This window comes from Agrobacterium albertimagni AOL15 (assembly GCF_000300855.1).
Taxonomy (GTDB): Bacteria; Pseudomonadota; Alphaproteobacteria; order Rhizobiales; family Rhizobiaceae; genus Allorhizobium; species Allorhizobium albertimagni.
Genome location: NZ_ALJF01000004.1, coordinates 277986 through 333393 on the forward strand (window position 1 = coordinate 277986; position 55408 = coordinate 333393).

General features: G+C 61.7%; 57 protein-coding genes, 1 tRNA gene and 1 other RNA gene (2 of these 59 only partly in view). 38 read left to right on the forward strand and 21 right to left on the reverse strand.

The window, feature by feature from the left end:
* The 3 genes in view from recF to QWE_RS06175 are tightly spaced (at most 42 nt apart) and all read left to right on the forward strand, a layout consistent with a single transcriptional unit that may run on beyond the window.
* Positions 1–985, forward strand: the 3' portion of a protein-coding gene (gene recF / locus QWE_RS06165) for a DNA replication/repair protein RecF (protein WP_006725234.1). It extends 143 nt beyond the left edge of the window; only the last 985 of its 1128 coding nucleotides appear in the window; its start codon lies off the left edge, out of view; its stop codon occupies positions 983–985.
* Between the two features lie 42 nt (positions 986–1027).
* Positions 1028–1780, forward strand: coding sequence for a molybdopterin-synthase adenylyltransferase MoeB (locus QWE_RS06170; protein ID WP_006725235.1), 753 nt, complete (start codon positions 1028–1030; stop codon positions 1778–1780).
* Positions 1777–2259, forward strand: a complete 483-nt coding sequence (locus tag QWE_RS06175) for a GNAT family N-acetyltransferase (RefSeq protein ID WP_006725236.1) — start codon at positions 1777–1779, stop codon at positions 2257–2259. The genes QWE_RS06170 and QWE_RS06175 overlap by 4 nt, the downstream gene beginning before the upstream one ends.
* 6 nt (positions 2260–2265) lie before the next feature.
* On the opposite strand, the gene QWE_RS06180 is transcribed toward QWE_RS06175, so the two are convergent.
* Positions 2266–3270, reverse strand: a complete 1005-nt coding sequence (locus tag QWE_RS06180; RefSeq protein ID WP_006725237.1) for a 2-hydroxyacid dehydrogenase — start codon at positions 3268–3270, stop codon at positions 2266–2268.
* Between the two features lie 199 nt (positions 3271–3469).
* Between QWE_RS06180 and QWE_RS06185 the strand changes: the two genes are divergently transcribed.
* On the forward strand, positions 3470–4012 hold the full coding sequence (locus tag QWE_RS06185) for an SH3 domain-containing protein (RefSeq protein WP_006725238.1): 543 nt from the start codon (positions 3470–3472) through the stop codon (positions 4010–4012).
* Here the strand turns inward: QWE_RS06185 and QWE_RS06190 are convergent.
* The gene (locus QWE_RS06190; protein WP_006725239.1) at positions 4005–4997 is read right to left on the reverse strand and encodes an adenosine kinase; all 993 of its coding nucleotides are present in this window, start codon (positions 4995–4997) and stop codon (positions 4005–4007) included. The genes QWE_RS06185 and QWE_RS06190 overlap by 8 nt on opposite strands.
* Before the next feature lie 322 nt (positions 4998–5319).
* Between QWE_RS06190 and QWE_RS06195 the strand changes: the two genes are divergently transcribed.
* Positions 5320–6264, forward strand: a complete 945-nt coding sequence (locus QWE_RS06195; protein WP_006725240.1) for an AEC family transporter — start codon at positions 5320–5322, stop codon at positions 6262–6264.
* Positions 6265–6342: 78 nt separating this feature from the next.
* On the opposite strand, the gene QWE_RS06200 is transcribed toward QWE_RS06195, so the two are convergent.
* On the reverse strand, positions 6343–7086 hold the full coding sequence (locus tag QWE_RS06200) for a c-type cytochrome (RefSeq protein ID WP_006725241.1): 744 nt from the start codon (positions 7084–7086) through the stop codon (positions 6343–6345).
* A gap of 155 nt (positions 7087–7241) precedes the next feature.
* On the opposite strand from QWE_RS06200, the gene QWE_RS06205 reads away from it, so the two are divergent.
* Together QWE_RS06205 and QWE_RS06210 are read left to right on the forward strand one after the other, a co-directional pair.
* Positions 7242–8009, forward strand: coding sequence for a 3-deoxy-manno-octulosonate cytidylyltransferase (locus QWE_RS06205; protein ID WP_040299662.1), 768 nt, complete (start codon positions 7242–7244; stop codon positions 8007–8009).
* A gap of 4 nt (positions 8010–8013) precedes the next feature.
* The gene (locus tag QWE_RS06210; protein ID WP_006725243.1) at positions 8014–8865 is read left to right on the forward strand and encodes a prephenate dehydratase; all 852 of its coding nucleotides are present in this window, start codon (positions 8014–8016) and stop codon (positions 8863–8865) included.
* A gap of 47 nt (positions 8866–8912) precedes the next feature.
* Here the strand turns inward: QWE_RS06210 and nudC are convergent, their stop codons facing one another.
* Both nudC and QWE_RS06220 read right to left on the reverse strand, forming a co-directional pair.
* Positions 8913–9872 (reverse strand): NAD(+) diphosphatase, encoded by a 960-nt coding sequence (gene nudC, locus QWE_RS06215; RefSeq protein WP_006725244.1) that lies wholly within the window; start codon positions 9870–9872, stop codon positions 8913–8915.
* Positions 9869–10276 (reverse strand): HIT family protein, encoded by a 408-nt coding sequence (locus QWE_RS06220; RefSeq protein ID WP_006725245.1) that lies wholly within the window; start codon positions 10274–10276, stop codon positions 9869–9871. The genes nudC and QWE_RS06220 overlap by 4 nt, the downstream gene beginning before the upstream one ends.
* Before the next feature lie 92 nt (positions 10277–10368).
* Between QWE_RS06220 and ffs the strand changes: the two genes are divergently transcribed.
* The 3 genes from ffs (at position 10369) to QWE_RS06230 (ending at position 12799) form a co-directional block, all read left to right on the forward strand.
* Positions 10369–10465, forward strand: an RNA gene (gene ffs, locus QWE_RS24630) — signal recognition particle sRNA small type.
* Positions 10466–10545: 80 nt separating this feature from the next.
* On the forward strand, positions 10546–12426 hold the full coding sequence (locus tag QWE_RS06225; RefSeq protein ID WP_006725246.1) for a DNA polymerase III subunit gamma/tau: 1881 nt from the start codon (positions 10546–10548) through the stop codon (positions 12424–12426).
* Between the two features lie 49 nt (positions 12427–12475).
* Positions 12476–12799, forward strand: a complete 324-nt coding sequence (locus QWE_RS06230; protein WP_006725247.1) for a YbaB/EbfC family nucleoid-associated protein — start codon at positions 12476–12478, stop codon at positions 12797–12799.
* 40 nt (positions 12800–12839) lie between these two features.
* Here QWE_RS06230 and QWE_RS06235 read toward each other — a convergent pair whose 3' ends face one another.
* Together QWE_RS06235 and QWE_RS06240 are read right to left on the reverse strand one after the other, a co-directional pair.
* Positions 12840–13730, reverse strand: a complete 891-nt coding sequence (locus QWE_RS06235) for an alpha/beta hydrolase family protein (protein WP_006725248.1) — start codon at positions 13728–13730, stop codon at positions 12840–12842.
* An 80-nt stretch (positions 13731–13810) separates the two neighbouring features.
* Complete coding sequence (locus QWE_RS06240) at positions 13811–14431, reverse strand: MOSC domain-containing protein (protein ID WP_006725249.1); 621 nt, start codon at positions 14429–14431, stop codon at positions 13811–13813.
* 56 nt (positions 14432–14487) lie between these two features.
* Here QWE_RS06240 and recR point away from each other — a divergent pair, with 56 nt between their 5' ends.
* On the forward strand, positions 14488–15093 hold the full coding sequence (gene recR / locus QWE_RS06245) for a recombination mediator RecR (protein WP_006725250.1): 606 nt from the start codon (positions 14488–14490) through the stop codon (positions 15091–15093).
* Between the two features lie 15 nt (positions 15094–15108).
* Positions 15109–16371, forward strand: a complete 1263-nt coding sequence (locus QWE_RS06250; protein ID WP_006725251.1) for a lytic murein transglycosylase — start codon at positions 15109–15111, stop codon at positions 16369–16371.
* 9 nt (positions 16372–16380) lie between these two features.
* Here QWE_RS06250 and QWE_RS06255 read toward each other — a convergent pair whose 3' ends face one another.
* A complete protein-coding gene (locus QWE_RS06255) occupies positions 16381–18015 on the reverse strand; it encodes an MFS transporter (RefSeq protein ID WP_006725252.1) in 1635 nt (544 codons plus the stop codon).
* Positions 18016–18257: 242 nt separating this feature from the next.
* Here QWE_RS06255 and rimP point away from each other — a divergent pair, with 242 nt between their 5' ends.
* From rimP to QWE_RS06315, 12 genes are all read left to right on the forward strand, one after another.
* The gene (gene rimP / locus QWE_RS06260; protein ID WP_040299664.1) at positions 18258–18854 is read left to right on the forward strand and encodes a ribosome maturation factor RimP; all 597 of its coding nucleotides are present in this window, start codon (positions 18258–18260) and stop codon (positions 18852–18854) included.
* A gap of 56 nt (positions 18855–18910) precedes the next feature.
* Positions 18911–20533, forward strand: a complete 1623-nt coding sequence (nusA, locus tag QWE_RS06265) for a transcription termination factor NusA (RefSeq protein ID WP_040299586.1) — start codon at positions 18911–18913, stop codon at positions 20531–20533.
* On the forward strand, positions 20533–21213 hold the full coding sequence (locus QWE_RS06270; protein ID WP_006725255.1) for an RNA-binding protein: 681 nt from the start codon (positions 20533–20535) through the stop codon (positions 21211–21213). The genes nusA and QWE_RS06270 overlap by 1 nt, the downstream gene beginning before the upstream one ends.
* 101 nt (positions 21214–21314) lie before the next feature.
* A complete protein-coding gene (gene infB / locus QWE_RS06275) occupies positions 21315–24026 on the forward strand; it encodes a translation initiation factor IF-2 (RefSeq protein WP_006725256.1) in 2712 nt (903 codons plus the stop codon).
* Between the two features lie 41 nt (positions 24027–24067).
* Positions 24068–24460: a hypothetical protein gene (locus QWE_RS06280; RefSeq protein ID WP_157790680.1), complete on the forward strand. Its 393-nt coding sequence runs from the start codon at positions 24068–24070 to the stop codon at positions 24458–24460.
* Positions 24457–24861 carry a 30S ribosome-binding factor RbfA gene (gene rbfA, locus QWE_RS06285; RefSeq protein WP_006725258.1) on the forward strand — a complete coding sequence of 135 codons (405 nt, stop codon included), beginning with the start codon at positions 24457–24459 and terminating at the stop codon, positions 24859–24861. The genes QWE_RS06280 and rbfA overlap by 4 nt, the downstream gene beginning before the upstream one ends.
* A gap of 12 nt (positions 24862–24873) precedes the next feature.
* Positions 24874–25803 carry a tRNA pseudouridine(55) synthase TruB gene (gene truB / locus QWE_RS06290; RefSeq protein ID WP_006725259.1) on the forward strand — a complete coding sequence of 310 codons (930 nt, stop codon included), beginning with the start codon at positions 24874–24876 and terminating at the stop codon, positions 25801–25803.
* Between the two features lie 151 nt (positions 25804–25954).
* The gene (rpsO, locus tag QWE_RS06295; protein WP_006725260.1) at positions 25955–26224 is read left to right on the forward strand and encodes a 30S ribosomal protein S15; all 270 of its coding nucleotides are present in this window, start codon (positions 25955–25957) and stop codon (positions 26222–26224) included.
* A 316-nt stretch (positions 26225–26540) separates the two neighbouring features.
* A complete protein-coding gene (pnp, locus tag QWE_RS06300; RefSeq protein WP_006725261.1) occupies positions 26541–28685 on the forward strand; it encodes a polyribonucleotide nucleotidyltransferase in 2145 nt (714 codons plus the stop codon).
* A 76-nt stretch (positions 28686–28761) separates the two neighbouring features.
* Positions 28762–29778, forward strand: a complete 1017-nt coding sequence (locus tag QWE_RS06305) for a class I SAM-dependent methyltransferase (protein ID WP_006725262.1) — start codon at positions 28762–28764, stop codon at positions 29776–29778.
* Between the two features lie 116 nt (positions 29779–29894).
* A complete protein-coding gene (locus tag QWE_RS06310) occupies positions 29895–30917 on the forward strand; it encodes a helix-turn-helix domain-containing protein (protein WP_006725263.1) in 1023 nt (340 codons plus the stop codon).
* Positions 30918–31125: 208 nt separating this feature from the next.
* The gene (locus QWE_RS06315; protein ID WP_006725264.1) at positions 31126–31389 is read left to right on the forward strand and encodes a LuxR C-terminal-related transcriptional regulator; all 264 of its coding nucleotides are present in this window, start codon (positions 31126–31128) and stop codon (positions 31387–31389) included.
* An 86-nt stretch (positions 31390–31475) separates the two neighbouring features.
* On the opposite strand, the gene fabB is transcribed toward QWE_RS06315, so the two are convergent.
* Both fabB and fabA read right to left on the reverse strand, forming a co-directional pair.
* Positions 31476–32699, reverse strand: a complete 1224-nt coding sequence (gene fabB / locus QWE_RS06320; protein ID WP_006725265.1) for a beta-ketoacyl-ACP synthase I — start codon at positions 32697–32699, stop codon at positions 31476–31478.
* A gap of 44 nt (positions 32700–32743) precedes the next feature.
* A complete protein-coding gene (gene fabA / locus QWE_RS06325; RefSeq protein ID WP_006725266.1) occupies positions 32744–33259 on the reverse strand; it encodes a 3-hydroxyacyl-[acyl-carrier-protein] dehydratase FabA in 516 nt (171 codons plus the stop codon).
* 303 nt (positions 33260–33562) lie between these two features.
* Here fabA and irrA point away from each other — a divergent pair, with 303 nt between their 5' ends.
* Complete coding sequence (gene irrA / locus QWE_RS06330) at positions 33563–33979, forward strand: iron response transcriptional regulator IrrA (RefSeq protein WP_006725267.1); 417 nt, start codon at positions 33563–33565, stop codon at positions 33977–33979.
* Between the two features lie 19 nt (positions 33980–33998).
* Here the strand turns inward: irrA and QWE_RS06335 are convergent, their stop codons facing one another.
* Entirely contained in the window at positions 33999–34634 is a 636-nt protein-coding gene (locus QWE_RS06335) for a trimeric intracellular cation channel family protein (RefSeq protein WP_006725268.1), read from the reverse strand.
* A gap of 176 nt (positions 34635–34810) precedes the next feature.
* Between QWE_RS06335 and QWE_RS06340 the strand changes: the two genes are divergently transcribed.
* The gene (locus QWE_RS06340; protein WP_052018087.1) at positions 34811–35233 is read left to right on the forward strand and encodes a hypothetical protein; all 423 of its coding nucleotides are present in this window, start codon (positions 34811–34813) and stop codon (positions 35231–35233) included.
* 3 nt (positions 35234–35236) lie between these two features.
* Here the strand turns inward: QWE_RS06340 and QWE_RS06345 are convergent, their stop codons facing one another.
* A complete protein-coding gene (locus QWE_RS06345; RefSeq protein WP_006725270.1) occupies positions 35237–36028 on the reverse strand; it encodes a YdcF family protein in 792 nt (263 codons plus the stop codon).
* A 139-nt stretch (positions 36029–36167) separates the two neighbouring features.
* On the opposite strand from QWE_RS06345, the gene QWE_RS06350 reads away from it, so the two are divergent.
* On the forward strand, positions 36168–36365 hold the full coding sequence (locus QWE_RS06350) for a hypothetical protein (protein ID WP_006725271.1): 198 nt from the start codon (positions 36168–36170) through the stop codon (positions 36363–36365).
* Positions 36366–36452: 87 nt separating this feature from the next.
* Here the strand turns inward: QWE_RS06350 and QWE_RS06355 are convergent.
* Positions 36453–36528, reverse strand: a tRNA-Ala gene (locus tag QWE_RS06355).
* Positions 36529–36683: 155 nt separating this feature from the next.
* On the reverse strand, positions 36684–37070 hold the full coding sequence (locus tag QWE_RS06360; protein WP_006725272.1) for a TIGR02300 family protein: 387 nt from the start codon (positions 37068–37070) through the stop codon (positions 36684–36686).
* 193 nt (positions 37071–37263) lie between these two features.
* Between QWE_RS06360 and cmk the strand changes: the two genes are divergently transcribed.
* Together cmk and rpsA are read left to right on the forward strand one after the other, a co-directional pair.
* A complete protein-coding gene (gene cmk / locus QWE_RS06365) occupies positions 37264–37917 on the forward strand; it encodes a (d)CMP kinase (protein WP_040299665.1) in 654 nt (217 codons plus the stop codon).
* A gap of 152 nt (positions 37918–38069) precedes the next feature.
* Complete coding sequence (rpsA, locus tag QWE_RS06370; RefSeq protein WP_006725274.1) at positions 38070–39773, forward strand: 30S ribosomal protein S1; 1704 nt, start codon at positions 38070–38072, stop codon at positions 39771–39773.
* A gap of 69 nt (positions 39774–39842) precedes the next feature.
* On the opposite strand, the gene QWE_RS06375 is transcribed toward rpsA, so the two are convergent.
* Entirely contained in the window at positions 39843–41540 is a 1698-nt protein-coding gene (locus tag QWE_RS06375) for a hypothetical protein (protein ID WP_006725275.1), read from the reverse strand.
* Between the two features lie 218 nt (positions 41541–41758).
* On the opposite strand from QWE_RS06375, the gene QWE_RS06380 reads away from it, so the two are divergent.
* On the forward strand, positions 41759–43156 hold the full coding sequence (locus QWE_RS06380) for a nicotinate phosphoribosyltransferase (RefSeq protein ID WP_040299667.1): 1398 nt from the start codon (positions 41759–41761) through the stop codon (positions 43154–43156).
* Between the two features lies 1 nt (position 43157).
* Here the strand turns inward: QWE_RS06380 and QWE_RS06385 are convergent, their stop codons facing one another.
* Entirely contained in the window at positions 43158–43409 is a 252-nt protein-coding gene (locus tag QWE_RS06385; RefSeq protein ID WP_006725277.1) for a hypothetical protein, read from the reverse strand.
* Between the two features lie 154 nt (positions 43410–43563).
* Here QWE_RS06385 and QWE_RS06390 point away from each other — a divergent pair, with 154 nt between their 5' ends.
* Positions 43564–43779 (forward strand): hypothetical protein, encoded by a 216-nt coding sequence (locus tag QWE_RS06390; protein WP_006725278.1) that lies wholly within the window; start codon positions 43564–43566, stop codon positions 43777–43779.
* 122 nt (positions 43780–43901) lie between these two features.
* Here the strand turns inward: QWE_RS06390 and QWE_RS06395 are convergent, their stop codons facing one another.
* Positions 43902–44525, reverse strand: a complete 624-nt coding sequence (locus tag QWE_RS06395; RefSeq protein WP_006725279.1) for a ribonuclease D — start codon at positions 44523–44525, stop codon at positions 43902–43904.
* A gap of 571 nt (positions 44526–45096) precedes the next feature.
* On the opposite strand from QWE_RS06395, the gene QWE_RS06400 reads away from it, so the two are divergent.
* Positions 45097–46521: a phosphomannomutase gene (locus tag QWE_RS06400; protein ID WP_006725280.1), complete on the forward strand. Its 1425-nt coding sequence runs from the start codon at positions 45097–45099 to the stop codon at positions 46519–46521.
* Positions 46522–46573: 52 nt separating this feature from the next.
* On the forward strand, positions 46574–47329 hold the full coding sequence (locus QWE_RS06405) for an SDR family NAD(P)-dependent oxidoreductase (protein ID WP_006725281.1): 756 nt from the start codon (positions 46574–46576) through the stop codon (positions 47327–47329).
* 36 nt (positions 47330–47365) lie between these two features.
* Here QWE_RS06405 and QWE_RS06410 read toward each other — a convergent pair whose 3' ends face one another.
* The 3 genes from QWE_RS06410 to QWE_RS06420 are packed head-to-tail and all read right to left on the reverse strand — an operon-like array spanning position 47366 to position 50717.
* Entirely contained in the window at positions 47366–48583 is a 1218-nt protein-coding gene (locus tag QWE_RS06410; RefSeq protein WP_040299589.1) for a class I SAM-dependent methyltransferase, read from the reverse strand.
* Positions 48580–49374, reverse strand: coding sequence for a DUF1365 domain-containing protein (locus QWE_RS06415; RefSeq protein ID WP_006725283.1), 795 nt, complete (start codon positions 49372–49374; stop codon positions 48580–48582). Before QWE_RS06415 ends, QWE_RS06410 begins: the two co-directional genes overlap by 4 nt.
* A complete protein-coding gene (locus QWE_RS06420; RefSeq protein ID WP_006725284.1) occupies positions 49371–50717 on the reverse strand; it encodes an NAD(P)/FAD-dependent oxidoreductase in 1347 nt (448 codons plus the stop codon). Before QWE_RS06420 ends, QWE_RS06415 begins: the two co-directional genes overlap by 4 nt.
* A gap of 253 nt (positions 50718–50970) precedes the next feature.
* Between QWE_RS06420 and QWE_RS06425 the strand changes: the two genes are divergently transcribed.
* Genes QWE_RS06425 through QWE_RS06445 form a run of 5 tightly spaced genes read left to right on the forward strand, consistent with a single transcriptional unit; the run spans position 50971 to position 55324 of the window.
* Positions 50971–51540 carry a sigma-70 family RNA polymerase sigma factor gene (locus QWE_RS06425; protein WP_006725285.1) on the forward strand — a complete coding sequence of 190 codons (570 nt, stop codon included), beginning with the start codon at positions 50971–50973 and terminating at the stop codon, positions 51538–51540.
* Complete coding sequence (locus QWE_RS06430; protein WP_006725286.1) at positions 51537–52214, forward strand: ChrR family anti-sigma-E factor; 678 nt, start codon at positions 51537–51539, stop codon at positions 52212–52214. Before QWE_RS06425 ends, QWE_RS06430 begins: the two co-directional genes overlap by 4 nt.
* Positions 52215–52254: 40 nt before the next feature.
* A complete protein-coding gene (locus QWE_RS06435; RefSeq protein WP_006725287.1) occupies positions 52255–52656 on the forward strand; it encodes a DUF2177 family protein in 402 nt (133 codons plus the stop codon).
* A gap of 39 nt (positions 52657–52695) precedes the next feature.
* Positions 52696–53709 (forward strand): ligase-associated DNA damage response exonuclease, encoded by a 1014-nt coding sequence (locus QWE_RS06440; RefSeq protein ID WP_006725288.1) that lies wholly within the window; start codon positions 52696–52698, stop codon positions 53707–53709.
* A gap of 1 nt (position 53710) precedes the next feature.
* Positions 53711–55324 (forward strand): cisplatin damage response ATP-dependent DNA ligase, encoded by a 1614-nt coding sequence (locus QWE_RS06445; protein ID WP_006725289.1) that lies wholly within the window; start codon positions 53711–53713, stop codon positions 55322–55324.
* A 20-nt stretch (positions 55325–55344) separates the two neighbouring features.
* Here the strand turns inward: QWE_RS06445 and glpK are convergent, their stop codons facing one another.
* On the reverse strand, positions 55345–55408 hold the 3' portion of the coding sequence (glpK, locus tag QWE_RS06450) for a glycerol kinase GlpK (protein WP_006725290.1). Its footprint extends 1430 nt past the window's final position; 64 of the gene's 1494 nt are visible here — the last part of the coding sequence; its start codon lies off the right edge, out of view; its stop codon occupies positions 55345–55347.

A 55408-nucleotide genomic window follows, 5' to 3' on the forward strand; every position in this document is an offset into this window, starting at 1 on the left:
CTTCCTGTCGCCGGGGCGTGGCCTGCGGCGCGCGGTGCTCTCCGACATTCCGCGTGTAGGCGCCTCGGGAAGCTTCACCGTCTTTGCTTCAATCGAGGGCATGGCCGGTGAGGCCGATATCGGAACCGGCACGGAGACGACTGAGGAAGGCAACCTCGTCCGGCGTCTGCGGATCAATGGTGGCCCGGCAAAGTCGGTCGACGAACTCACCGACCACCTGCGCATCCTATGGCTGACACCAGCCATGGACGGGTTGTTCACCGGATCATCGTCCGACCGGCGTCGGTTCCTCGATCGCCTTGTCCTGTCGCTCGACCCTGCACATGGACGACGAGCCAGCGATTTCGAGCGCGCCATGCGCAGCCGCAACAAGCTGCTTTCGGAAGGGCGCTTCGATCCGACCTGGCTTTCCGGCATCGAGCAGCAGATGGCAGCGCTCGGCGTTGCCATGGCCGCCGCTCGCCGAGAAATGCTGGGGCTGCTCTCCGGCCTGATCGAGGCGGACAGGGAAACCTCCGCCTTTCCATCGGCCTCGCTCGCCCTGACCGGCTTTCTCGATGACTTGGCAGACCTGCCGGCCTTCGAGTTCGAAGAGCGCTATATCGAGATCCTCGCACAATCTCGCCATCGGGACGCGGCAGCCGGCCGGACATTGGACGGCCCGCACCGGGCAGATCTCATGGTCCGACATATCGAAAAGGACATGGACGCCGAGCGCTGCTCGACGGGGGAGCAGAAGGCCCTCCTGATCGGTCTGGTACTCGCCCATGCGCGGCTTGTTGCGACCATGACCGGCTTTGCACCGATCCTGCTACTCGACGAGATCGCCGCACATCTCGACGAGGGCCGGCGGGCATCGCTCTTCGCGCGCATCGATGCACTTGGCGGCCAGGCTTTCATGACGGGAACGGACAAGGCGATGTTTTCGGCACTCGGTGACCGGGCGCAGTTCGTGACAGTGAGCGACGGTGAAATCGATGCGTGAGTGCGCTTTTCATCGTCATGCTCGGGTGGCAAGGTAGCGCGCATGGATCCGCTATCGCCTGAAGAGCTCTCCCGCTATCACCGCCATATACTGCTACCCGAGGTCGGCGGCCATGGACAGCAGCTGCTGAAAGCCGCACGCGTGCTGGTGATCGGCGCTGGCGGTCTTGGCTCGCCAGTGCTGCAATATCTGGCAGCGGCGGGCGTCGGCACGCTCGGTATCGTCGATAACGACGGGGTGTCGCTCTCCAATCTCCAGCGGCAGGTTATCCATGACACGGGTACGCTGGGTGAAAAGAAGACCGAAAGCGCGGCCCAGGCTATTGCGCGGCTCAACCCCCATTGCCGTGTCGTGAGATACGAGCAGCGGTTCGATGCTGACTTCGCGCGCGATTACCTGCCGCGCTTCACGCTGCTGATCGACGGATCCGACAATTTCTCGACGCGCTATGCGGCAGGGGATGCCGCCGAACTTGCGAAGGTGCCGCTGGTGACAGGGGCAGTCGGTCGCTTCGACGGAACTGTGACAGTGTTGAAACCTTATGAGAGCGGGCCGGATGGGATGGCGTATCCGCGCTATACCGATCTCTTTCCCGAGCCACCGCCAGAGGGCCTGATACCGGCCTGCGCAGAAGCTGGCGTCATCGGCGCGTTGACGGGGGTGATCGGCACCTTGATGGCGATGGAGGCAATCAAAGTGATCACCGGGATCGGCGAGCCATTGGTCGGACGGCTGTTGATGTATGATGGGCTTGCGGCCCGTTTCGATACCATCCGCTACAAACGCCGGGCATGAACATGAGCATCGTCATCCGTCAGATCGATCAGAGCTATTCGCATTACGAGGAACTGCTGGCGCTAATCATGGCGTCCTTCGCCTATATGGACGGCGTGATCGACCCGCCCTCCTCCGCGCATCGCCTGACCATCGGCTCCATGAAAGACAAGGCTCGTGACGAGATCGGCTTGATCGCCGAACTGAACGGAAACCTCGTGGGCTGCGCCTTTCTGCGTCCTGAACCGGAATTTCTCTATCTCGGCAAGCTCGCGGTTGCCGCAGAGGCGCAAGGCAAGGGGATCGGTGGCCGACTGCTGGCCGAGGGCGAGGCGATCGCCCAACGCTTAGGCAAACGGGCGCTGCGGCTAGAGACCCGGATCGAACTGACCGGGAACCATGAGCGGTTCGGCGCCTGGGGATTCGTCAGAACCGCCGAGAAGAGCCATGCCGGCTATGACCGCCCGACCTATATCGAGATGCAGAAGCGACTGACCTGACGCGGCTCAGTTGCGGCTCGGCAGCACCCTGTTCGGCGGGCGGTGGCCGTCGAAATAGGTTCTGATGTTGATGATGACCTTATCGCCCATGTCGATGCGGCCTTCGATCGTCGCCGAACCGGTATGCGGCAGGAGCACGACCTTGCCCTCGTTGGCGAGCTTGACCAGCTTCGGGTTGACCGCGGGCTCGTTCTCGAACACGTCGAGACCAGCACCGGCGATCTTGCCGGCGCGCAGGGCTTGAACCAGTGCATCCTCATCGATGATGTCGCCGCGCGCCGTGTTCACGACGTAGCTCGTCGGCTGCAACAGCGCCAGACGACGGGCCGAGAGCAGATGGAAGGTCGCTGGCGTCGAGGGGCAGTTGACCGATACGATATCGACGCGGGCGAGCATCTGGTCGAGGCTGTCCCAATAGGTCGCCTCCAACTCGTCCTCAGTTGCCGGACTGACCCGCTTGCGGTTGTGATAATGGATCGACAGGCCGAAGGCCTTGGCACGGCGGGCAACGGCCGTGCCGATGCGGCCCATGCCGATGATGCCGATGCGCTTGCCCCAGATTCGGCGTCCGAGCATCCAGGTGGGCGACCAGCCCTCCCATTCGCCCGGCTTGTCCATCAGCACGCGCGCACCCTGCACGAGCCGGCGCGGCACGGCGAGGATCAGCGCCATGGTCATGTCGGCCGTGTCTTCGGTGAGAACATTCGGCGTGTTGGTGACCGTGATGCCCTTTTTCGCCGCGGCATCGATGTCGATATGATCCGTGCCGTTCGAGAAGCTTGCGATGAGCTTCAGCTGCGGGCCGGCCTCTGCAATCAGGGCTGCATCGATTCGGTCGGTCACCGTCGGGACCAGTACATCTGCCGATTTGATGGCGGCGATCAATTCTTCGCGTGTGCGCGGTTTGTCATCGACGTTCAACTCGGCATCGAAGAGCTCGCGCATGCGCGTTTCCACGGCATCGGGCAATTTCCGCGTGATATAGACCTGGGGTCTTTTCCTGTTCGTCATGGGCCGGATCGATGCCTTCTTCAGAACTCATTAACCAAGTCGCGGGATACTTCGCTTCTCAGGAAGGCAATTTCTACCAAACCCGTCGGCGAAGACAAACAAAACTCGTCGGATGGCGGCGGATTTGTCCCTGATACGCGCGACGCGTCTCGGGGTGGTCAGAAAGCCCTTCATTTCCACAGCTTAGCCCGGAATGACCATGTTTCATAATCTGTGCCGCGTCAGCATTGCATTCAGCGTTCTTGCGCTGTCTCTCGTGGCAGGCCCGATCGCCGGTCATGCCCAATCCACGACCAAGGGATCAAGCGGGCTGCCGTTGCCGCGCTTCGTCAGTCTGAAGGCTGAAAGAGTGAACCTGCGAATCGGTCCGAGCACCGACTACGCCGTCTCCTGGCGCTACATGAAATCGGGCCTGCCGGTCGAAATCATCCGCGAATACGAGAACTGGCGGCAGATCCGCGACGCCGACGGCACCGAGGGCTGGGTGAACCAGACCCTGCTTACCGGCGAGCGCACGGCGGTTGCCGCCCCGTGGATGCGCGGCAATGGCGACAGTGTCTATGTCATGATGCGCCGCGATTCGAACTCGTCGGCTCAGGTCATTGCCAAGCTCGAGCCGGGTGTCGTGCTCCGGCTCAGGGAGTGCAACGGCAACTGGTGCCAGGCCGAGACCAGCGGCGTCAGCGGCTGGATCTCCCAGAACGAGATCTGGGGCGCTTATCCGGGCGAGGCCTTTAAATAAGGCCGATCGCCGAGGCGCCCTTCTCAAGCGACATCATCGGTCGCGGTCCGATCTGCTGGATGACAACGCCCGCCGCATAGCAGCCAAGATGGCCGCAATCCTCGAAGCTTCGACCATTCGTGTAGCCATAGAGGAAGCCAGACGCGAAGAGGTCGCCGGCTCCGGTCGTATCGACCACCGTCTCCACCTTCGTCGCGGGCACGCGGATGCGCTGCTCCCCCTTGACGATGACCGCACCCTGATCGCCCATGGTGACGGCGGCCAGCTTGCAATCCTTCGAGATCAGATCAAGCGCGCGGGCGAAATCGTCCGTTTCGTAGAGAGACAGGGCTTCCTGCTCGTTGGCGAAGACGATATCGACGGTGCCCGAGCGCATCAGGTCGAGGAACTCGGCGCGGTAGCGGCCGACGCAGAAGCTGTCGGAAAGCGTCATCGACATCTCCCGGCCTGCCTCATGGGCAATTCGGGCGCAGTCGAGGATCGCCTGCTTGGCGCGCGGCGGATCCCAGAGATAGCCCTCGAAATAGGTGACCTTGGATTTGGCGACGACCTCGGGCTCGACATCTTCGGGGCCGAATTCGACGCAGGCGCCGAGATAGGTGTTCATCGAGCGCTCGCCGTCTTCAGTGACGAAGATCATGCTGCGGGCCGTCGGCGGCTGACTGCCGAGCGGACGCGTCTCGAAATGGACGCCCTGGGCGCGGATGTCATGGGTGAAGATCTCGCCGAGCTGATCTTCTGCCACCTTGCCGAAATAAGCGGCCTTGCCGCCGAAACTGGCGATGCCGGCCGCCGTGTTGCCGGCGCTGCCGCCGGAGGCTTCCACAGCGGGCCCCATCATGCCGTAGAGCCGTTCGGCACGCTCGGCGTCGATCAGGTTCATTGCGCTCTTGGTAATGGCATTGTCGATCAGAAACTGGTCGTCGCAGCGAGAAATAATGTCGACGATGGCGTTGCCGATCGTCAGGACATCGAACTGGCTCATGAGGTCCGGGGCTCCGTTTTCTTGGCCTGACGGTCATAGCTGTTTTTCCGCCGATGGGAAGGGAAAAGCAGACCGGCGTCATCTCGTCGTTACATCGGGCCAATATCAAAACAGCGTGGATGACCATCTCCCCTGGTCCCTCCACCGGACCATGACGGTTCCGCACGGGAAAGCCGACCACGGATGTACTGGCGGCAGATCCCACCCCGGTGTGGCCGGGCGTCGAAGCAGGCTTTTCGCCTGCTTTTGTCGTTTCTGATGGATTGGCCGGGCGCGGCAAGAGGCCTAAGAAGGGCTTTCTTGCCATGACGAGTCGATTTTCATGACCACCGTTGCCCAGGACGTCCTTCCCATATTCATACTCATTCTCTTCGGCTGGGCGCTCGTCCGGTTGAAGATCCTGACCGCCGAAATCGGTGACGGGTTGGGCGACTTCGTGTTCAAGGTCGCTGTGCCGCTCCTCCTGCTTCGAACGATCGCCAATGCCGACTTCCACGGCGCCTCGCCGTTCCGGCTGTGGATCGCCTATTTCTCCGGAGTCCTGCTCACCTGGATCGTCGGCCATCTTCTGGCAACACGCGTCTTCGGACGCGACCAGAAGGTCGGCGTGCTCGCAGGCGTTTCCGCATCCTTTGCGAACAATGTCTTCATCGGCCTGCCGCTCGTCGAGCGCACTGTCGGCCCGGAAGGGATCGTCGCCATGTCGATCCTGCTCGCCGTACACTTGCCGCTGATGATGATCGCCGGCGTTCTGGCGATGGAGCGGGCGGAGCAGAGAAGCGGTGGGCGCAAGGCCGCAGGCGTGCTCGCGGTTTCCAAACAGGTGGGCGGCAATCTGGTGCGCAATCCGCTGATCATCGGCCTTGCCGCCGGGGTCCTGCTGCAGCTTCTCGGGACGCCCGTTCCGGCATTGATCGACGGCATCGTCGCTCAGGTGGCCGGCATGGCAGCCCCGGCAGCGCTGATTTCGCTCGGCATGACGCTGAACAAATACGGGATGGCAGGCAATGTCAGGATCGCGACGGGTATCTCGCTCCTGAAGCTCGGCCTGATGCCGGCAGTTGTCTGGCTTGCGTCCACGCTGCTCGGTCTCTCCCCGCAATGGACGGCGGCACTCGTTCTGACGTCGTCCGTTCCGACCGGCATCAACGCCTGGCTGATCGCAAACCGCTTCGGTGTCGGCCAGGGACTGGCGGCCTCGGTCATTACTCTCTCGACTGCCGCCGGCGTGGCTACCGTCTCGCTTTGGGCGCTGCTCCTGCTCTGACGCTCAAAAAACAAAACGCCCGGCCAACAAGGGCCGGGCGCATGTCTTCAAACTGTCAAAGCCTAGAGGCGATGACGATCAGGGCGTTGCAGGCTGGGCCGGTGCAGGCTCAGCCGGGGCAGCATCTGCAGGAGCCTCAGGGGCGGCATCTGCAGGAGCAGCATCAGCCGGAGCTTCGGCAGGTGCAGCGTCGGCCGGGGCATCCGCAGGTGCAGCGGCTTCTTCGGCCGGAGCAGCATCGGCAGGCGCGGCAGCATCTTCCGCCGGAGCAGCAGCTTCAGGCGACGGCAGCGGAACCGGGCTGTCGGCCATGGTGTGCAGATAGAGGATCACGTTGGCGCGCTCGGCATCCTGCTTCAGGCCGGCAAAACCCATAGACGTGCCAGGGATATGCTGCTTGGGAGCAGTGAGGAACTCGTTCAGGTGGTCCCAGGTCCAGAGCTCGCTGCCACCCTGCGAGAATTCCCGGATAGCAGCAGAATAGCTGAAGCCTTCATGCGAGGCGATCGGACGGTCGACAAGGCCATAGAGGTTAGGGCCAACCTTGTTGGCGCCGCCCTTGTCGACGGTGTGACAGCTCGCGCACTTCCTGAAAGACGATTCACCCGCGGCTGCATCGGCGCTGGCAAGCAGGACTGCGATGGGAGTGGCGGCGACTTCCGGTGCTGCGTCAGCCGGAGCGGCTTCTTCGGCCACAATGGCGAAGCCTTCCTGCTCAGGCGCTTCAGAATGGAATATCCCTTCCGACGCGATTGACACAGACATCAGGACGAAGACGGTGCCGAGAAAGGCACCCACGCCCATGTTGGTATAAGAGTTCATCTGCAAAGCTCCCCGTGCAGCCGGCCGATGAGCAACCGGACGATCTTGAAATCGCGCGGAACCTATGTCTTTTGCATAACACTTGCAACACGATTATGGTCCCGCGGCTGGGACTATTTGACACTTCTGTATGGGGATTTGAAGGGGTTATGGACATGAATGAAGGCGGAGCCGCCAAAACCCTGGTCCTGATACCGGCACGCATGGCGTCGACCCGTCTTCCGGACAAGCCGCTGGCCGATATCGCAGGTCTGCCGATGATCGTGCAGGTCGCGAAGCGGGCTCAGGAGGCGGAAGTCGGGCGAATCATCGTCGCCGTCGACGACCAGAGGGTCTTCGACGCCGTCAAGGCAGCAGGGTTCGAAGTGGTCATGACGCGCGGCGATCACCAGTCCGGTTCGGATCGCATCTACGAGGCGCTGACGAAGGTTGACCCCGATGGCGTGGCCGAGATCGTGATCAACGTTCAAGGCGATCTGCCGACGATCGATGCGCAGACCATCCGCGCGGCGCTCGAGCCGCTCAAGGATCCTGCAGTCGACATCGCAACGCTGACCGTCGAGATCGAAGACGAACAAGAGAAGACCAACCCGAACGTGGTGAAGGTGATCGGCTCGCCGCTTTCCGAGGATAGGATGCGGGCACTCTATTTCACGCGTGCGACCGCACCCTATGGTGCCGGCCCGCTCTACCACCATATCGGACTCTACGCTTATCGGCGCGCCGCGCTCGAACGCTTCGTCACGCTTCGCCCGTCCACGCTCGAAAAGCGGGAATCGCTCGAACAACTCCGCGCGCTGGAAGCGAGCATGCGGATCGATGCCCAGGTGGTGAAGACCGTCCCGCTCGGCGTCGATACGCCCGCAGATCTCGAAAAAGCACGCCGCATTCTTTCCGCCGCATCCTCCAACGCAGGACACTGATCCCTTGGCACCGACGAACAAGATTTCCTTCCAGGGCGACTACGGCGCCAATTCCGACATGGCCTGCCGTGACATGTTCCCCGACATGGAACCGCTGCCCTGCCCGACCTTCGAAGATGCCTTCGTGGCGCTGGAGACGGGAGAAGTCGATCTGGCCATGATCCCGATCGAGAACACGCTCGCCGGTCGCGTCGCCGATATTCACTACCTGCTGCCGCTCTCGCGTCTGCACATCGTCGGCGAGTATTTCATGCCGATCCGATTCCAGCTGATGGTGCTGCCCGGCGTGAAACTCGATGAAATCCGCACCGTGCACAGCCATATCCATGCGCTCGGCCAGTGCCGCAAGATCATTCGCAGCCATGGCTGGAAGGCGGTCGTCGCCGGCGATACGGCGGGAGCTGCCAAACTGGTTTCGGAGAAGGGCGACCGCACGATGGCAGCCCTTGCGCCGCGGCTGGCGGCCTCGCTCTACGGGCTCGACATCCTCGCTGAGAATGTCGAGGATTCGGAGAACAACGTCACCCGCTTCGTGGTGCTCGCGCGCGACGAGGATGACCAGAAGCGGTCGAGCGACGACGAGCTGTTCATCACGACCTTCGTGTTCAACGTGCGCAACATTCCAGCGGCACTCTACAAGGCGATGGGCGGCTTTGCGACGAACGGCGTCAACATGACCAAGCTCGAAAGCTACCAGATCGGCGGCAAGTTCACGGCGACCCAGTTCTATGCCGATATCGAGGGGCATCCGGACGATGCGCCGGTCAAGCGGGCATTGGAAGAACTGCGCTTCTTCTCCGAGAAGGTTCGCATCCTCGGCGTCTACAAGGCGCATGAAATGCGCGGCAAGCTCTGATCAGAAGCCGGATAGAGCATTTCCGGACGCAAAACCGCTGGAATTGCTCAGTGCCGCCACTCGTACCAGTCCTCGATAAGCCGACGGGCGATCGTGCCCGTTATCGGAAGGGTCCTGCCATCGGCCGAGCCTTCCGACAGCATCCGGCCAATCTCGTCGCGGGTGAACCAGCGGCAGTCTTCGAGTTCGGCGGTATCGAAGGTGATGTCGAAATTCGTCGCCTCTCCATAGCAGCCGATCATCAGCTGATGCGGCATCGGCCAGGGCTGCGAGGCGTGGTAACGGACGCGCCCGACTGCGATACCGGATTCCTCGCGCGTTTCACGACGGACAGCGTTCTCGATGGTCTCACCCGGCTCGACGAAGCCGGCAAGCGAGGAATACATGCCCGCCGGGAAACGCGGGCTGCGGCCCATCAGGCAGCGATCCTGCTTTTCATCGACCACCAGCATGATGGCGACCGGATCGGTGCGCGGGAAGATCTCGTGGCTGCATGCAGTGCATTTGCGCTTGTAGCCGCCGATGAGGGTTTCCATGGCTCCGCCGCAGCGGCCGCAGAAGCGGTTGTCGGCATTCCAGCGCAACAGGCTGAGGGCCTGTGCGACTTCGCCCAAAAGTTCGTCGCCGATCAGGGCATCGCGGAAAAGCGCACGGGGATCGGCGGGCTTGTATTGGGCGGCCAGTGCTTCGGGCTCCACGTTGACGGGCACAGCGAGGCGTGGCTCACCGGAGACCTGGTGGCCGAGGAGGATCGCGTCGTCGAAGTTCGGCTGGAGATCCGCAAGCTCGTAAGGGGCAAACAGCGGGTCGAGAACCTGGCCATCATGCTTCAAGACGAGCTGAGTGCCGGAAAAGGCAAGGATATGGGTGCCCTCGACCTTGAGCGCCTTTTCGAGCGAGGTCTCGTCGCGATGTTCGCTGTCACGGTCGAGCTTGTTGCCGGAAAAGGCCGTGAGCTCGCTGGGTTCAAGATGGGGGGCACGATTGAGGAAGATGGAATTCTTCATTGGACTGCTTCAAGGATCCTGTGCTTCATGTCTTCAAAGGCCTGCTCGTCGTAAGGCACCGACTGGCCGAAGCCCCAGATCGGGCCTGGCCAGTTCGGATCATTCTCGAAGCGGGCAACGACATGGACGTGAAGCTGGCGCACGACATTGCCGATGGCGGCGATGTTGATCTTGTCGGCACCGGTCACCTTCTTCAAGGTCGCTCCAACCGTGACCTGTTCGAAAGTCAGCATAGCCTGATCGAGCGGGGTGAGATCGAAAATCTCACTCATGGCTGGGCGTTGCGGGACGAGAATCAGCCAGGGCCAGCGGCTGTCCCTTGCAAGCCGCAGGTCGCAGAGGCCGAGCTTCAGGATCGACTCGCTGTCCCTTGCGAGGCGGTCATCGAGGATGAATGGCTGCACGGTGTCTCTCCCCGCTTTGTTTTCACTGACGCTAGCAGTTTTTTTGGCGCTTGGCTTGCATTTGGCAGCGTTATTGCCGATATGTCTCCTTGGGAGGTTGGTGGTGGACGAGCCACTCGCCAACCGGGTCAGGTCCGGAAGGAAGCAGCCCTAACGAGCGCGGCACGGGTCATCGTGCCAGCCTCCCACCTCATCTTCATTTCCGGCCTTTGTTTCCAACACGGGCCGTGGCATGCCCGGAGCCGGGCGACGGGGAAGCTGGCAACGCGATGAGCGATTTCGAGCCGACTGCAGAGGCCAAGCCCGCCCCCGGCGGCTACCGCGTTCTCGCCCGCAAATATCGCCCCAAGGATTTCACGGACCTCATGGTCGGCCAGGAGCCGATGGTGCGGACGCTGACCAATGCGTTCGAGACCGGCCGCATTGCCCAGGCCTATATGCTGACCGGCGTGCGCGGCGTGGGCAAGACGACAACGGCGCGCATTCTGGCGCGCGCGCTCAACTACAAGACGCCCGAGATCGACAAGCCGACGATCGACCTTCGCATCCCCGGTGAACATTGCCAGGCGATCATGGAAGGCCGGCATGTCGACGTGATCGAGATGGACGCCGCCTCGCATACCGGCATCGATGACATCAGAGAGATCATCGAGCAGGTGCGCTATCGCCCGGTTTCGGCGCGTTACAAGGTCTACATCATCGACGAAGTGCACATGCTGTCGACGGCCGCCTTCAACGGGCTGCTGAAGACCCTGGAAGAGCCGCCGGAGCATGTGAAGTTCATCTTTGCGACGACAGAAATCCGCAAGGTTCCGATCACCGTTCTCTCCCGCTGCCAGCGCTTTGACCTGCGCCGCATCAGTGCGGGCGATCTTGTCGGCTTGTTTTCGACCATTGCGTCGAAGGAAGGCATCGAGGCGGACGAAGACGCGCTGGCGATGATTGCGCGCGCCGCCGAAGGCTCCGCACGTGACGGGCTCTCGCTGCTTGACCAGGCGATCGCGCATGGCAGTGGGGTCGTGCATGCCGATGCCGTGCGCTCCATGCTGGGTCTCGCAGACCGCGCCCGTATCGTCGACCTGTTCGACCACATCGTACGTGGCGACGTCTCGGCAGCACTTTCCGAATTCGGCAGCCAATACGAGGCGGGTGCCAATCCGACTGTGGTGCTGACCGATCTTGCCGACTTCACCCATCTGGTGACCCGGCTCAAATACATTCCCTCTGCTTCGCAGGATCCTTCGCTTTCCGAAGTCGAGCGCGTACGGGGCGCCGAACTCGCCGACAGCGTGGCGGTGACGACGCTGTCGCGCATGTGGCAGATGCTGCTCAAGGGCATACCGGAAGCGGAGGCCTCATCGAGGCCCGCAGGGGCCGCCGAGATGGTGCTGATCCGGCTTGCGCATGCCGCGCATCTGCCCTCGCCCGAAGATGCAGCGCGCCGTCTGCTTGAATTGTCGAATGGTGAAGGTGGGGGAGATCGCGCGCCTTCTCAGCCAAGGCCGAATGGCGGTGGTGGTGGCGCCTCGATGGCCATGCGCGTACAGGCCGTGGGTCAACCTTCGCAAGACAGTGGCGCGCGACCGGCGATGAGCCAGCCGGTTGCCCATCTGCAGAGCGTGCCGGCAGGCGACGCGTTGCCGCAAGCGATCGAACGCCGCGAAACCAAGGTCGAGGAAGCACCGATTCTCGGTGTGCGCGTCGAGACGCTGGCCGATATCGCTGATCTCTGCACGAAGAACCGGGCGCCCGTGTTGCGGGCTCAGCTTCGCCAGTTCGTGCATCTCGTGAAGATCGAGCCGGGCCGGCTGGAGATTCGTCTGGAATCGCAATGCCCGCCGGCGATCGTCAACGAGTTGAAGATGAAGCTCAGCGAGTGGACGGGCATCAACTGGTGGGTGACACTTTCCAACGAGGCGGGCGCGCCGACGCTGGTCGAAGTCGAGAAGACAACGCGCGAGGCGCGGCTGGTCGATGCGCGGCAGGATCCTGACGTTGCCGCGATCCTCGCACGCTTTCCCGGCGCCAAGGTGACCGACGTCCGGATCAAAGCGGCCGCCATCGAGGACGACGACATTGTCGCGGCGCCGCCAGCGGCAGCCGAATCCGCCGAAGGCGACATCCTGCCGGGCGACGACATCGAATTCTAGGGCCGAAGGCTCTTCTCGCAGAACACGACAACAATCCAAGGAGACGGTAATGCGCGACATCATGGGCATGATGGGCAAGGTCAAGGAAATGCAGTCCAAGATGGAGAAGATGCAGGAAGAGATTGCTGCACTCGAAATCGAAGGCAAGTCCGGCGGCGGCATGGTGACCGTGGTCCTGAGCGGCAAGGGCGAGATGCGCAGCCTCAAGATCGATCCGTCGCTCTTCAAGGAAGACGATGTCGAGATCCTCGAAGACCTGATCGTTGCCGCCCACAAGGATGCTAAGGACAAGGGCGAAGCCCAGGCCCAAGAAAAGATGGCGGCGCTGACCGCTGGCATCCCGCTGCCGCCGGGGATGAAGTTCCCGTTCTGATCAAGCAGCTCGTTCTGCTCGAAAAGGGCGATCGGGTCCGTCAGGGATAGACCCGATCATTCCAAGGGTTTTCCCCCTCGCGCAGAAACGCGAGGGTCTGGTGCCAGAAGCCATCCCGATGGCGGGCGTGGAAAAGATCGAAGTGACCGACACCGTCAAAACCGAGGTCCTGTGGTGCGAGCAGCACCTTCGTCACCGGCGCGCGGCGATAATAACGCATCGCGCGATCTATCGCCTTCGGCGTTGCGATCTCGTCATCCGACATGGCGACACTGAGGATCGGGCCGGTTGCCGTGGCGAACCGGTCGCGCATGACTTCGGCCGCCTCGCGGGTGAGCCCCTGCTCCGCCCTGCCCTGCTGCAGCCCCCAGCCATAGGCGACTCCTTTTGGCAAATCCTCCAGCCAACCAAGACGCTTGCCCGGAAAATGGCCGAGCGCTAAGGTAATGGCCGGCATCGCGACATGCCATTTCAAAAAGAGCGGCAGACGGCGGGCCGGCAGATAGTCGCCCCAATAGCCGTATTGCCCGCCGACAGAGAGCATGGCCGAGACACGTCCGACCGCTGGGGAATAGCCAGGCAGGAAACCACCGATGCTGTGGCCGACGACAAGCACGCGTCCCGTCTGGTCCTTCTGCAAGCAATGGCGCAGGGCCGCGTCAAAATCCTGCTCGCCCCATTGGCGCCAAGTGAAGGTCGATCTTTCAAGGCTTTCGGGACGAGACAGCCCGATGCCGCGGTAATCATAAGTGAGGACGGAAAAGCCGTTTGCCGCGAGGTAGGCGGCGTATCGGTGGTAATAGCGGGCCAGGACGCCGGTTGCCGGATTGACGATGACGGTTCCCAAAGGCTCTCGGTCGGCTGACCGCCACCAATGACCGGTCAGCCGCACGCCATCGGCTGCGGTCAGCTCTGTTCTCCTCGGGTCCATCACTCCTCCAAGCGGGCGGCATGATGACGAGAAGCATGGGATGGGTAAAGCCGGGCGGCTTTACGACCTTTGGCGGAGGCTCACATCTTGCCGGCGCGGATCGCGTCCTTGACCTTGTAGTGGACAGGAGCCGCCATGTAGCGGGCACGATCGGTTTCGCTCAGCCTGCGGCCGAAACTCGCCATCATCTCGCGCATGGTGACACGGTCGCCGCTCCAGGGCGTGAATTCGACGGACTGGCCGGCTTCGACCATGCCACCCTGCAGCACCCGCGCATAGGCACCGGGACGGCCAGCGCGCGTGTAGCGCTTGACGAAGGTCGGCTCGCCCATCTTGGCGGCAAAGGTGGCGCAGGGAATGCGGGCGGAGGTCACTTCCAGCAGTACTTCGCCGATCGCCAACCTGTCGCCGGCGGCCAGCATGACGCTTTCCAGCCCCTCGATCACCAGATTTTCGCCGAATGTGCCATAGGGGAGATCGCAGCCGAGTTCGGCCTGCCACCAGTCGAGATCAATGGAGCCCTCGATATAGACGGCCCGATCAACGCCGCCGTGGTGTTTGCGATTGAGGATCGCGTCGCCGACAAGACCTTCCGCATCGACCATGATCGGGCCCTGGATGGCGAGCTTGTTGATGCCGGTCTTGTATTTCTTCCCCGGCAGGGTCTCGGGTCGACCGAGGCAGACGGCGAGGATTTTCATGGCGGGCATCCCTTCGGCGATTCCGTTCGCCGTCTATATGGGCTAGAAACGCCGCCATGGCAAAACGAGTCACCGGCCCTGAAATCGAGAAACTCATACAGCTCCTGGCGAAAGTGCCGGGGCTTGGGCCCCGCTCGGCACGGCGTGCCGCGCTGCATCTAATCAAGAAGAAGGACCAGCTTCTGGGCCCCCTGGGTCACGCCATGGGCGAGGCCTATGACAAGGTGAAGATCTGCTCCTGCTGCGGCAATGTCGATACAATCGATCCCTGCACCGTCTGCACGGACGTGGCTCGCGACCAGTCCGTCATAATCGTTGTCGAGGATGTCTCCGATCTCTGGGCACTGGAACGGGCAAGCGCGATGAATGCCGCCTATCACGTCCTCGGCGGCACGCTGTCGCCGCTCGACGGCATCGGGCCCGATGATCTCAACATCAAGGGGCTGATCGACCGGGTGGCCAAGGGCGGGATCCGCGAGATCATTATCGCTGTAAATGCCACCGTCGAGGGACAGACCACAGCACACTATATAACCGACCACCTGGTGGGGCTCGACGTGAAGATCACGCGGCTTGCCCATGGCGTGCCCGTCGGCGGCGAACTGGACTATCTGGACGAGGGAACATTGTCTGCGGCGATCAGGGCCCGGACCACGATCTGACGCGAGGAAGAACCGATGGCACGCATCCGCAAGCCACTCAAGTGGCTGATGACCACCGTTTCACTGGTGCTGGCCGGGAGTTTGGCAGTGCCGGCTGCCGCGGCTTCCCGCAGCGCCGTCGAGGCGCAGTTCCGGCAATGGATCACGGGGGACCTGTGGCGCGCCGCTCGGGAAGGCGGGATCAGCAAAGAGGTTTTCGACCGGACGCTTCAGAACGTACAGTTGAACTGGGATCTGCCGGATCTCGTGCCTCCCGGCACCGCGCCGCCGAAGGAGCGGACGCAGAGCCAGGCGGAATTCAGCTCGCCCGCGTCCTATTTCAACGAGAAGCGCCTGCAGGGACTGGCCGCGACCGGTCGGACGCTTGCGAGCCAGCATGCGGCGACGCTCCGCAAGGTCGAGGCGACCTATGGCGTCCCCGGCTCGATCATCGTCGCGATCTGGGGGCGCGAGTCGGGTTATGGCCGGGCGAAGCTGCCGCATCCGGCGATCGACGTACTGGCGACCAAGGCCTTCATGTCAACCCGCAAACCGATGTTCCAGCAGGAGCTGATTTCGGCACTGCATATCGTCGAAAGCGGGGATGTCAGTGCCAACAGGCTTATGGGCTCCTGGGCAGGCGCGCTTGGACAGCCGCAGTTCATGCCGGGAAGCTACCTGAAATATGCCGTCGATTTCGACGGCGACGGCAAGCGCGACATCTGGAATTCCGTGCCGGATACGCTGGCATCCATAGCCAACTATCTGGTCAAGAGCGGCTGGCAGCGGGGTCGCGACTGGGGTTACGAGATCACCATCCCTGACGGCGTTTCCTGTGCGCAGGAAGGGCCCGATAGAGCGAAGGCGGTTTCGGCCTGGACGAGCGGCGGGCTGACCCGGGTTTCTGGCCGGGCCTTCCCTTCGTCGGAAGCGTCTCAGCCGGCGATGATGCTGGTGCCGGCCGGGACCTATGGTCCGGAATTCCTGGTGACGCCGAATTTCTATGTGCTCAAGGAATACAACAATTCCGATCTCTACGCGCTGTTCATCGGCAATTTGGCCGACCGCATCGAAAGCGGTGGCGGGGCCTTCAGGGCGCCCTGGGGCGATGTCGGCAAGATGCTGCGCTCGGATGTGCTCGCCATGCAGCAGGCACTGGTCGCTCAAGGTTATGATGTCGGAAAGGTCGATGGTCTGCCCGGCTTCAAGACGCGGCGGTCGCTCGGCGAATGGCAGGCGAAGAACGGAATGAAACCCACCTGCTATCCGAGCGCCGATCTGAAAGCGAAGCTGCGCTGAACTCCGCCGTCAGTGATGGTCCAGATGCGACTGGTGGAAGACGTCGTCTGCTGGCGGGATGGCCTGACGTTCGATCATTCGATGCACCTTGGGCGGTCTGTCGCCGCGATGCAGTTCGAGCAGACGATCGGTGATTTCGGCATCGGCCTTGGTGCGGCGCTGGTTGTGCCGAACGTAGTCGACCCAGGTCGGCACGTGATAGGTTTCCGTCCAGATGTCAGGGTTTTCCAGATCGCGCATTAGCGTCCAGTTTCGCGCGCCGTCGCGCAGGCGAATGCGGCGGCGCTCGACCATGATTCGCAGGAATTCCGGAACATCTTCGTCGCTGATCTCGAAATCGACATGAATGACGATCGGGCCACTGCGGGGACGGATGTCGAGTTTCAGGGCCGGCTCGTTGAAGCGGTTCAGCGGATCGAGGTCGAGGGTGGCGAAAGCCGGCATCGGCAGAAAGAGGCCGATGAAGACGCCTGCTATCATCAACAGGCTTGAAGCCACCAGCGCGTGTCCGGAACCGTAGCTTTCGGCGACGCTGCCCCAGAGCCAGCTCCCGGTCGCCATGCCGCCGAAGGTGGCGGTCTGATAGAGCGAGAGCGCGCGGCCAACGACCCAGCGGGGAGCCGAGAGCTGGACGACGGTGTTGAAAAGCGAGAGGGCCAGCACCCAGCAGGCGCCGGCCACCATCAGCGCAAGCGCCGTGATCCAGACCGAGGCGCTGATCCCCGTGACACCAGCGGCGACCGCAAAGCCCGCGAATGCGGCGCGGACGATATCCTCGCTCGACAGGATTTCGCGGGCGCGCTGGTTGGCGAGCGCACCGAAAATGGCACCGAGACCGAAGGCGCCTAGCAGGCCGCCGAAGGTGAGCGGGCCACCGGCCAACTGGTCGCGGGCGACGATTGGCAGGAGCGAGAGAATTGCCGTTGCCGTGAGGCCGAAGACGAAACCACGGAAGAGCACCTTGCCGAGATTGGGTGACATTGCGACATAGCGCAGGCCGGCGCCAATCGCCGAGCCGAGCTGCTCGCGCGGCAGCGCGCTTTTTGGAATGTTCGGCTGCCAGCGGAAGAGGGCATAGGTAATGGCGAAGTAGGAGAGCGTGTTGACCGCGAAGGCGGCAGCAGCCCCTGCAGCGGCGACGATGGCACCGCCGATCGCCGGGCCGACGCTGCGGGTAATGTTGAAGCCCATGCTGTTGAGCGAGACAGCGGCCGGCAGATCGGCGCGTGGAACGATGTCGCCGACCGAGGCCTGCCAGGACGGATTGTTGAGGGCGGTGCCGCAACCAATCAGGAAGGTGAAGGCCAGCAGTGCCCAGGGGGTAATGAGATCGAGCAAGGCAAACAGCGTCAAAAGGGCCGAGACCACGATCATGAAGAGCTGAGCGGCGATCATCACCTTGCGACGGTCGAAGCTGTCGGCAATGGCTCCGGCGATCAGGGAAAGCAGCATGATCGGGCCGGTGTTCGAGGCCTGAACCAGCGCCACCATGTTCTCGGAGGTCGAGATAGATGCCATCATCCAGGCGGCACCGACACCCTGGATCAGACCTCCGAGATTGGACGAGATGCTGGCGAGCCAGATCCGGCGATAGGCTTCATTGCGCAGCGGCAGGAGCGGGGAACGGCTTTCGTGTGTGGACATGTCTTGAACTTTTCTGGCCACAACCATGTTCAGAAATGGCTGCGCTGGGTCAAACCTTGCCTTGCGCAACGCACGGATGGCAAGTTTGTTTTCACCCTTCGGCTAAAAGCTTGCAAAAGCCGGGCCGGTCGGCTATATGAGCTTCAAATTCTTGATCGACAGATGAAGGGTGGGCCCGAAAGGACCCGCTCTTTTTTATTGGCGATCACAGCCAATCGGGAGTAAAACGATTGTCCGAAGACATGCCGAAGCCGGAACTCGGCGAAGCACGGATCATCATTGAGACGGGCCTTGACCGTCGTATCGCAGAAATTATCGAGCCCGTGCTCGTCGCGATGGATTTCAAGCTGGTTCGCGTCCGTATGATGAACCAGAACGGAATGACGCTGCAGATCATGGCAGAACGCACCGATGGCACTATGACCGTCGAAGATTGCGAAGCCGTATCGATGGCCGTGTCTCCTGTACTCGACGTCGAGGATCCGGTCGACAAGGCCTATCATCTGGAAGTGTCGTCGCCGGGCATCGACCGCCCGATGGTTCGCAAGTCGGATTTCAGCCGCTGGCAGGGCCATATCGTGAAGTGCGAGACATCGATCCTGGTCGACAATCGCAAGCGCTTCCGCGGCAAGATCACGGATGTTGACCAGGACGGCTTTACCCTGGAACGCGACCAGGTGGCCTATGGCGAAGAGCCGAAGGTGGTGATCCCCTTCAACACGCTTGCCGAGGCAAAGCTCATTCTGACGGACGATCTGATCCGTGACGCGCTTCGGGCCGACAAGCTCGCCAAGGCGCAGGCCGCGAACCAGAACGACGAAGACGACAGCGAAGAATAACGTTTGACCTATAGCCCGAGGCCGATGCCTGGGCGTGAAGACGGAGACCTAAGACAATGGCAGTCAGTGCTAACAGGCTTGAGCTCTTGCAGATCGCAGATGCCGTCGCCCGTGAAAAGGTGATCGACCGCGAAATCGTGCTCGCCGCCATGGCCGACGCGATCCAGAAGGCTGCCCGGTCGCGCTACGGTAGCGAAACCAACATTCGCGCCGACATCAACTCGAAGACCGGTGAAATCCGTCTGCAGCGTCTTCTGGAAGTGGTCGAGAAGGTCGAAGACTACTCGACCCAGATCGCGCTGGAACTGGCTCGCGACCGCAATGTCGACGCCAAGCTCGGTGACTACATCGCCGATCCGCTGCCGCCGATGGACTTCGGCCGCATCGCCGCCCAGTCGGCCAAGCAGGTCATCGTGCAGAAGGTGCGCGAAGCCGAGCGTGACCGCCAGTTCGACGAGTTCAAGGACCGCGTCGGCGAGATCGTCAACGGCACCGTCAAGCGCGTCGAATACGGCAATGTCATCGTCGACCTCGGTCGTGGCGAAGGCATCATCCGTCGCGACGAGATGATCCCGCGCGAAGCCTTCCGCTATGGCGACCGCGTCCGCGCCTATGTCTACGACGTGCGTCGCGAACAGCGCGGCCCGCAGATTTTCCTGTCGCGCACCCATCCGCAGTTCATGGTGAAGCTGTTCACCATGGAAGTGCCCGAAATCTACGACGGCATCATCCAGATCAAGTCGGTCGCCCGTGACCCGGGTTCGCGCGCCAAGATCGCCGTCATCTCGAATGATAGCTCGATCGATCCGGTCGGCGCTTGCGTCGGTATGCGCGGCTCTCGCGTTCAGGCCGTCGTCGGCGAACTGCAGGGTGAAAAGATCGACATCATCCCGTGGAGCCAGGATCCGGCCTCCTTCATCGTCAACGCCCTGCAGCCGGCTGAAGTCGCCAAGGTCGTTCTCGACGAAGATGCAGAGCGCATCGAAGTCGTGGTTCCGGACGAGCAACTGTCGCTCGCCATCGGCCGTCGCGGTCAGAACGTGCGCCTGGCCTCGCAGCTGACTGGCTGGGACATCGACATCATGACGGAAGCGGAAGAGTCCGAGCGCCGCCAGAAGGAATTCAACGAGCGCACGAACCTCTTCATGGACGCGCTCGACGTCGACGAAATGGTCGGCCAGGTTCTTGCATCTGAAGGCTTCGCGCAGGTCGAGGAAGTGGCCTATGTCGATCTCGACGAAATCGCCTCGATCGACGGCTTCGACGAAGACACGGCTCAGGAAATCCAGACCCGCGCCCGCGAATACCTCGAGAAGATCGAGGCGGAAATGGACGCCAAGCGCCGCGAACTCGGCGTGGCCGACGAACTGCGCCAGATCGACGGCATGACCTCGCAGATGATGGTTGCGCTTGGCGAAGACGGCATCAAGACGGTCGAGGACTTCGCCGGCTGCGCTGCCGACGATCTGGTCGGCTGGAGCGAACGCAAGGACGGCGAGACCAAGAAGTTCGAGGGCCTGTTCTCGAAGTTCGAGATCTCGCGCGCTGAGGCTGAAGCCATGATCGTGCAGGCGCGTCTCGCGGCCGGCTGGATCACCGAGGAAGACCTCGCGGTCGAAGCCGAAGTCGAAGCTGAAGAAGGCGCACTCGAAGGCGAAGAAGCCGAGCAGGCAACGTGATGGGCGCGCAGACGCCCGACGCGACAGAGGCCGAAGACGACTTCGACCTCTCCGACGTGAACGGACGCATGTGCATCGTCACCCGCGAAAGCGGATCGCCCGAGACGCTTCTGCGTTTTGTGGCGGCACCCGACGGGACTGTCGTCCCGGATTTGAAGCGGGCGCTTCCGGGCCGGGGCTGCTGGGTCAGCCCTAGCCGCGAGGCCGTCGACAAGGCCGTGGCGAAGAAGCTCTTCGCCCGGGCGTTGAAACGAGATGTGAAGGCGGATCCGGATCTCGGATCCGTGGTCGAGCGCCTTCTGGTCGCGCAGCTGATCGGCATGATGAACATGGCACGCAAAGCCGGCCAGTTCATCACCGGGGCGGCGAAGGTCGAGGCGGCGGTGCGCAGCGGAGAAGCCATCGCGGTCTTCCATTCGCAGGATGCCGCGCCAGATGGTGTGAGAAAGATCGACCAGGCCCGAAAGGCCTGGCACCTCGGAACGGGGGCAGAGGCGGAAGTTCCCGCCTTTCACCTGCTCACCGGGGCGGAATTGGACGAGCAGATGGGCCAGAATGCGTTTATCCATGCTTGCGTGCTTGCAGGGCAGGCAGGTGAAGGTGTAGTGAAGCGCGCAACTCTGCTCGAAACCTACCGCGGCACGCCGCGGGTATCGGGCGCTGGCCCGAAATCACAATGACGCGGTCACCGGCACAGGTCGGCCTCCGTGGTTTAGGACAGTATGTGAACGGCGAGGCCTGATGCTCGGCATCCGGCCCCGCTCGAAGGAACGGGAACGGAATGACCGACAACAAAGACGACAAGACTATCGGCGTGAAGAAGACTCTCACCCTGAAACCCTCGGGGATGAGCCAGGGTACCGTGCGCCAGGACATGGGGCGCGGCCGTACGAAGTCGGTCGTCGTCGAGACGGTAAAGCGCCGCACGACCCGCCCGCTCGACGAAAAGCCACCGATTACGCCGATCACCCCTGTTCGTGCGGAACCAGCCGCGGCAGCTCCGACGCCGGCACCGACACAGGCGCCTTCGCCAGTTGCAGCGCCCGTTGCAGCGGCACGCCCGGCACAGGCACCGGCACAGCAGCATCGCCCGCAGCAGCCGCAGCGCCCCCAGCAGCCGCAACGCCAGCAGCCCTCGCAGCCGCAGCGCCAGCCGGAACGTCCGCGCGGTGCCGTTCTGCACGACCTGTCGGCCGGCGAGATGGAAGCGCGTCGCCGCGCTCTTGCCGAAGCCCAGATTCGTGAAGTCGAGGAAGCCAAGCAACGCGTGATCGACGAGGCTCGCCGCAAGGCCGAAGCCGAGGAAGCCGCACGCCTGGCCGCCGTAGAGGCCGCACGTCGCGCCGCCGAGCCGCAGCCAGAGACACAGCCGGAAGCTGAAGTTGCCGCTGAGCCCGCTGTGGCACCGGTGGCTGATGCGCCCGTCGTCGTGAACCGTACGGCCATTCCGGCACCCGGCGCACCCGGGTTCGTCCGTGGACGCAAGACCAATGACGAAGACGAGGGCCGCGCCTCTCCGCGGACGATCCCCGGTCGCGGCAAGGTCGCCATGCCCGTGGCCCCCAAGGTCCCTGCCCGCCCGAAGGTCGAAGAGGACCGTCGTCGTGGCAAGCTGACCGTCACCACAGCCAATGTCGAGGATGACGGCACCGCCCGTGGCCGCTCGCTGTCTGCCATGCGCCGCCGTCAGGAGAAGTTCCGCCGTAGCCAGATGCAGGAGACCCGTGAAAAGGTCATGCGCGAGGTCATTCTGCCGGAAACCATCACCATTCAGGAACTGTCGCAGCGCATGTCCGAGCGCGCCGTCGACGTCATCAAGTACCTGATGAAGGAAGGCCAGATGATGAAGCCGGGCGACATCATCGATGCCGACCTTGCAGAACTCATCGCGACCGAATTCGGTCACACCGTGAAGCGCGTATCGGAGTCCGACGTCGAAGAAGGTATCTTCAACGTCAAGGACGACGAGGGCGAGCTGGTATCGCGTCCGCCCGTGGTCACGATCATGGGTCACGTCGACCACGGCAAGACCTCGCTGCTCGACGCCATCCGCAAGACCTCGGTCGTATCGGGCGAAGCCGGTGGCATCACCCAGCATATCGGCGCCTATCAGGTCGAACAGAACGGTCAGAAGATCACCTTCATCGACACCCCTGGCCACGCCGCCTTTACCGCGATGCGTGCCCGTGGCGCCCAGGCGACCGACATTGCCATTCTGGTGGTTGCGGCCGACGACAGCGTGATGCCGCAGACGATCGAATCCATCAACCACGCCAAGGCGGCCAATGTGCCGATCATCGTGGCGATCAACAAGATCGACAAGCACGAGGCAAACCCGGACAAGGTTCGCCAGCAGCTTCTGCAGCACGAAGTCTTCGTGGAATCCATGGGTGGTGAAGTGCTCGACGTCGAGGTTTCGGCGAAGAACAAGCTCAACCTCGACAAGCTGCTCGAAGCCGTGCTGCTGCAGGCCGAAATCCTCGACCTGAAGGCCGACCCGAAGCGTACTGCCGAAGGTACCGTCATCGAAGCCCAGCTCGACCGCGGTCGTGGTGCCGTCGCGACGGTTCTCGTCCAGAAGGGCACACTGAAGCCTGGCCAGATCATCGTTGCCGGCGACCAGTGGGGCCGCGTTCGTGCGCTGGTCAACGACCAGGGCGAGCACGTCAAGGAAGCTGGTCCCGCCATGCCGGTCGAGATCCTCGGCCTTTCGGGCACGCCTGCTGCCGGCGACCGTTTTGCGGTTGTTGAAAACGAAAGCCGCGCTCGCGAGATCTCCGAGTATCGTCAGCGTCTGGCCCGCGACAAGGCCGTTGCCCGCCAGTCGGGTCAGCGCGGTTCGCTGGAACAGATGATGAGCCAGCTGCAGAACACCGGCTTCAAGGAATTCCCGCTGGTCATCAAGGCCGACGTGCAGGGTTCCGTCGAAGCGATCGTTGCTGCTCTCGACAAGCTCGGTACCGACGAAGTGCGGGCCCGCATCGTCCATTCGGGCGCCGGTGCGATCACGGAATCGGATATCTCGCTCGCCGAGGCATCCAATGCGGCGATCATCGGCTTCAACGTCCGTGCCAATGCCCAGGCCCGTACCGCTTCCGAACGTGCCGGCATCGAGATCCGCTACTACAACATCATCTACGATCTGGTGGATGACGTGAAGGCAGCGATGTCGGGTCTGCTCTCTCCGGAGCGTCGCGAAACCTTCCTCGGCAATGCCGAGATCCTCGAGGTGTTCAACATCACGAAGGTCGGCAAGGTCGCAGGTTGCCGCGTGGTCGAAGGCAAGGTCGAACGTGGAGCCGGCGTCCGCCTCGTGCGCGACAACGTCGTCATCCACGAAGGCAAGCTCAAGACGCTTAAGCGCTTCAAGGACGAAGTCGGCGAAGTGCCGATGGGCCAGGAATGCGGTATGGCCTTCGAGAACTACGAAGACATCCGCGCTGGCGACACGATCGAGTGCTTCCGCGTGGAACACATCACGCGTACGCTCTAATGGTCTTGACTGCCTGTGGCGGTCATACGAACAAACAGACGGTGGCCATAGCCATCGTCTGTTTTCTTTATGCGACGCATGCGTTCGCGGAAATCTGCGACAAGGCCGGATGGGATCCATCAGACGGCGCTGTCACAGTGGCAAACGAAATCATCGACAGTACGCGCTGGTCACTGATCATCGCCCTTGTCCTGTCGGTCGGCATTCTGAAGGGTTGGCGATGGTTGGTTTGGCCAACAACGCTGCTCTCGCTGGGACTGGTGATGCTGGGTTTTTCGGACGACACCGATGATCCGATCATGCTTTCCATGATTGCCGAAGGTTGCCGAACAGCGTGGTCAGGGACCATCATGTCCATCGTCTTTGCGATGCCGTTGGCAATGGGCGCCCTTGTCGCAGTGCTTAAATTTAAAATGAAGTCAGGAAGACCATGACAAAACCAACCTCTTCGGCACCTTCGCAGCGCATGCTGCGCGTCGGCGAGCAGGTGCGTGCCGCCATCACCCAGGTCCTGCAGCGCGGCGACGTCCGCGACGAGGTGATCGAGAAGACCGTGATCTCCATCTCCGAAGTCCGCATGTCGCCGGATCTCAAGATGGCAACGGCTTACGTCACTCCGCTCGGCGTCAAGGACCATGACACGGTCATCGCTGCCCTCAACAAGCACGCCAAATATATTCGCGGCCGGCTCGGCAACCAGCTCCGGCAGCTGAAATACATGCCGGAAGTCCGTTTCCGCGACGACACCAGCTTCGACAACTACCAGAAGATCGATGCCCTGCTGCGTTCGCCGGAGGTCCAGCGCGACCTCGGCTCCGACGAAGATCAAGACTGAGAAAAGACCTAGATGTCCAAACCCAGAAAGCCCAAGGGCCGCCCGATTTCGGGCTGGCTCATTCTCGACAAGCCGGTGGATTTCGGCTCGACCGAGGCCGTCGGTAAGATCAAGTGGCTGTTCAATGCCCAGAAGGCCGGTCATGCCGGCACGCTCGACCCACTCGCATCCGGCATGCTGCCGATCGCGCTCGGCGATGCAACGAAGACCGTCCCTTACGTCATGGACGGGCGCAAGATCTACGAATTCACGGTGACCTGGGGCGAGGAGCGCTCGACGGACGATCTCGAGGGCGAGGTGACGCAGAGCTCCGACAAACGCCCTGCCAAGAGTGACATCGAGGCGTTGCTGCCCAACTACACCGGCACCATCAGCCAGATCCCGCCGCAGTTCTCCGCGATCAAGATTGCCGGCGAGCGCGCCTATGATCTCGCCCGCGATGGCGAGACGGTCGAGATCCCCTCTCGCGAAGTCGAAGTTCACCGCCTGACGCTCCTGAACTGCGAAGGCGACAAGGCACATTTCGAGGTTGAATGCGGCAAAGGCACTTACGTGCGCTCGCTGGCCCGCGACTTCGGTCGCGACCTCGGCTGCTACGGGCACATCTCCTCGCTGCGCCGTACGTTCGTGGCCCCGTTTGCCGAGGAGATGATGGTGCCGCTCGCGGAGCTCGTCGCGCTCGAAGCCATAGAAGACCGCGACGAACGGCTTGCCGCTCTCGACGCCTTTCTCGGGGACACGGCCGAAGCGCTGTCCGCCTTGCCGCAACTCAGGATCACCGATGACCAGGCGCACCGGTTGCGCATGGGCAACCCGATCATTCTGCGCGGCCGCGATGCACCGGTGGCAGAGCCTGAGGCGGTTGCGCTGGCCGGCGGCAAGTTGATCGCGATCGGCGAGATCGCCGGCGGCGAGTTTCACCCGCGGCGGGTCTTCGCCTGAAGTCATCCCGCCGCCTGCTCTTTCCTTTCTTGAGGGAATGGAGTATAGGCGGCGGCAGCTGGCACCTTCGGGTGCCTGCATTCACGGCCAATGCTGGACGACATCCCGGCGTTTGGCGACCTGTTTCTCCTTATTCTAGAAAGGATTCACGATGTCGATCACTGCAGAGCGCAAGGCCGCCCTCATCAAGGAATACGCAATCAAGGAGGGCGACACCGGTTCTCCGGAAGTTCAGGTCGCGATCCTGACCGAGCGTATCACCAACCTGACGGAACACTTCAAGGGTCACAAGAAGGACAACCACTCGCGTCGTGGCCTTCTGACCATGGTTTCGACCCGCCGTTCGCTTCTCGACTATGTCAAGAAGCAGGATGAGGCTCGTTACACGACCCTGATCACGCGCCTCGGCATCCGCCGCTAACGACTTCCCGGCGGACCTTCTTCAAGAAGGTCCGCCGGTTGCCTTTCCGGGTCAGGCTACAAGACCCGCGACCGGTTCCGCGCGAAGACCGCCCGGAACGAACGACAGGCCGGATGGGCCGGATCTGTCAACGACAACCGATGACCTGTCATGGGGCAGGATTGTTGGATGCTTCCGCATCCCGAGGGGTGCATATGCCGGCCACGGCCGTTTCCGAAGCCTCCCACTGTCTTGCCCGTGATTGCGTCAGCACATTGCAGACCAAACGCCCCCTGCCCATTCGGCAGGACGAGGGTCCGCATATGAAGGACAAGATATGTTTGATGTTCATAGCGTCGAAATCGAGTGGGCAGGCCGCCCGCTGAAGCTGGAAACGGGCAAGATCGCCCGCCAGGCTGACGGTGCCGTTCTCGCCACTTATGGCGAGACCGTCGTTCTCGCCACCGTCGTTTCGGCCAAGTCGGCCAAGCCGGGTCAGGACTTCTTCCCGCTCACCGTCAATTACCAGGAAAAGACCTATGCCGCCGGCAAGATCCCGGGCGGCTACTTCAAGCGCGAAGGTCGTCCGTCGGAGAAGGAAACGCTGGTTTCTCGCCTGATCGACCGTCCGATCCGCCCGCTCTTCCCGGAAGGCTACAAGAACGAAACCCAGGTTGTCGTCACCGTGGTCCAGCATGACCTCGAAAACGATCCGGACGTTCTGGCCATGGTTGCCGCTTCGGCAGCCCTCACCCTCTCCGGCGTACCTTTCATGGGTCCGGTTGGCGGCGCTCGCGTCGGCTATATCAACGGCGAATACGTTCTGAACCCGCATCTCGACGAGATGGACGAGTCGGTCCTCGATCTCGTCGTTGCCGGCACGCAGGACGCCGTCCTGATGGTCGAGTCGGAAGCCAAGGAACTCAACGAAGAGATCATGCTCGGCGCCGTCATGTTCGGCCACAAGGGCTTCCAGCCGGTCATCGACGCGATCATCAAGCTCGCTGAAGTGGCTGCCAAGGAGCCGCGCGAATTCGAACCGGAAGATCATTCCGCTCTCGAAGCCGAAATGCTCTCGATCGCCGAAACCGAACTGCGCGCTGCCTACAAGATCACCCAGAAGGCTGATCGCTATGCAGCCGTCGACGCCGTCAAGGCCAAGGTGAAGGCGCACTTCTTCCCGGAAGGCGAAGAGCCGAAGTACACCAATGAAGTCATCGGTGCCGTCTTCAAGCACCTGCAGGCGAAGATCGTTCGCTGGAACATCCTGGACACCAAGAGCCGCATCGACGGCCGCGACCTGTCCACCGTTCGCGCCATCGTGTCGGAAGTCGGCATCCTGCCGCGCACGCATGGTTCGGCCCTGTTCACCCGCGGCGAGACGCAGGCAATCGTTGTTGCCACGCTCGGCACCGGCGAAGACGAGCAGTATGTCGATAGCCTGACCGGCATGTACAAGGAACGCTTCCTGCTGCACTACAACTTCCCGCCCTACTCGGTCGGTGAAACGGGTCGCATGGGCTCTCCGGGCCGTCGCGAAATCGGTCACGGCAAGCTCGCATGGCGCGCTATCCGTCCGATGCTGCCGTCGGCTGAGCAGTTCCCCTACACGCTGCGCGTCGTCTCCGAGATCACCGAGTCGAACGGCTCGTCCTCGATGGCAACCGTCTGCGGTACCTCGCTTGCTCTGATGGACGCCGGCGTTCCGCTGGCCAAGCCGGTGGCCGGTATCGCCATGGGTCTGATCCTGGAAGGTGAGCGCTTCGCCGTTCTCTCCGACATCCTCGGTGACGAAGACCATCTCGGCGACATGGACTTCAAAGTTGCAGGTACTGCCGACGGCATCACCTCGCTGCAGATGGACATCAAGATCGCCGGTATCACCGAAGAGATCATGAAGGTCGCGCTTGCTCAGGCACAGGGCGGTCGCAAGCACATCCTCGGCGAAATGGCTAACGCCATCACCGAAGGTCGCTCGCAGCTCGGCGAATTCGCACCGCGCATCGAAGTGATGAACATTCCGGTCGACAAGATCCGTGAAGTCATCGGTTCGGGCGGCAAGGTCATCCGCGAAATCGTTGAAAAGACCGGCGCCAAGATCAACATCGAAGACGACGGCACCGTGAAGATCGCCTCCGCCTCCGGCAAGGAAATCGAAGCGGCCCGCAAGTGGATCCACTCGATCGTTGCCGAGCCGGAAGTCGGCGTGATCTACGAAGGTACTGTTGTGAAGACCGCCGACTTCGGCGCCTTCGTCAACTTCTTCGGTTCGCGTGACGGCCTCGTGCACATCTCGCAGCTGGCTTCCGAGCGCGTTGCCAAGACCTCTGACGTCGTCAAGGAAGGCGATAAGGTCTGGGTCAAGCTCATGGGCTTCGATGAGCGCGGCAAGGTCCGCCTGTCGATGAAGGTCGTCGATCAGACCACCGGCCAGGAAATCGTGGCCGAGAAGAAGAAGGAAGACGGCGAAGCCGCTGAATAAGCGGACGTCGTTCCCGATCCGAGGCGCGGGAGAATTTCCCGCGCCTTTTTTGTTCGCCGAGAAAGAAGACCGAGCCATGAGCCGCGAAACGCTGAAGACCCTGTTCCATCCCTTCGTCACGGAAACCGTCGCCCTTCCCGAAGCGGGAAGCCGTTACCTGTTTCTCGGAGCCGAGGCAGGATTTGCCAAGCCCGAGGGCTTCGCCGCAGAACTGACCGTGGTTCAGGATTTCCGCCCGGAATTCCGGCGCCTCGAAGCCAGCCACCTTCAACCGGTTCCGACAGCGGACGGCGAAGGCTATGACGGTGCCCTCATCCTCTGCGGCAAGCACAAGGGCGTCAACGAGGATCGCGTTGCCGAAGCGCTGAATCGGGTGAAGGCGGGCGGGATGATCCTGGTCGCAGGTGCCAAGGAGGACGGCATCCTGCCTCTGCGCAAACAGCTGGACCGGCTCGGCCTCGCACCGGAATCCATGCCGAAATACCATGGCGTCGTCGTCTGGTTCAGCGCGCCTCAAGATGCATCGGCAATCGTTTCGACGCTGTCCGCAAAGCCGGTGACGGTCGACGGACGCTTCGAGACACGCTCCGGTCTCTTTTCCCACGCCCATGCCGATGAAGGCTCGGAACTGCTCGCAAGCCGCCTGCCGACGAACTTCGACGGCAATGCAGCCGATTTCGGCGCAGGCTGGGGCTATCTCTCGGTCATGCTGGCCGACGCTGCGCCCCGCACCAATCGCATCGATCTATTCGAAGCGAGCCACGAGGCTCTGGAGCATGCCAAGCGCAATCTGGCGCGCAACTGCCCCGATCTGACGGCACGGTTCTTCTGGCAGGATCTCGGCAACGAGCCGCCGAAGGAGAAGTACGATCTCGTCATCATGAACCCGCCCTTCCATGAGGGCCACGCCGCCGAGCCGTCTATCGGTGCCGCGATGATCAAGGCAGCCGCGGATTCGCTGCGCGGCGGCGGTGACCTTCTGATGGTGGCAAATCGGGGTTTGCCCTATGAGCCCGTGCTGGCTGAGCATTTCAAGCAGTCTGGCGAAGTCTGCCGGAATGCGCGTTTCAAGGTCCTCTGGGCGAAGCGCTGACACAAAAGCGATCGTGATCGAGAGGGCGCGGACTTAGACTACGCGCCCCTCGACTCAGGGTCAGGCCTGCCTTAGCATCTGGCGCCAACAGCTTCACTTCTGGCGCCAGCGGTCACATGCCTTCTCGGAATCTCACCGATGAATTGACCACCGTGGCCGGCCTCGCTTCAGCGGTGGTCGAGCATGCCCAGTCCTATGGCATCGACATAAAGCCCATTTGCAAGGCGCTGGAGATCGATCCGCAGATTTTCCAGAGCTTGACTGCCCGCATCAGCCTTGATCGCCTGTGCAGGCTCCTGGAGACCTGCGCTCTCCTGTCCGACGACGAGGCATTCGGGCTCACAAGCATCACGCGTTATGAGGCGGGCTCGACCGGTCCATTCGGCTACGGCTTGATGGCGGCGCCGACAGGGCTGGATTTCGTCCAGTTTCTCGACGACCACATCCAGTATGTGACCCATACCAGCTATTCCAAGCTGACGCTCGACGAGCGCGGTGCGCATCTCGCCTGGACCTTTGCTCCCATCATCGTGAAACGCGATCAGTATGTCGACATGTCGGTCGGGCTTGTCATGCAACGGGCCCAAGCCTTTGCCACCAGCGACAGTATCGAAGTTCAACTGGAAAGACCGGCTCCCCGCAATCACAAGCCCTTCCGGCAATTGCTGTCGCGACGCGTGAGCTTCGGCGCACGCCTGAACTGCGTGCATTTTCCGCCCAGCTTCCTTCAGGCCTTAAACCCCACCGGTGACCGCAGGCTATTCGAACTGATGGATCTGCAATGTCGGAGCCTGAGACCGCCGACGCCGGAGAAAAGCGCTGATTTCCTGGAGCAGGTCCGTCGCTACCTGCTGCTGCACGTGTCGGATGACGATTATCCGCTCGCGGAGATCGCCCCCTATTTCGGCTTATCGGAAAGGACGTTCCAGCGCCGTTTGGCGGGCCACGGGACAAGTCTCAACGAGCTCAGGGATCACATCCGCAAGGAGGTCAGCTTCAATCTGTTGACCGAAAGTGAACTGCCGATCTCGGAAATCTGCTACAGGCTCGGCTATTCCGCGCCGAGCGCCTTCACGCGCTCCGTCACGCGATGGTTCGGCACCACGCCGACGGAAGTGCGCGAGCGGAAGTCTGCCTGATGGCCGCGGAAACTTGACAAGGGCGGCGCGATCCGCCCTAATTGAGGGATCAAAGCGCTTTCAGCGCTGAATTCCCCTTCTTTTAGCGTGTTCGGATAAGTGGTTGGCGTGCGATGTCAACGACGCCATTCCAGCAGAATGCTATGAGCGCCGCCTGACGACCTGATGGATATCAAGTCGACCTTTCTCCATTGCGGCAACGAAAATCATGAAAACCGATACCAAACGGGCAATCGGACGATCGCCTGCTGTTTCGATCCTCTCGGATCGCGAAATCCGCTGCCTGCAGCTCGTGGCTGAGGGCATGCGGTCGGACGAGGCTGCGAATGCGCTCGTGCTGTCACGGGAAGAGGTGAACCAGGCTCTGGTCAGTGCTCAAGAGAAGCTCGAAGCGAGCAATCTGATGCATGCGGTGAGCCTCGCCATGCTGATCGGCGTCATCGACCATACCGATCCTCATCAACCGAAGTAAGCCGAACTCCCACGGCTGGCGGACCACTTCGGATGAACGCCTGGCGCGGCAACGCGCCAGGCTTTTTTGTTTGGACGTCTAAAAGATCAGCCTTGATGGCGCTGGAATACCAGCGTGGCATTGGTACCGCCGAAGCCGAAGGAATTCGACAGCACGGTATCGATCTTGGCATTGTCGATGCGCTTGCGGACAACCGGCACGCCCTCGAATTCCGGATCGAGCTCGATGATGTGCGCACTTTCGCCGATGAAGCCGGCCTGCATCATCAGCAGGCCATAGATCGATTCCTGCACGCCGGCGGCACCCAGCGAGTGACCGGTCAGCGACTTGGTCGACTGGATGTGCGGGATCTTGTCGCCGAAAACTTCGCGGATCGCACCGATTTCCTTGCTATCACCCACCGGCGTCGAAGTGCCATGGGTGTTGATGTAATCGACATCGCCCTTCACGGTGGACAGCGCCTGACGCATGCAGCGGATCGCGCCTTCGCCCGAGGGAGCGACCATGTCGTAGCCGTCGGACGTCGCACCATAGCCGACGACTTCGGCATAGATCTTGGCGCCACGAGCCTTGGCATGCTCCAGCTCTTCGAGAACCAGAACGCCGGCGCCACCGGCGATGACGAAGCCGTCGCGCGAGACGTCGTAGGCACGCGAGGCGCTCGACGGCGTGTCGTTATACTTCGACGACATGGCGCCCATGGCGTCGAAGAGGCTGGACATGGTCCAGTCGAGATCTTCGTGGCCGCCGGCAAAGACCATGTCCTGCTTGCCCCACTGGATCATCTCGTAGGCATTGCCGATGCAATGCGCCGAGGTCGAGCAGGCGGACGAGATCGAGTAGTTGACGCCGTGCAGCTTGAACCAGGTGGCAAGCGTTGCGGACGCCGTCGACGACATGGCCTTCGGCACGGCGAAGGGGCCGATGCGCTTCGGGCTGTTGTTCTGGCGAACGATATCGGCGGCTTCGACGATCTGCTTGGTCGACGGACCGCCCGAACCCATGATGATGCCGACGCGCTCGTTCTGCTGATAGTCGGCCTCTTCCAGACCGGCGTCTGCGATCGCCTGCTTCATCGCCACGTGGTTCCAGGCACCACCCTGAGACAGGAAGCGCATGGCACGGCGGTCGACCAAGTCGGTCGGATCCAGATCGGGCTTGCCCCAGACCTGGCACTTGAAGCCGTGTTCGGCGAAATCGGGAGAAAAGGTGATGCCCGACTTGGCGTCACGCAGCGATGCCGTGACTTCGGCGGCATCGGCACCGATGGAGGACACGATGCCAAGACCTGTTACTACAACCCGTCTCATCTCTCAGACCTTCTTTATAAACTTCAGGTGCGGACAGGGCCGGTTCAGGCCGTCTTGTCCTTCGACAGACCGACGCGCAGGTCGGATGCCTGGTAGATAGTTTCGCCATCGGCCTTTAACCAGCCATCGGCCGTGCCGAGCACCAAGCGACCGCGCATGACGCGCTTGAAGTCGATCCCGTATTCGAGAAGTTTGGTCTCGGGGCGCACCATGCCCTTGAACTTCACTTCGCCCGTCGACAGCGCCATGCCGCGACCGGGCTCACCGAGCCAGCCGAGGAAGAAGCCGGTCAGCTGCCACATGCCATCGAGGCCAAGGCAGCCGGGCATGATGGGGTTGCCCTGGAAATGGCAAGGGAAATACCAATCATCGGGGCGCACGTCGTATTCCGCGCGGATATAGCCCTTGTCGAAGGCGCCACCGGTTTCGGAAATGTCGGTGATCCGGTGAACCATCAGCATGGGCGGCAGAGGAAGCTGCGCGTTGCCCTCGCCAAAGAGTTCACCGCGGCCGCAGGCGAGGATTTCGTCGTAGTTGTAGCTGGATTGTCTCGTAACCATTGTTCTTCTTCTTCCCCCCTCTGCTTCACATATCCGGGACCCATTAGAGCAAGACGGTGGCAAATTGAAGCCCCGCAGCCACTCGGCTGGTTCCATGAGGCCTTGCCGGCCTCATCCTCATATCATCGTCGCATACAGTAAGGAAAAGGGCATCACCAGACCCGAAGCGTCAAAAACCGCCCAACGGCAGGCGTCTCAAGGCTTCTCGCTACCGTTACTATTGAAAGAGCCTGATTTTGCAGCTATATCGACACTTGTGGATGCTTGTGCATGCTACGTAACGACTGGAGTGCGTCTTTGACGATGGCAACCTGCCAAACGGGTATCGAACTGAAACTGCGCCGCTCGGGCCTGCGCCCGACGAAGCAGCGCATTGCGCTGGCTGGCCTTCTGTTCGCCAAGGGTGACCGCCACCTGACCGTCGAAGAACTGCATGAAGAGGCGATATCCGCCGATTTCCCGGTCTCGCTTGCGACCGTTTACAACACACTGCACCAGTTCACCGAAGCGGGACTGATCCGCGTCCTCGCGGTCGAAAGCTCCAAGACCTATTTCGACACGAACGTGTCCGACCATCACCATTTCTTCGTCGAAGGCGAGAACAAGGTGCTGGATATCCCGGTCAACAACATCAGCATCGACAATCTGCCGCCACCGCCGGAAGGCATGGAAATCGCGCATGTCGACGTTGTGATCCGGCTGCGCCCCAAGCAGGGCTGAAACTCTCCCTCGCCTGCCCTCACATGACCTCATCCGGATGTCGGCCAGGCTTGTGCTTGTAGGTCGGAAACGTCCATCCAAAGTAGAGTGCGCCGCCGCGCAGCAGGAATGCCGCGATCGCCCCCAGGGCAGAGGCGACATAGAGCGGTGCGCCGAACTCGTGGGCACCCGTGAAAACCGCTGCCCCGACGAGGGCCGCCGTGATGTAGATCTCCGGCCGGAGCAGCACGGATGGCTCATTGGCCAGGAGATCGCGCAGAACACCGCCCAGACTTGCGGTCAGCGTGCCGGTCACGATCGCGATCGTCGGCGAGCCGGTCGCGGCCAGACCTTTTGCAGCACCCATCACGCAGTAGGCCGACAGCCCGATCGCATCGAGCCATATCAACAGGCGGTAGCGCGATTCGACCATGTGGGCGGTGAAGAAGACGACGACGCCGATTGCACAGCAGATCAGGATGTAATCGGGGTTGAGAACCCAGTAGACGGGCACGCGACCGAGCACGATGTCGCGGACCGTCCCGCCGCCGAGCCCGGTCACAACCGCAAAGAACAGGAAGCCGATCATGTCGAGCTGCTTTCGCGACGCTGCAAGCGCGCCGGTGGCAGCAAACAGGGCAATGCCCACATAGTCGAGATAAGACAGGAACGACATGGCTTCTTTCCTCGCTGGAGCCTCCGGTCCGGGCGAGATTTGCCGCACGCCGTTAAGGGTGAGGCAAGACGCAGCCGCTAGACTTCCCCTTCGTTCAGCACAGATTGCGATCCGGAGTCCAGACCGTGTCTTTCCTATTCCGCCTCCTCCTCGTTGTCGCGACCGGCATTTTCGCAATGCCCGCCTTCGCACAGCAGGAATTGCTGACCGATCCTGAGATCTACGAGAAGAATCACTATGCCAAGCGTTGCGATGTGGTGCAGTTTGGCGGCCGCTTCCTCGACCGGATCGACATCAACAATGACGGCCTCAAAGACGCGGTCACCAACAGCAGCGAAATCGTCTGCGACGGCGTGCGCGGTCCCGATTGCTCGGTGGAAGGATGCCCGTTCAACTTCTATCTTCAGGTGAAGGAAGGCGGCTACTTCATGATCGCCACCGCGCAGATGTATTCCTACGACTTCATCAAGCGCTTCGGTAACATGGTCTTCGTCTTGAAGATGCATCCCCGCTATTGCGAGCGGGAAGAGGGCCAGGAGCCCTGCGCCATGACGGTGCGCGTTCGCGGCACCAAATTCCTGACAATCTCGAAGAAGTGATGCTTACGGCGCAGGAAAGACGTCGTCGATCCTGCCGAGAATTCGATACGCGACGAGCCCCACCCATTCGCGAACGGCCGTCGACATCTGCTGCGCGTTGAGGGTCGGCTGCGTAAAGTCCAGAGCGACGGACAGATTGCCGGCGGTGCGGAAGTCGACCGGCCAGGGCGCAACCTCGACGCCTGCCTTCCGAAAGAGCCCGACGGAGCGCGGCATGTGGAAGGCAGACGTGATCAGCAGGCAAGGGCCCAGATCGCGCCCGGACAGAAGTTCGCGGCTGTTCTGGGCATTCTCGTCGGTGTTTCGGGATGCCGTCTCGGCAATCAGCCTGTCGCGCGGAATGTTGAAGGCCTCGAAGAAGCGGATCGAGGCTGCGGCATCGCCCTCATAGGCGCCGCTCAGGGACCCATCACCACCGGATACAAGGATGCTTGCCTCGGGATATCGCATAGCGAGGCGCAGCGCTTCGACGAAGCGATCCGCCGCCTGATTAAGATCCATACCTCCGCGGGCTGTCGTGACCTCGGTCTCAAAGGCACCGCCCAGCACGATCATGCAGGACACTTCTGAGGGATCGCCCGCCGGCCGGGGGAATCGCGCTTCCAGGCTTTGTAAAAGGACGGAGCCGAGCGTCGTGTAGAGGGTGAGGAACAGAATCAGAAGCGAGAGCGACAGGGCAGCCATGGCAGGACGAAGCCAGCGGAACCAGATCAGGGCCAGGGCAAGCACACCTAAGAGGAATACCAGAGAGAGCGGCTGGATCGCATTCCAGAACAGTTTCGAAACCACAAACACGCTGCAACTCTCCCAGCCCGACTACCCGCCACTCCTGAAGCCATCAGGCCCCAGGGAGGCCAGCTTCGCTCAAGGAGGCGTTACTAAACCCTCGTCCCACTGTCACCCATTTCGATTCTAAATTTTCCGGGAGGAAACCATGCGATTTGCCATCGACACCGTGGACGACTCCGGCAATGACCGCCTTTACATCGGCACGCCTGTGCATGTCAGTGACGACAAGCTGCACCTGAAGCTTCGCGACGGAGAGGTGAAGCTCGACATCCGCAAGATCATCGACTGGTTCCAGATCGATCTGTCGGAAAACGGCGAGCGTGTGGAGCTGTTTCAGCGTTGAGGCGCTGAACGCTCTCGATGCCTACGACTGACGTCTCAGGGCCGCGCCCAGGCGACGTGATCACTGAAAGAAATCTGCTAGGAATATTGGTGGAGCTAAGCGGGATCGAACCGCTGACCTCTTGCATGCCATGCAAGCGCTCTCCCAGCTGAGCTATAGCCCCATCAGGGTACCGGTTAATTTCCGGCTCCGGGAACCCGTTTGAAAGCACCGCTTCCGTCGGGGTGGCGGCTTGATACTTCCGGTAGTCGGAGATGGCAAGCCGAAAAATGAAAGCCCGGGCATTTTTTTAGGCCCGGGCTCGAAATGCTTGAAATATCAGACTTCGTCGTCGTCGCCGGTGACGCCGATCAGGCCGGTCATGTCATCATCGTCGTCGTCTTCGTCGGCTTCCAGGAAGGTGTCGTCGTCGTCGCCGTCGATCTCAACGTCGTCGTCGCCCATATCCGGGATGTCGTCGCCGCTGGCGGTCTCGTCAGCGTCTTCGAGCGAGACGAGCTCGACATCGGTGTTTTCGGTGTCGACTTCGGCGACTTCCTCTTCCTCAGCCTTTTCCATGATGGCTGCGACCGAGGTTTCCTCGAAATAGGAAAGCGGCCAGGACTTGTTCGTGTACGGCGACACGATCGGGTCCTTGTTCAGGTCGTAGAATTTCTTGCCGGTGTCGGGGCAAGTCCGTTTCGTTCCAAGTTCTGCCTTCGCCACTGTCAAAGCCTCATGAAGTCGTGAAGATTAAGGGCATGCGCCAAGCGCCCGGCGCGAGGCCGGCCAAACTGTAGTCGGTCCCCTTAATCGCTGATGTCCGTCCTGTCAAAGGCAATCTGCGGGGAGATTTTCGCAAGCGCCAACTCCCATGCGCCGCTTGGCAATGGCAGCCAAGATTTGTATCAGCGATGGCATGACTTTTACAGACAACGAGGGCCGGATGATCATCGCCATCGACGGACCGGCCGCAGCCGGCAAGGGAACGCTGTCGCGCCAGATCGCGGAGACCTACGGATTCCACCATCTCGACACGGGGCTCACCTATCGCGCGACTGCCAAGGCGCTTCTGGATGCCGGACTGCCGCTCGACGACGAGGCGGTGGCGGAGCGCATGGCGCTTGCCGTAGAGCTTGCCGGCCTCGACCGCGACGTGCTGTCCGCCCATGAAATCGGCGAGGCAGCCTCGAAGATTGCGGTCATGCCCGCCGTGCGCCGTGCTCTGGTCGAGGCCCAGCGCGCCTTTTCCAAACGGCTGCCCGGCACCGTGCTCGACGGTCGCGATATCGGCACCGTGGTCTGCCCGGATGCTCCGGTGAAACTCTATGTCACGGCGTCGCCTGAGGTTCGCGCCCGACGCCGCCATGACGAGATCCTGTCGAAGGGCGACAGCGCCGATTTCGACGCGATCTTCGCCGACGTGAAGAAGCGCGACGAGCGGGACATGGGACGGGCCGACAGCCCCTTGAAACCAGCTGATGACGCGCACTTGCTAGATACGTCCGAAATGAGTATAGAGGCCGCATTCTTGGCGGCGAAGGCTCTCGTCGACGCTGCCCTGACGAAATGAAGTGACCAGGTTTCGGACAAGCCGAAGCCTGAGGGCCGACATCCAGTCCCCGCGCCGGAATTGCTCTTCTAAAAGAGCGGATCGGTTGTTGGCCAAGATCAACACTAGCCCCCGGCGCTCACGCATCCAGATGGATGCGACCAGGAGATTTCATGTCTGTTTCTACCCCGTCGCGTGAGGACTTCGCAGCCCTCCTCGAAGAATCCTTTGCCAAGACCGATCTGGCAGAAGGCTATGTTGCCAAGGGCATCATCACGGCCATCGAGAAGGACGTGGCCATTGTTGACGTCGGCCTCAAGGTCGAAGGCCGTATCGCACTGAAGGAATTCGGTGCACGCGCCAAGGACGGCACGCTGAAGGTCGGCGACGAAGTCGAAGTTTACGTCGAGCGCATCGAAAACGCCCTCGGCGAAGCTGTTCTGTCGCGCGAGAAGGCTCGTCGCGAAGAAAGCTGGATCAAGCTCGAAGCCAAGTTCGAAGCTGGCGAGCGCGTTGAAGGCGTTATCTTCAACCAGGTCAAGGGCGGCTTCACGGTCGATCTCGACGGCGCTGTTGCCTTCCTTCCGCGTTCGCAGGTCGACATCCGTCCGATCCGCGACGTGACCCCGCTGATGCACAACCCGCAGCCCTTCGAAATCCTCAAGATGGACAAGCGTCGCGGCAACATCGTTGTCTCGCGTCGTACGGTTCTCGAAGAGTCGCGTGCCGAGCAGCGTTCTGAAATCGTTCAGAACCTCGAAGAAGGCCAGGTTGTTGACGGCGTCGTCAAGAACATCACCGATTACGGTGCGTTCGTTGACCTCGGCGGCATCGACGGCCTGCTGCACGTCACCGACATGGCATGGCGCCGCGTCAACCATCCTTCGGAAATCCTGTCCATCGGCCAGTCGGTCAAGGTTCAGATCATCCGTATCAACCAGGAAACCCACCGCATTTCGCTCGGCATGAAGCAGCTCGAGTCGGATCCGTGGGATGGCATTGCTGCCAAGTACCCGGTTGGCAAGAAGATCTCCGGTACCGTCACGAACATCACCGACTACGGTGCATTCGTCGAGCTGGAGCCGGGCATCGAAGGCCTCATCCACATCTCGGAAATGTCCTGGACGAAGAAGAACGTTCATCCCGGCAAGATCCTTTCGACCACGCAGGACGTCGACGTCGTCGTTCTCGAAGTCGATCCGTCGAAGCGCCGTATCTCGCTCGGTCTCAAGCAGACCCTCGAGAACCCGTGGCAGGCATTTGCCTTCAGCCATCCGGCCGGCACTGAAGTCGAAGGCGAAGTCAAGAACAAGACCGAATTCGGCCTGTTCATTGGCCTCGAAGGTGACGTTGACGGCATGGTTCACCTGTCGGATCTCGACTGGAACCGCCCGGGCGAGCAGGTCATCGAAGAGTTCAACAAGGGTGACGTCGTCAAGGCCGTCGTTCTGGACGTTGACGTCGAGAAGGAGCGTATCTCGCTCGGCATCAAGCAGCTCGGCAAGGATGCTGTCGGCGACGCCGCTGCTTCCGGCGACCTGCGCAAGAACGCTGTCGTTTCCTGCGAAGTCATCGGCATCAACGATGGCGGCGTCGAAGTGAAGCTGGTCAACCACGAGGACATCACGTCCTTCATCCGCCGCAACGACCTGGCCCGCGATCGTGACGATCAGCGTCCGGAGCGTTTCTCGGTCGGTCAGGTGTTCGACGCCCGCGTCACGAACTTCTCCAAGAAGGACCGCAAGGTCATGCTGTCGATCAAGGCTCTCGAGATCGCAGAAGAGAAGGAAGCCGTCGCTCAGTTCGGTTCGTCCGACTCCGGCGCTTCGCTCGGCGACATCCTGGGTGCAGCCCTGAAGAACCGCAACAACGACTAATCCTCGCTGTTGGCTGAAGATAAAGAACCCGCCGGGAGCGATCCTGGCGGGTTTTTTCGATCTTGAATATCAGGTGAGGCCGGCCATACGCAGGTAGAGCTCATGCGCGGGCTCGGGCGGAAGCGGCAAGGCCGTCCCGGAGGGTGCCGGTAGGGCGTGCGGCTCCGCAACCATGCTCTCCGGCGCATACGGCTCCGAAGGCCCATCGGCAGGGTGCCCGTGTTCAGCCATCATGGCATCTGCATCCTCGTCGGCGGCTTCTGCGAGGTCATCTTCGTTTCCGTCCGCCTCGGCATCCCGGCTGCCGGACTCCTCCTCTTCCTTCTCCTCGACGTGTTCGACGTCGAATTCGTCTTCCAGTTGGTAGGGAATGAAGGGCAAGGGCACGCCTTCCCGGCCGATCGGAAACCGCGCCAGCGCCTGTTCCGAAAGCGGGATTACGCCCGGCAACGGCCGCTCCTCTGCCGCTTCCTTCAAGGCTGCCTCCGGCATCCGCGCAAGACGCTCGGCTGAATCGCTTGCTTCGTCCCGTGACATGCGCTGCGCGGCAGACGTCTCCGTCAGCGGCGTGTCGGTTGGAGGAAGGAAGGCGGGGCGGGCTGAGGTTTGCGGCTCGGTCGAAAGGCTCTTCAGCTGCAGGAGTGTCCGGACGAAATCCGACTCGAACAGTTCGGCGAGCCAGCCCCCCGGAATCGACGGTGCGGACCTCGCCTGCCCCTGCACGGCAGTCGCCGACATGGCTATGGCGGCAGCGGGCGACGACGCCGGTCGATCCGGGGAGCCGGCGCCAGCGGAGGCTCGTTCCTCCGGCTGTCTGGCGACCTCGCTTGCAGATGTGGGGAGCCTTTGGCCGCCTTCGGCTGGCATGGAGGGGCGGTCGGAGGGTGACGGCTGCAGGCCGCCGGAAGGTGCTGCTCTGCTCGTCTGCGGTTCTGGCGTGGCCTTCTGAGGCGCCTGGCTCGTGCCCATCGCTGCTTTCGGACTTTCGGGACTACCGGCTACGAGACCCGGGCCAGCCAGGGAGCTGGATGGCGATCTCGTTGTCGCTCGGGCGGAGAGCGCCAAATTCATGCCCGAGCGCTGGGGCGGCTCCGCATTCTCAGTGCGGACATCGGCCTTGCCACCGGACTGAGGAGCTGGGGTGCTCAAAGTTCGGTTTTGTTCAGCCGCAGGCTGTGCAGGGCGCGGGGCATCGCTCGGCGCACGGCCGACATCGTTTGCAGCCGAGGGACGGCTAACGCTCTGAGCAGTCGAGCGAGCCTCACCGGCCGCCTCTCGATAGGATGAGATGACCGAGCGCGTCGCTCCGTCCCTGTCAGTCTGGCGATAGAGTTCGAGATAGAGGGCCAGGGTTGCGCGCTCCGGGCCCGATGGGCTGGCCATCGCCGCCAGCAGGGTGCGCAACTGCAGCCCGGCAAACGACTGGGTCAGGAGCTTCTGCAGCTTCAGGCGATCGACAGCTGGCAGCGCGGCAATCCCTTCAATCAATCGGCCCATGTAGTCGCCCAGCGTCTCGTCGCTGCGCCGCTCGATCTTCAAGGCGGCGCCGAGCACGTCTGCCAGAACCGCGAGGTTCTGGGACATGCGCTCCGGACCCGACAGGAGCATGATGTTTAGCTGCCCCGCGATCGCGGAATTCTGGTTGATGGCCGTTGTCGTTGGCGGTGGGGCAAGCATCTGGGCGCGGGAGCCGGCAGGCTGTTCCGGTCGCGGCTTCGCCTCGGTCGCAGTGTAGGACGCAGGGGACGCAAGGACTGGAGGAAGCATGGCAACCTCTCCGGTTCTAGTGCCTCGGTACAAGAGCTTCGGGCCGCGCCTGGTGCCTTGCTGCGGCTGGCGATCCCGGTCTTCAATCCTTGCCTGATTTGGTTAATGAAACACTAAGACGCAATCTCGGCGCGCGACACCAGCCTCGCGCATTGATTGGCGTGCATGATGGAGGTGGCGGCGTATTGTCGCCGATTCGATCCAACACGGACGCAGGCATGACACGCAATCTCCTCCTGAACACCGACAGCTACAAGCTTGGCGTCTTTCTGCAATATCCGAAGGACACGCGGGCGGTCAGCGCCTTCGTCACCACGCGGGGCAACTCCTTCCGTCCCGAGGTGATGTTCTTCGGCCTGCAGATGTTCCTGAAGGACTATCTGTCGACGCCGATCACCCGTGGCGACATCGAGGAAGCCGAAGAGATTGCGCGAGCCCATGGCCAGCCGTTCGACCGCAAGGGCTGGGAGCATATCCTGAATGCACATGGCGGCATGTTGCCCCTGCGCATCGAGGCACTGCCCGAAGGCGCCGCGATCCGTCGCGGCGTGCCCGTGATGCAGGTGGTCAATACCGATCCTCTCGTGCCGTGGCTCACCTCTTATATGGAGACCGCCCTGCTTCGCGCCGTGTGGTATCCGTCCACGGTCGCGACGACCGCCTGGCGCCTCAGGATGGCGATACAGCCCTTTCTGGACAGGACGACTGATGATCCAGCCGAGCTGCAACCGAGCCGGATCAGCGACTATGGTTGCCGCAGCACGTCCAGCGTCGAACAGGCAGCGATCGGTGGGGCAGCCCATCTCGTGCACTTCCACAGCTCCGATTCGCTTCCCGCCATTCTGCAGGCGCGTCGCTTCTACAAGGCCTCAATGGCGGCCTATTCCATACCGGCAGCTGAACACGGAACGATCATTGCCTGGGGCCAGGACCATGAGACGGAAGCCTATTCCAATTTGATCGACAATTTCGCGAGCTTCGGCGGCTATTCCGTCGTCTCGGACAGCTTCGACCTGCACAATGCGGTCTCCGAGATCTGGGGCAAGAAGCTGCAGACAAAGGTGCGCGCCGCCGGCGGCGTTCTCGTGGTGCGGCCGGACAGCGGCGATCCGATCGACACACCGGTGCAGGTCGTGGCCCAACTCGCCTACGCCTTCGGCACGCGGCTGAACGGCAAGGGTTTCAAGGTGCTCGACGGCAATGTCCGGGTGATCCAGTCGGACGGGGTTTCGATCCAGGACATCCAGATGATCCTCGGCCGGCTCGAAGGCATGGGCTTTTCTGCCGAAAACATTTCCTTCGGCATGGGATCTGGCCTGCTGCACAAGATCAACAGGGACACGATGTCCTTTACCATGCGCACCAGCGCCGTGCAGGACGATGCGGGCCAGTGGCGACCGGTCGTGCGCCGCCCGTCCAATCCTCAGGAGAAGGTATCGATGGCCGGCCGTGTGGCTGCGATCGCCGATGGCCTAGACATCATGCCGATCCCGCTGGAAGACCTTGGAAACCGTCCCAACCTGTTGCAGCCGGTCTGGCAGAACGGGGAACTCCTGGTGGACTGGAGCCTGGACGAGATCCGGGCCAGGGCCACGGCTGCCAGCCTGCCACGCTAGCTCAATCGACGAGACGCATGAACCGGGGATAGAGGCCCGCTTCATCCGAGGGCACAGGGACACGCTCGCCCAAGGCTTCGTCGGAGCGGCTACGCTCGTCGACAATGAATGCGTCTAGCCAATTGGCAGGCGCATAACGGGGGCCCTGGTCTTCATTATCGGCTAGTTCCGCAGGCGCTTCGATCAGATCGAGGTCATAGCTGGATGAATTACGCGATACAGAGTCGAGGAGTATGCTGGCTGCTTCCGTCATGGTCGCCTGATCAACGCCTTATGTGCGAACGAGCAACTTGAAAGGCTCGCCGCGTTACCGATGTCTATGGGGCGATGATGCGAAGTCTCGGTTAACGAACCCTTGGCGAAATGCGCAGCGTTCCCCTCAAATCTCATAGATGAGAAATTCAGTCATGAGCTTCAGACCACCAGCCTCTCTGCTTTCGTCGTCGCTTGGCGACAGCGTCACGCCGCTCGATCTGGAACTGGCCGGCGAAAAGGCAGATGCCTTGGGGCGAGCGGGCCGAAAGGCTGAAGAGGCTCTTCAGAAGCTGGCAAACGCGCGCGGCGTGGACAACGCCCCGATCGACGCCTTACTCCATGCCGCAGCCGACGCGGTGTTCGGGTAGATGGTGCAAAGGGAACTATGTGGCATGCGAATCCAGGGCGACATGATCCGACGGTATGCAATTCCGGCTGACGTCATGTCCCGGGTCGGCACTGTCGGGCGCGACTGAGGCCGCCAGAAACTTCAGCTGTGCGCGAAGATATCGGTTTCTTCCCAGCCGAGGAGATCAAGCTTGGAGCGGGTGGGAAGGAATTCGAAGCAAGCTTTGGCATGTTCCATCCGGTCGTCGCGCAACAGGCGCTGCATGAGCTTGTCGCGCAGGGCATGTAGATGAAGGACATCGGAGGCCGCATATTCCAGCTGGGCCTGGCTCAGGGTCTCGGCTGCCCAATCAGACGATTGCTGCGCCTTGGAGATATCGACTTCGAGCATCTCCTTGAGATTGTCCTTGAGACCGTGCCGATCGGTATAGGTTCGGGTCAAACGGGAGGCGATTTTGGTGCAGAAGACATTGGCCGTGGTCACACCGAAGGTGTGAAAGAGGACCGCAATGTCGAAGCGGCCATAGTGGAAAATCTTCTGACGGGCCGGGTCCGCAAGCATCGCCACGAGGTTGGGCGCTTCCTTTTGGTTCTTGGCGATCCGAATCACGTCGGCAGTTCCGTCACCGAAAGAAAGCTGGACGACGCAGAGACGATCGCGGCGCGGGACGAGGCCGAGGGTTTCCGTATCGATCGCGATGGCGTCGACATAGCGGCTAGCGGCCTCGGACGAAATGTCCCCCTCGTGATAGCGGATCGTCGTCATCGGTTGCTCCAGAAGTCTGATGTTGTCCCTGCCCGCTATAGCCCAAAGCACATCCGCGCACCATCCCGCGCCGGGCCGGGCCGCCCAAGGCGGTCACAGCCTTGTGATAGATGCATGAGAAACTGCTAAGCAGGATAGCGATTTGCTCAATTGCTACGCAAATGCGCTTTCGTTTTCTGAAAAACGCACTGATGCGAAAGATACGAAAGCGTGTCGATGCAAAAGTCGCAGCAGCGCGTTGCCACTTGAATCTCGAGCCATGCATTAAACGCACTGCTGCGTTGCAACAAGCGCGCTTGGCAGAATCGCGTGCCGTGGGTATAACCAAATCATCGAAGCGGCGCACTCCTCCTCCCAGTGCCGCTCGGTAGGATCGGCAATACTCCTCCTCCTCCCAATTGCCGATCAAGTTTAAGAGCCTGGCGCATCCTCCTCCCGCGCCAGGCTTTTTTCGTTTCCGGATCCCCCTGCAGATTTAGACTTGCCTGACCGCCAAGCGACAGTTCCGCTTGATGGCGTGGGGCACAGGCCCATATAACGCCATCTGTTCGCGAGACCCCAGGAGGCATGCATGACGGTAAAGTTCGGTACGAGCGGTTTGAGAGGGCTTTCGACAGATCTCGTTGGCTCGGTTTCAGCACTTTATGCGACCGCCTTTGCACGGCACATGCTGGAAAGCGGGGCGCTGAAGCCTGGATCGCCTGTTGTCGTCGGCCGCGACTTTCGTCCGTCGAGCCCGGAAATCTCTTCCACGATCATGGCCGCGATGAAACGGCTCGGCCTGGTGCCGATCGATTGCGGCACCGTCCCAACCCCGGCGCTCGCGCTCTATGGCGCCTCGATCGGGGCGGCCGGCATCATGGTCACCGGCTCCCATATTCCCGCCGACCGCAATGGCATCAAGTTCTACCGCCCCGATGGAGAGGTGAACAAGAGCGACGAAGAGGCGATCACCCGTCTCGCAGCGGCATTGAAAGACGATGCAGACGCCAACAAGGTCGAGGCCGGTTCCGGTACGCCTGGCGAGGCAGAGGCGACACAGCTCTTCATCGACCGCAATCTCGGCATCCTTGCGCCCGATGCGCTGAAGGGAAAACGGATCGGCATCTACCAACACAGCTCGGTCGCCCGCGACATGCTGGTCACGGTTTTCGAGCACTGCGGAGCCACCGTGTTTCCGCTGGGGCGCTCGGAGCAGTTCATCCCCGTCGACACCGAAGCGGTATCGCCAGATACCGTCACCCAACTTGCGCATTGGAGCGACGAACTCGCCCTCGACGCGATCATCTCGACAGATGGCGACGGGGACCGGCCGCTGGTGGCCGACGAGCATGGCAGGCCACTGCGCGGCGATCTGCTCGGGCTGATCGTTTCCCGCTTCCTCAAGGCGAAGGTTGCCGCAACGCCCGTTACATCGAATTCCGGCCTCGAGCAGGACGGCGGCTTTGCCGTGCGCCGCACGCGCGTCGGCTCGCCCTTTGTCATCGCCGCCATGGAAGAAGCGCTGTCAGCCGGAGAAACGGGGGTGCTCGGTTTCGAGGCGAATGGCGGCCTGATGCTCGGCTCCGATTTCTCCATCGGTGGCAAGACGATCGCGGCATTGCCGACGCGCGACAGTTTCCTGCCGGCGCTGGCCGTGCTCGGAACTGCCGGGGAACGCGGCCTGTCGCTATCGGGGCTCGTAGAAGACTTCAATCTGCCGGTGGCACTCAGCGACCGCCTGGAAAATTATGCCAGCGAGCGCAGCGGGTCTCTCATGGCGCATCTCCGGGAATCCGGCGACCACCTGTCGGCTTTCCTCAGCCCAATCGGTGCCGTCGACAGCGTCAGCGACATCGACGGACTGCGGGCAACGCTGGCCGACGGCCGGGTCATCCACTTTCGACCCTCGGGCAACGCGCCGGAAATGCGCTGTTATGTCGAAGCCGCGAACAAGGATGACGCAGAGCAGCTGCTGAAGCAGGGTCTTTCGTTGCTCGAGGGCTGGACGGTCTGAACCGAGCCCCTCCGCTGGGCGTATTGGTCATGAGATCAAGTAAGAGGATATCATGACCAAGATTGCCTGGATTACGGGTTCCAGCACCGGCATTGGCCGCGCGCTCGCCGAACGCCTGCTTCGAGACGGATACCGGATCGCCGTCAGCGCCCGTAGCGTCGATGCGCTCGCGTCGCTCTCCACCAGCCATCCCGGCAAGGTCGGCGTCTACCCGCTCGACGTCACCGACCCCGCAGCGGTCAAGCAGGCATTTGCGGCGATCGAGAGCGAAATGGGCCCGGTCGATCTCGCAGTCTTTGCGGCCGGCTCCTACACCCGCGATTATGCCGATGACTTTGACAGCGCGCGGACCCGCCAGATGTTCGAGCTCAACGTGCTCGGTACCGCTTCTTGCCTGGAAACGGTGATGCCCGCGATGATCGCGCGGCGCCGCGGACATATCGCAGTCGTCGCCTCCGTGTCTGGCTATGTCGGGCTTCCGGGCGCTGCGACCTATGGGGCGACGAAGGCCGCGCTCAATGTGATGTGCGAAGCGCTCTATCCCGAGCTCGAGCGTCACGGCGTGAAGATGACCATCATCAACCCGGGTTTCGTCGACACACCGCTGACCAAGAAGAACGACTTCCCGATGCCCTTCCTTGTTTCTTCGGAAGAGGCAGCCGACACGATCGCCAGGGGGCTGGCCAAGGGCAAGTTCGAGATCATTTTCCCCTGGAAGATGGCGCTCGCGATCCGTTTCCTGCACGCCTTGCCCCATGCGCTGCGTTTTGCGCTCACGCGCAAGATGCTCCGGCCGAAGGGCTCTTGACCGGAGCACAAACTACAAATTTGGAGAGCTTGACGTTCAGGCTGGCTTGTCCAGCCTGAACTGCACGACGTCGATGCGACCGAAGCGGAAGCCGACCGCGCAATAGTGCAGATAGAGGCGCCACATCCGGTAGAAGCGGCGGTCAAAACCGAGCGGCTCGATCTTCTGCCAATTGGCCGTGAAAGCGCTGTCCCAGGCAACCAGCGTCCGGTCGTAGTCGCGGCCAAAGCGGAAGCGATCGCCGACCTTCAGGCCTGCAGCGTCAGCGTCCCGCTCGAAAACGGTCACCGAAGGCAGCATGCCGCCGGGGAAGATGTAGGTTTGGATGAAATCGGCGCTGCGGCGATAATAGTCGAAGCGGCTCTCGTCGATGGTGATGGTCTGGATCAGCGCCTGCCCGCCTTCGACCAGCAGGTTCTGCACGGCCTTGAAATAGACCGGCCAGTTTTCTTCACCCACCGCCTCGAACATCTCGATCGAAACGATCTTGTCGTATTGCCCACGACAATCGCGGTAGTCTTCGAGCCTGATGTCGACCCTGTCGGCGAAACCGGCTTTTTCAAGCCGCTCGCGCGCAAACTTCGCTTGCTCTGTCGACAATGTAAGCCCGGTGACCCGGCAGCCGGTCTTGCGGATCGCATGTTCGGCGAAGCCACCCCAACCGCAGCCGATTTCCAGGACATGATCCTCGGGACCGATCTTGAGCTCGTCGACGATGCGGGCGTATTTCGCCTCCTGCGCATCTGCGAGGCTCATGCTGGGGGCGCTGTAGAGCGCGGAGGAATAGGTCATGGTGCGGTCCAGCCACAGGCCGTAGAACGCATTGCCGAGATCATAGTGATAGGCGATATTTCGCCGGCTACCCTTCTTCGAGTTGCGGCGCAGCTTGTGACGCAAGCGGGCGAGCGTCATGAAGATGGAGGAGGACGCCAGAACACGTCCGAGTTGCGCCTCGTTGGCCAGCGCCAGTTCGAGCACCGCGCCAATATCAGGGGAATCCAGTTCTCCGTCCATGTAGGCCTGGGCAAAACCTAGGGTCCCATTGGTCAGGATGCGAAAGACCGGGCTCGCATTGCGGACACACAACACGGCATTCGGGCCAGGGTTTGAACCGATCGCGACATGTTCGCCATAACCTTCGAACTGAAGTGTCAGGCGGCCCACAGCAATCCGGTCGGCCCAGCGGCACATCATGCGCTGCCAGAATGTGAGAGAGCTAACCACAGGGTGCATTTCCTGCTCAGCGTGACTCATGACTTGTTCATCCCATTCTGCACGACGATCGTTGAGGCTATCTTGGCTGCGGCTGGCTTGTGTCGGTAGATCGGAACTCCCTTCCACCAGAGCTTCAGCGCCTCCCAGTGAATGCCCCCCATCACCTTGAGGGTCATCAAAGGATACTTCAGCAACATGTGCAACAAACCTTTGTCTGACAAAGGACGGCGCCGGCCGGAAAAAGTTGCAAACAAAAGTGGCCCTTCCGGATCGCTCTCGCCGATGTTGATGGCCACATCATCCGTCGGCGGGCTGATACGGAAATTGTATTGGCAGTTCATCGGCATGAATGGCGAGACATACATCTCCTTTGCGCAACTGTGGCGCAGGATACCGTTCTCTTCGGCCTCGACCGGGATCACATAGGTGTGGCGCTCGTTGAAGGTGTTGCAGACCTCGTAGAGGACTGCGGCAAGCTCACCTTCGGCGCGATAGCAGAAAAACACCGTGATCGGATTGAAGACATAGCCGAAGATCCGGGGGTAGCAGAGCATATGGATCTTGATGCCATCAGCCTCCACGCCGGCCGCGGCCAGGCGTTCCTCGACCCAGGCTCTCAGTTCGCCGGTTCGGCCATTGCCGTGGTCGGCATCATGCACCGAATAGAGTGCGGCCTTGTTGTAACCGAACAGACGCAGGCTTTGGTTCAACTTGTCGATCTCATCCAGGTCGACCAAAAGCGAAAACACGCTATAGCGCAGGCTGTGCTTCTTGGGCCGACTGCGGGCATGCAGCACATGCCCGGCATAGATTGCAGAGTTCAGCTTCATTCCGCCGCCTCAAGCTGGCGACCAATCACGATGCGACCCGATTCATTTTCAACCGACCAGGGACGACGGACGCCGCCGAGCGCTTCGGCGACGGCGAGCCCCGCCTGCAGGCCATCCTCATGAAACCCGCTGCCGAAATAGGCGCCGCAGAACCACGTATTGCGGCGGCCCTGAAGCTGCCAGATACGGCGCTGGGCGCGAATTGCGGCCACATCGAAGAGCGGATGTTCGTAGTTGAACGTCTTGATGATCTTGGCCGGATCGATCGGACGGCAGGGATTGAGCGTGACGAAGAGAGGCGTTGCCGGATCCAGCGACTGCAGCTTGTTCATCCAGTAGGTGACGCAAAGAGTTTCGCCGGAACCCGCCTGTTTCTCCGCCACATAGTTCCAGCTTGACCAGACCGACTTGCGCTTGGGCATCAACGTCTCGTCCGAATGCAGCACGGCGAGATTGGGTGTGTACTGGAAGGACTCGAGGATCTCGATCTCCTCACCGTCTGCATCCTCCAGGAGATCGATGCTCTGGTTTGCATGGGTGGCGAGAACGACGTCATCAAAGACTTCCACGCCTCCATGCACGTCGGTCACCTGAACGCCGGCAATGCCACGGCGGACACCCGTGACAGCCGTGCCGAGGCGCACTTCGCCACTGAAATCGGCAAGAATGCGGGCTACATATTCGCGGCTGCCGCCCTTCACCGTGCGCCATTGCGGTCGATCCTTGAGAACCAGCAATCCATGGTTTGCGAAGAAGCGGATGAAGGCATGCAGCGGATAGAGCCGCATCTCCGAAGCCGTTGTCGACCAGATCGCAGCACCCATCGGCAGGAGATGATCCTCGATGAACGAAGGCGAATAATCGGCGGATGCGAGGTAGTCGCCGAGAGACACGCCTTCGAGTTCACGACGCTCGAGAAGGCCGGGGGCTTCCTTGTAAAAGCGCAATACATCCTTCACCATGCGCCAGAAGCGCGGACGAAAGATGTTCGACTTCTGCCCCAGGAGCCCCGAGATCCCCGAACCCGAATATTCAAAGGCACCGCCGCCGAGAGAGGCCGCGAAAGACATGTTCGACGGCAGGGTCGGCACATCGAGATGCTCGAAAAGCTTCACGAGATTGGGGTAATTCCGGTCATTGTAAACGATGAACCCGGTGTCGACGGGAATGTCTTTTCCTGCACTGGGTGCCGGCACCGTATTCGAATGGCCGCCCGGACGGTTCTCTGTCTCGTAGAGAACGACATCGGCGCTCTTTGAAAGAAGCCAGGCGGAAGAGAGGCCCGAAATCCCCGATCCGATGACCGCGATCCTGCGTTTACCGCCGGATGCGGCCTTCGTCATACCAGTGTCCATTGCCCGCCCTTTGCCACGTGTTCACTTCAATCTGTTTGTTGCTGATTACGCAAAGCAAATCTCAACGGATTGATCGCAGCGAATAAATTCACAGGCAGTGATCCGAGCCAAGAACGGTGGCGTAGACCGCTCCATGATGAACGCGATACACATCTCGGCAGATGCGTGCCACAATGACCCCGGGCGAAGTGCACGGCAAAAGGTCGTTGCGTCGCTCAAACGAGGGAAAAAAAGCGTTTCGATGACCGAGTCGGTGGAAGAACTGGACCAGCGTAACTTCTCGCAGCTTTTGGCCGCCGTAGGCCGCGATAGAGACATCGAAGCCTTCGAGACGATTTTCAAGTTTTATGGTCCGAAGGTGCGTGCCTACATGGCGAAGCTTGCCCGTGACGGACAGGCGGCTGAAGAGCTGATGCAAGAGACGATGCTTGCGGTCTGGAACAAGGCCGAGCAGTTCGACCCCACAAGGGGAAATGTCTCGAGCTGGATCTTCACCATCGCCCGCAACCAGCGCATCGACGCCTTCCGCCGCGAAAGACGGCCGACCTTCGACCCGTCCGATCCGGCCTTCGTGCCGGACGACGTGCCGCCGGCCGATGTCGAATTCGAAGGCAAGCAGGAGGCTGATCGCCTTCGTCGCGCCATGGAAACCCTACCACCCGAACAGCTCGAACTCCTCAAAATGTCATTCTACAGAGAAGCATCCCACAGCACGATCGCGGCCGAACTCGGACTGCCGATGGGGACCGTGAAATCGCGTATCCGCCTCGCTTTCGCGAAGCTGCGCGCAGCATTGGAGGAGCGGGCATGACCCTCCACGTTCAACACCACATCAGCGACGAGCTTCTGCTCGATTACGCGACAGGAAACCTGGCCGAAGGCTGGAGCATCGCCGTTGCAACGCATCTGGCGCTTTGCCCGTCATGCCGCGACCGCCTTTCCTTCATGGAGCATACCGGCGGTCAGTTGCTCGAGGCGACCGAGGTGACCGCCGAGGACGCACCCGCGACAGACAGCTGGTCGGCCATGAAGGCGAAGCTTAAGTCGCAGGGGACGGCGCGGCTCGCTGCGGCCAAGCCTGTTGCCACTCCGACCGACCTTCCGGTCCTTCCAGAGCCGCTGCGCTCCTATCTCGGCGGTGACGTCGAGGCCTTGAAATGGAAGGCACTCGGCCGCGGCGCCTATCATATTCCGATCAAGACGGGTGATACGGAGAGCCAGGTTCGCCTGCTGAAGATCCCAGCCGGCAAGCCGGTGCCCGAACACTCACATGGTGGGCGTGAGCTGACGCTGGTGCTCAAAGGCGCGTTCACCGATGGTGAGACCGTGTTCAAGCGCGGCGACATCGAAGAGGCCGACGAGACCTTGACTCATCAGCCGGTGGCGACGCCCGACGAGGATTGCATCTGTCTTGCGGTCACCGATGCGCCGCTGAAGTTCAAGAGTTTTCTTGTCCGACTGGTTCAGCCGGTTCTCGGAATTTGATGGGAGGCCGGGTTGGTGCCCGGCCTGAGGGGGAAGACATATGCCTTACGTGATCGCCTATATCTCCACGGCCGTTGTGTTCTTCGCCATCGACTATCTCTGGCTGACGCGGATTGCGATCGGCTTTTATCGTGAGCATATCGGCGCCCTTCTTCTGGCGACACCGAACTTTGCGGCCGCCGGGATTTTCTACCTCTTCTACGTGGTCGGGCTTGTCTATTTTGCGGTCATGCCGGCCGTGTCTGCCGGCAGCCTTTTGACGGCATTGTTCAATGGCGCGCTGCTTGGACTTCTCGCCTACGGCACCTACGACATGACCAATCTTGCGACCCTCAAGGGCTGGTCGCTGCAGGTCAGTCTCGTCGATATGGCCTGGGGGGCGTTTCTGTCGGCGACGGCTTGTGCTGCTGGCTATCTCGCGGTCTCACGCTTCGCTCAATGACCGCTGGCCGCGGGTCGCGCGCCGCCCTATGTTCTCGGCATGATCAAGCCGGACCTTCTCTTGCATCCAACGCCAGGCGGGCTTTATTGCCCGCTCGGCGACTTTTATGTCGATCCGGTCCGGCCCGTCGATCGGGCACTGATCACTCACGGACATTCCGATCACGCGCGGTCCGGCCACGGTCACGTGCTGGCAACCCGACAGACGCTCGACATCATGGCGATCCGGTATGGCGAGGATTTCTGTGGCACGTCGCAAAGTGCCGACTTTGGCGACACCACCTCGATCAATGGCGTGACCGTTCGGTTTCACCCAGCCGGCCATGTGCTCGGCTCCGCGCAGATCGAGATCGAAGCGCAGGGCACGCGCATCGTCGTCTCCGGCGACTATAAGCGTGGCGCGGATCCGACCTGCGCGAGCTTCGAGCCCGTGCCTTGCGACGTGTTTATTACCGAAGCAACCTTCGGTCTGCCGGTGTTCCACCATCCAGATCCACGCCTCGAGATCCAGAAGCTGCTGACCTCTCTGCAGCAATTTCCGGAACGCAGCCACCTGATCGGCGCCTATGCGCTGGGCAAGGCACAGCGGGTGATCTCACTCATCCGGCGCGGCGGCTACGAGAAGCCGATCTATATTCACGGGTCGATGGCGCGGCTCTGCGACTATTACACCGAACAGGGCGTGGAGCTCGGCGAGCTTCGCCCGGCGACGACCGAGGACAAAAAGTCTGGTGCCTTCAAGGGCGCCGTGGTGATCGGTCCACCCTCTGCCTTCAACGATCGCTGGGCCCGGCGCTTCGAGGATCCTCTCGCCATCTTTGCGTCCGGCTGGATGATGGTGCGCCAGAGAGCCAAGCAGCGCGGCGTGGAACTGCCGCTGGTCATTTCCGATCACTGCGACTGGCCGGAACTTCTGGACACGATTCGAGAGGTCGGGCCGCAGGAGGTCTGGGTGACCCATGGGCGTGAAGAAGCGCTGGTACGCTGGTGCGAGCTGTCTAGCATCAAGGCGCGACCGCTGCACCTTGTCGGCTACGAAGACGAGGGAGACTGAGATGAAGGCCTTTGCCCGCCTCCTCGATCGCCTAGTGCTGACCCCGAGCCGCAACGGCAAGCTGACGCTGCTCGTCGACTATTTCCGGCAGACGCCAGATCCGGATCGCGGCTATGCGCTGGCCGCGCTCACCGATGGGCTCGACATCAAGGGCGTTAAGCCGGCGCTGCTGAAGGAACTGGTGCTCGAGCGGATGGATCCGGTCCTGTTCCAGTATTCCTATGACTATGTCGGCGACCTCGCCGAGACCACCTCGCTGGTCTGGGAGCCGCAAATTGCGGAATCGGAGACCGAGGACGATCTGGAGAGCCTTTCGAAGATCGTCGAGCGGCTTCAGCGCCTCGGGCGCAACGAAACACGCGCCGTGATGCGCGATCTCTTCGACCGGCTGGACACGTCGGAGCGGTTCGCGCTGATCAAGCTCGTGACCGGGGGGCTGCGCATCGGTGTCTCCGCTAGGCTCACCAAGCAGGCGCTGGCGCTCTATGGCGACAAGGACATCGTCGATATCGAGGGCCTCTGGCACGGGCTGAAGCCGCCATATACGGAACTGTTCGCGTGGCTAGAGGATCGGATCGAGAAGCCTGTCCTGTCGACGCCAGCGATTTTCCATTCGGTGATGCTCGCCACACCGATCGAAAACAGGGATCTGGCGAATCTGGACCCCAACGACTTCGCGGCCGAATGGAAATGGGATGGAATCCGCGTACAGCTGTCCTGCTCTGGCGGGAGGAGCAGGCTCTATTCGCGCTCGGGCGACGACATCTCCGGTGCCTTCCCCGATATCGTCGAGGCGGCCCAGTTCGAGGGCGTGATCGACGGGGAATTGCTCGTCGGTGGCACCTCGCGGACCAATGCGCCGACGCGCACCTTTTCCGATCTCCAGCAGCGGCTCAATCGCAAGACGGTCACGGCCAAGATGCTGGAGGACTATCCGGTCTTCATCCGCGCCTATGACATTCTCTTCGATGGCGAAGCCGATGTGCGGCCCGAGACTTTCCTGACACGCCGCGAACGCTTAAACGCGCTCGTCGAGCGGCAGGAGCCCCGGCGCTTCGATGTGTCGCCGCTGGTCTCCTTCTCGACCTGGGAGGAGCTGGAGCAGTTGCGCGCTGCCCCACCCGATCCCGTCATCGAAGGCGTCATGCTGAAGCGGCTGGACAGCAGCTATCAGGCCGGACGCGCCAAGGGACCGTGGTTCAAGTGGAAACGCGATCCGATGAATGCCGATGCCGTGCTGATGTATGCCCAGCGCGGGCATGGCAAACGCTCCAGCTATTATTCGGACTTCACCTTCGGGGTCTGGACGGCGATCCCCGGCGAAGGGGATGTGCTGGTGCCCGTCGGCAAGGCTTACTTCGGCTTCACCGATGAGGAACTGGAGGTGCTCGACCGCTTCGTGCGGAACAATACGGTGGAGCGCTTCGGCCCGGTCCGGAGTCTTCGGGCTGAACCCGAGCATGGCTTTGTCGTCGAGGTGGCCTTCGAGGGGCTGGCACGTTCGACGCGGCACAAGTCCGGCATCGCGATGCGGTTCCCCCGCATCGCAAGGCTCAGGCAGGACAAGCTGCCGAAGGATGCCGATCGCCTCGAGACGCTGGTTGCGATGCTCTGACGGCTAGCGTGCTTCCAGGCCTAGCGCGTGGTCAGGCAGCGGGAGACACTGTCCTGCCAACCGGCGATGGCTGCTTCCCTTTCG

What these genes read in the sequence shown, in the direction of transcription:
- QWE_RS06430 (WP_006725286.1), top strand. Translation starts at nt 51,537, where the DNA reads ATGACCCTCCACGTTCAACACCACATCAGCGACGAGCTTCTGCTCGAT.
- rpsA (WP_006725274.1), top strand. Translation starts at nt 38,070, where the DNA reads ATGTCTGTTTCTACCCCGTCGCGTGAGGACTTCGCAGCCCTCCTCGAA.
- QWE_RS06440 (WP_006725288.1), top strand. Translation starts at nt 52,696, where the DNA reads ATGATCAAGCCGGACCTTCTCTTGCATCCAACGCCAGGCGGGCTTTAT.
- nudC (WP_006725244.1), bottom strand. Translation starts at nt 9,872, where the DNA reads ATGAAGAATTCCATCTTCCTCAATCGTGCCCCCCATCTTGAACCCAGC.
- QWE_RS06230 (WP_006725247.1), top strand. Translation starts at nt 12,476, where the DNA reads ATGCGCGACATCATGGGCATGATGGGCAAGGTCAAGGAAATGCAGTCC.
- rimP (WP_040299664.1), top strand. Translation starts at nt 18,258, where the DNA reads ATGCCGAAGCCGGAACTCGGCGAAGCACGGATCATCATTGAGACGGGC.
- QWE_RS06380 (WP_040299667.1), top strand. Translation starts at nt 41,759, where the DNA reads ATGACACGCAATCTCCTCCTGAACACCGACAGCTACAAGCTTGGCGTC.
- QWE_RS06445 (WP_006725289.1), top strand. Translation starts at nt 53,711, where the DNA reads ATGAAGGCCTTTGCCCGCCTCCTCGATCGCCTAGTGCTGACCCCGAGC.
- QWE_RS06385 (WP_006725277.1), bottom strand. Translation starts at nt 43,409, where the DNA reads ATGACGGAAGCAGCCAGCATACTCCTCGACTCTGTATCGCGTAATTCA.
- QWE_RS06235 (WP_006725248.1), bottom strand. Translation starts at nt 13,730, where the DNA reads ATGGACCCGAGGAGAACAGAGCTGACCGCAGCCGATGGCGTGCGGCTG.
- fabB (WP_006725265.1), bottom strand. Translation starts at nt 32,699, where the DNA reads ATGAGACGGGTTGTAGTAACAGGTCTTGGCATCGTGTCCTCCATCGGT.
- QWE_RS06335 (WP_006725268.1), bottom strand. Translation starts at nt 34,634, where the DNA reads ATGTCGTTCCTGTCTTATCTCGACTATGTGGGCATTGCCCTGTTTGCT.
- infB (WP_006725256.1), top strand. Translation starts at nt 21,315, where the DNA reads ATGACCGACAACAAAGACGACAAGACTATCGGCGTGAAGAAGACTCTC.
- QWE_RS06340 (WP_052018087.1), top strand. Translation starts at nt 34,811, where the DNA reads ATGCCCGCCTTCGCACAGCAGGAATTGCTGACCGATCCTGAGATCTAC.
- QWE_RS06255 (WP_006725252.1), bottom strand. Translation starts at nt 18,015, where the DNA reads ATGTCCACACACGAAAGCCGTTCCCCGCTCCTGCCGCTGCGCAATGAA.
- truB (WP_006725259.1), top strand. Translation starts at nt 24,874, where the DNA reads ATGTCCAAACCCAGAAAGCCCAAGGGCCGCCCGATTTCGGGCTGGCTC.
- QWE_RS06390 (WP_006725278.1), top strand. Translation starts at nt 43,564, where the DNA reads ATGAGCTTCAGACCACCAGCCTCTCTGCTTTCGTCGTCGCTTGGCGAC.
- irrA (WP_006725267.1), top strand. Translation starts at nt 33,563, where the DNA reads ATGGCAACCTGCCAAACGGGTATCGAACTGAAACTGCGCCGCTCGGGC.
- QWE_RS06405 (WP_006725281.1), top strand. Translation starts at nt 46,574, where the DNA reads ATGACCAAGATTGCCTGGATTACGGGTTCCAGCACCGGCATTGGCCGC.
- QWE_RS06315 (WP_006725264.1), top strand. Translation starts at nt 31,126, where the DNA reads ATGAAAACCGATACCAAACGGGCAATCGGACGATCGCCTGCTGTTTCG.
- QWE_RS06410 (WP_040299589.1), bottom strand. Translation starts at nt 48,583, where the DNA reads ATGAGTCACGCTGAGCAGGAAATGCACCCTGTGGTTAGCTCTCTCACA.
- QWE_RS06250 (WP_006725251.1), top strand. Translation starts at nt 15,109, where the DNA reads ATGGCACGCATCCGCAAGCCACTCAAGTGGCTGATGACCACCGTTTCA.
- QWE_RS06205 (WP_040299662.1), top strand. Translation starts at nt 7,242, where the DNA reads ATGAATGAAGGCGGAGCCGCCAAAACCCTGGTCCTGATACCGGCACGC.
- QWE_RS06180 (WP_006725237.1), bottom strand. Translation starts at nt 3,270, where the DNA reads ATGACGAACAGGAAAAGACCCCAGGTCTATATCACGCGGAAATTGCCC.
- QWE_RS06400 (WP_006725280.1), top strand. Translation starts at nt 45,097, where the DNA reads ATGACGGTAAAGTTCGGTACGAGCGGTTTGAGAGGGCTTTCGACAGAT.
- QWE_RS06200 (WP_006725241.1), bottom strand. Translation starts at nt 7,086, where the DNA reads ATGAACTCTTATACCAACATGGGCGTGGGTGCCTTTCTCGGCACCGTC.
- QWE_RS06240 (WP_006725249.1), bottom strand. Translation starts at nt 14,431, where the DNA reads ATGAAAATCCTCGCCGTCTGCCTCGGTCGACCCGAGACCCTGCCGGGG.
- QWE_RS06305 (WP_006725262.1), top strand. Translation starts at nt 28,762, where the DNA reads ATGAGCCGCGAAACGCTGAAGACCCTGTTCCATCCCTTCGTCACGGAA.
- QWE_RS06415 (WP_006725283.1), bottom strand. Translation starts at nt 49,374, where the DNA reads ATGAAGCTGAACTCTGCAATCTATGCCGGGCATGTGCTGCATGCCCGC.
- fabA (WP_006725266.1), bottom strand. Translation starts at nt 33,259, where the DNA reads ATGGTTACGAGACAATCCAGCTACAACTACGACGAAATCCTCGCCTGC.
- QWE_RS06195 (WP_006725240.1), top strand. Translation starts at nt 5,320, where the DNA reads ATGACCACCGTTGCCCAGGACGTCCTTCCCATATTCATACTCATTCTC.
- QWE_RS06420 (WP_006725284.1), bottom strand. Translation starts at nt 50,717, where the DNA reads ATGACGAAGGCCGCATCCGGCGGTAAACGCAGGATCGCGGTCATCGGA.
- QWE_RS06225 (WP_006725246.1), top strand. Translation starts at nt 10,546, where the DNA reads ATGAGCGATTTCGAGCCGACTGCAGAGGCCAAGCCCGCCCCCGGCGGC.
- nusA (WP_040299586.1), top strand. Translation starts at nt 18,911, where the DNA reads ATGGCAGTCAGTGCTAACAGGCTTGAGCTCTTGCAGATCGCAGATGCC.
- QWE_RS06375 (WP_006725275.1), bottom strand. Translation starts at nt 41,540, where the DNA reads ATGCTTCCTCCAGTCCTTGCGTCCCCTGCGTCCTACACTGCGACCGAG.
- QWE_RS06185 (WP_006725238.1), top strand. Translation starts at nt 3,470, where the DNA reads ATGTTTCATAATCTGTGCCGCGTCAGCATTGCATTCAGCGTTCTTGCG.
- QWE_RS06310 (WP_006725263.1), top strand. Translation starts at nt 29,895, where the DNA reads ATGCCTTCTCGGAATCTCACCGATGAATTGACCACCGTGGCCGGCCTC.
- QWE_RS06435 (WP_006725287.1), top strand. Translation starts at nt 52,255, where the DNA reads ATGCCTTACGTGATCGCCTATATCTCCACGGCCGTTGTGTTCTTCGCC.
- QWE_RS06170 (WP_006725235.1), top strand. Translation starts at nt 1,028, where the DNA reads ATGGATCCGCTATCGCCTGAAGAGCTCTCCCGCTATCACCGCCATATA.
- pnp (WP_006725261.1), top strand. Translation starts at nt 26,541, where the DNA reads ATGTTTGATGTTCATAGCGTCGAAATCGAGTGGGCAGGCCGCCCGCTG.
- QWE_RS06175 (WP_006725236.1), top strand. Translation starts at nt 1,777, where the DNA reads ATGAACATGAGCATCGTCATCCGTCAGATCGATCAGAGCTATTCGCAT.
- rbfA (WP_006725258.1), top strand. Translation starts at nt 24,457, where the DNA reads ATGACAAAACCAACCTCTTCGGCACCTTCGCAGCGCATGCTGCGCGTC.
- cmk (WP_040299665.1), top strand. Translation starts at nt 37,264, where the DNA reads ATGACTTTTACAGACAACGAGGGCCGGATGATCATCGCCATCGACGGA.
- QWE_RS06350 (WP_006725271.1), top strand. Translation starts at nt 36,168, where the DNA reads ATGCGATTTGCCATCGACACCGTGGACGACTCCGGCAATGACCGCCTT.
- QWE_RS06270 (WP_006725255.1), top strand. Translation starts at nt 20,533, where the DNA reads ATGGGCGCGCAGACGCCCGACGCGACAGAGGCCGAAGACGACTTCGAC.
- QWE_RS06425 (WP_006725285.1), top strand. Translation starts at nt 50,971, where the DNA reads ATGACCGAGTCGGTGGAAGAACTGGACCAGCGTAACTTCTCGCAGCTT.
- QWE_RS06395 (WP_006725279.1), bottom strand. Translation starts at nt 44,525, where the DNA reads ATGACGACGATCCGCTATCACGAGGGGGACATTTCGTCCGAGGCCGCT.
- QWE_RS06190 (WP_006725239.1), bottom strand. Translation starts at nt 4,997, where the DNA reads ATGAGCCAGTTCGATGTCCTGACGATCGGCAACGCCATCGTCGACATT.
- rpsO (WP_006725260.1), top strand. Translation starts at nt 25,955, where the DNA reads ATGTCGATCACTGCAGAGCGCAAGGCCGCCCTCATCAAGGAATACGCA.
- recR (WP_006725250.1), top strand. Translation starts at nt 14,488, where the DNA reads ATGGCAAAACGAGTCACCGGCCCTGAAATCGAGAAACTCATACAGCTC.